General features: G+C 51.9%; 64 protein-coding genes, 4 tRNA genes and 1 other annotated feature (1 of these 69 cut by a window edge). Of the genes, 30 read left to right on the forward strand and 38 right to left on the reverse strand.

The genetic code is table 11. From position 1 onward, the window contains the following. Nucleotides 1-268 precede the first annotated feature (268 nt). The 3 genes from clpB to rluD all read right to left on the reverse strand — a co-directional run bounded on the left by clpB (nt 269) and on the right by rluD (nt 4,687). Nucleotides 269-2,842, reverse strand: a complete 2,574-nt coding sequence (gene clpB / locus J1784_RS04040) for an ATP-dependent chaperone ClpB (RefSeq protein WP_217148133.1) — start codon at nt 2,840-2,842, stop codon at nt 269-271. Nucleotides 2,843-2,972: 130 nt separating this feature from the next. Next, nucleotides 2,973-3,710, reverse strand: a complete 738-nt coding sequence (yfiH, locus tag J1784_RS04045; protein ID WP_217148134.1) for a purine nucleoside phosphorylase YfiH — start codon at nt 3,708-3,710, stop codon at nt 2,973-2,975. Further along, entirely contained in the window at nt 3,710-4,687 is a 978-nt protein-coding gene (rluD, locus tag J1784_RS04050) for a 23S rRNA pseudouridine(1911/1915/1917) synthase RluD (protein WP_120508996.1), read from the reverse strand. Before rluD ends, yfiH begins: the two co-directional genes overlap by 1 nt. Nucleotides 4,688-4,817: 130 nt before the next feature. Between rluD and bamD the strand changes: the two genes are divergently transcribed. The 4 genes from bamD to pheA all read left to right on the forward strand — a co-directional run bounded on the left by bamD (nt 4,818) and on the right by pheA (nt 7,688). Further along, entirely contained in the window at nt 4,818-5,552 is a 735-nt protein-coding gene (gene bamD / locus J1784_RS04055; protein ID WP_112290596.1) for an outer membrane protein assembly factor BamD, read from the forward strand. 327 nt (nt 5,553-5,879) lie between these two features. Continuing rightward, nucleotides 5,880-6,221: a ribosome-associated translation inhibitor RaiA gene (gene raiA / locus J1784_RS04060; protein WP_095923447.1), complete on the forward strand. Its 342-nt coding sequence runs from the start codon at nt 5,880-5,882 to the stop codon at nt 6,219-6,221. Nucleotides 6,222-6,355: 134 nt separating this feature from the next. Next, nucleotides 6,356-6,480: a sequence feature (Phe leader region), on the forward strand. Then, the gene (locus J1784_RS26865) at nt 6,357-6,404 is read left to right on the forward strand and encodes a hypothetical protein (protein WP_369794779.1); all 48 of its coding nucleotides are present in this window, start codon (nt 6,357-6,359) and stop codon (nt 6,402-6,404) included. Its footprint overlaps the feature before it by 48 nt. Nucleotides 6,481-6,533: 53 nt before the next feature. Then, entirely contained in the window at nt 6,534-7,688 is a 1,155-nt protein-coding gene (gene pheA / locus J1784_RS04065) for a bifunctional chorismate mutase/prephenate dehydratase (RefSeq protein WP_217148135.1), read from the forward strand. An 82-nt stretch (nt 7,689-7,770) separates the two neighbouring features. Here pheA and tyrA read toward each other — a convergent pair whose 3' ends face one another. From tyrA to J1784_RS04080, 3 genes are all read right to left on the reverse strand, one after another. Then, a complete protein-coding gene (gene tyrA / locus J1784_RS04070; protein ID WP_217148136.1) occupies nt 7,771-8,892 on the reverse strand; it encodes a bifunctional chorismate mutase/prephenate dehydrogenase in 1,122 nt (373 codons plus the stop codon). A gap of 6 nt (nt 8,893-8,898) precedes the next feature. Continuing rightward, nucleotides 8,899-9,975, reverse strand: a complete 1,077-nt coding sequence (locus J1784_RS04075) for a 3-deoxy-7-phosphoheptulonate synthase (protein ID WP_217148137.1) — start codon at nt 9,973-9,975, stop codon at nt 8,899-8,901. 289 nt (nt 9,976-10,264) lie between these two features. Further along, nucleotides 10,265-10,855: a phage repressor protein CI gene (locus J1784_RS04080; RefSeq protein WP_217148138.1), complete on the reverse strand. Its 591-nt coding sequence runs from the start codon at nt 10,853-10,855 to the stop codon at nt 10,265-10,267. A gap of 132 nt (nt 10,856-10,987) precedes the next feature. Between J1784_RS04080 and J1784_RS04085 the strand changes: the two genes are divergently transcribed. The 23 genes from J1784_RS04085 to J1784_RS04190 all read left to right on the forward strand — a co-directional run bounded on the left by J1784_RS04085 (nt 10,988) and on the right by J1784_RS04190 (nt 25,259). Beyond that, complete coding sequence (locus tag J1784_RS04085) at nt 10,988-11,263, forward strand: DUF5347 family protein (RefSeq protein WP_217148139.1); 276 nt, start codon at nt 10,988-10,990, stop codon at nt 11,261-11,263. Beyond that, nucleotides 11,263-11,484, forward strand: a complete 222-nt coding sequence (locus J1784_RS04090) for a TraR/DksA C4-type zinc finger protein (protein ID WP_217148140.1) — start codon at nt 11,263-11,265, stop codon at nt 11,482-11,484. The genes J1784_RS04085 and J1784_RS04090 overlap by 1 nt, the downstream gene beginning before the upstream one ends. A gap of 93 nt (nt 11,485-11,577) precedes the next feature. Next, complete coding sequence (locus tag J1784_RS04095; RefSeq protein ID WP_217148141.1) at nt 11,578-13,482, forward strand: replication endonuclease; 1,905 nt, start codon at nt 11,578-11,580, stop codon at nt 13,480-13,482. Nucleotides 13,483-13,618: 136 nt separating this feature from the next. Then, entirely contained in the window at nt 13,619-13,813 is a 195-nt protein-coding gene (locus tag J1784_RS04100) for a hypothetical protein (RefSeq protein ID WP_217148142.1), read from the forward strand. 211 nt (nt 13,814-14,024) lie between these two features. Then, nucleotides 14,025-14,228 (forward strand): tail protein X, encoded by a 204-nt coding sequence (locus tag J1784_RS04105; RefSeq protein ID WP_217148143.1) that lies wholly within the window; start codon nt 14,025-14,027, stop codon nt 14,226-14,228. Then, complete coding sequence (locus J1784_RS04110) at nt 14,219-14,440, forward strand: HP1 family phage holin (RefSeq protein WP_217148144.1); 222 nt, start codon at nt 14,219-14,221, stop codon at nt 14,438-14,440. The genes J1784_RS04105 and J1784_RS04110 overlap by 10 nt, the downstream gene beginning before the upstream one ends. Then, nucleotides 14,421-14,930 carry a lysozyme gene (locus tag J1784_RS04115; protein ID WP_217148145.1) on the forward strand — a complete coding sequence of 170 codons (510 nt, stop codon included), beginning with the start codon at nt 14,421-14,423 and terminating at the stop codon, nt 14,928-14,930. Before J1784_RS04110 ends, J1784_RS04115 begins: the two co-directional genes overlap by 20 nt. Beyond that, nucleotides 14,931-15,359: an Rz-like lysis system protein LysB gene (gene lysB, locus J1784_RS26430; RefSeq protein WP_238485381.1), complete on the forward strand. Its 429-nt coding sequence runs from the start codon at nt 14,931-14,933 to the stop codon at nt 15,357-15,359. It begins immediately after the preceding gene. Then, complete coding sequence (gene lysC, locus J1784_RS04120) at nt 15,244-15,489, forward strand: Rz1-like lysis system protein LysC (RefSeq protein WP_238485382.1); 246 nt, start codon at nt 15,244-15,246, stop codon at nt 15,487-15,489. The genes lysB and lysC overlap by 116 nt, the downstream gene beginning before the upstream one ends. Continuing rightward, nucleotides 15,452-15,916 (forward strand): phage tail protein, encoded by a 465-nt coding sequence (locus J1784_RS04125; protein WP_217148147.1) that lies wholly within the window; start codon nt 15,452-15,454, stop codon nt 15,914-15,916. Before lysC ends, J1784_RS04125 begins: the two co-directional genes overlap by 38 nt. Nucleotides 15,917-15,997: 81 nt before the next feature. Further along, complete coding sequence (locus J1784_RS04130; RefSeq protein ID WP_217148148.1) at nt 15,998-16,639, forward strand: phage baseplate assembly protein V; 642 nt, start codon at nt 15,998-16,000, stop codon at nt 16,637-16,639. Beyond that, the gene (locus tag J1784_RS04135; RefSeq protein ID WP_217148149.1) at nt 16,636-16,986 is read left to right on the forward strand and encodes a GPW/gp25 family protein; all 351 of its coding nucleotides are present in this window, start codon (nt 16,636-16,638) and stop codon (nt 16,984-16,986) included. Before J1784_RS04130 ends, J1784_RS04135 begins: the two co-directional genes overlap by 4 nt. Before the next feature lie 5 nt (nt 16,987-16,991). Then, nucleotides 16,992-17,900, forward strand: coding sequence for a baseplate assembly protein (locus J1784_RS04140; RefSeq protein ID WP_217148150.1), 909 nt, complete (start codon nt 16,992-16,994; stop codon nt 17,898-17,900). Beyond that, complete coding sequence (locus J1784_RS04145) at nt 17,893-18,507, forward strand: phage tail protein I (protein WP_217148151.1); 615 nt, start codon at nt 17,893-17,895, stop codon at nt 18,505-18,507. The genes J1784_RS04140 and J1784_RS04145 overlap by 8 nt, the downstream gene beginning before the upstream one ends. Beyond that, nucleotides 18,497-19,462: a phage tail protein gene (locus J1784_RS04150; RefSeq protein ID WP_217148152.1), complete on the forward strand. Its 966-nt coding sequence runs from the start codon at nt 18,497-18,499 to the stop codon at nt 19,460-19,462. Before J1784_RS04145 ends, J1784_RS04150 begins: the two co-directional genes overlap by 11 nt. A gap of 186 nt (nt 19,463-19,648) precedes the next feature. Beyond that, nucleotides 19,649-20,818 carry a phage tail sheath protein gene (locus tag J1784_RS04155; RefSeq protein WP_217148153.1) on the forward strand — a complete coding sequence of 390 codons (1,170 nt, stop codon included), beginning with the start codon at nt 19,649-19,651 and terminating at the stop codon, nt 20,816-20,818. A 14-nt stretch (nt 20,819-20,832) separates the two neighbouring features. Beyond that, nucleotides 20,833-21,342: a phage major tail tube protein gene (locus J1784_RS04160; RefSeq protein ID WP_013574045.1), complete on the forward strand. Its 510-nt coding sequence runs from the start codon at nt 20,833-20,835 to the stop codon at nt 21,340-21,342. A 59-nt stretch (nt 21,343-21,401) separates the two neighbouring features. Further along, nucleotides 21,402-21,689 carry a phage tail assembly protein gene (locus J1784_RS04165; protein WP_217148154.1) on the forward strand — a complete coding sequence of 96 codons (288 nt, stop codon included), beginning with the start codon at nt 21,402-21,404 and terminating at the stop codon, nt 21,687-21,689. 20 nt (nt 21,690-21,709) lie between these two features. Continuing rightward, the gene (locus J1784_RS04170) at nt 21,710-21,844 is read left to right on the forward strand and encodes a GpE family phage tail protein (protein WP_013574043.1); all 135 of its coding nucleotides are present in this window, start codon (nt 21,710-21,712) and stop codon (nt 21,842-21,844) included. Further along, nucleotides 21,837-23,465, forward strand: a complete 1,629-nt coding sequence (locus tag J1784_RS04175; RefSeq protein ID WP_217148155.1) for a phage tail tape measure protein — start codon at nt 21,837-21,839, stop codon at nt 23,463-23,465. The genes J1784_RS04170 and J1784_RS04175 overlap by 8 nt, the downstream gene beginning before the upstream one ends. Further along, the gene (locus J1784_RS04180) at nt 23,462-23,932 is read left to right on the forward strand and encodes a phage tail protein (protein ID WP_217148156.1); all 471 of its coding nucleotides are present in this window, start codon (nt 23,462-23,464) and stop codon (nt 23,930-23,932) included. Before J1784_RS04175 ends, J1784_RS04180 begins: the two co-directional genes overlap by 4 nt. A 2-nt stretch (nt 23,933-23,934) precedes the next feature. Beyond that, nucleotides 23,935-25,008: a contractile injection system protein, VgrG/Pvc8 family gene (locus J1784_RS04185; RefSeq protein ID WP_217148157.1), complete on the forward strand. Its 1,074-nt coding sequence runs from the start codon at nt 23,935-23,937 to the stop codon at nt 25,006-25,008. A gap of 71 nt (nt 25,009-25,079) precedes the next feature. Further along, on the forward strand, nt 25,080-25,259 hold the full coding sequence (locus J1784_RS04190) for an ogr/Delta-like zinc finger family protein (protein WP_217148158.1): 180 nt from the start codon (nt 25,080-25,082) through the stop codon (nt 25,257-25,259). A gap of 103 nt (nt 25,260-25,362) precedes the next feature. On the opposite strand, the gene rplS is transcribed toward J1784_RS04190, so the two are convergent. From rplS to ffh, 5 genes are all read right to left on the reverse strand, one after another. Further along, on the reverse strand, nt 25,363-25,710 hold the full coding sequence (gene rplS / locus J1784_RS04195) for a 50S ribosomal protein L19 (protein ID WP_095923499.1): 348 nt from the start codon (nt 25,708-25,710) through the stop codon (nt 25,363-25,365). 48 nt (nt 25,711-25,758) lie between these two features. Further along, nucleotides 25,759-26,532: a tRNA (guanosine(37)-N1)-methyltransferase TrmD gene (gene trmD, locus J1784_RS04200; protein WP_217148159.1), complete on the reverse strand. Its 774-nt coding sequence runs from the start codon at nt 26,530-26,532 to the stop codon at nt 25,759-25,761. A 67-nt stretch (nt 26,533-26,599) separates the two neighbouring features. After that, entirely contained in the window at nt 26,600-27,148 is a 549-nt protein-coding gene (rimM, locus tag J1784_RS04205) for a ribosome maturation factor RimM (protein ID WP_013574036.1), read from the reverse strand. An 18-nt stretch (nt 27,149-27,166) separates the two neighbouring features. Further along, nucleotides 27,167-27,415, reverse strand: coding sequence for a 30S ribosomal protein S16 (rpsP, locus tag J1784_RS04210; RefSeq protein WP_056772785.1), 249 nt, complete (start codon nt 27,413-27,415; stop codon nt 27,167-27,169). A 178-nt stretch (nt 27,416-27,593) separates the two neighbouring features. Continuing rightward, a complete protein-coding gene (gene ffh, locus J1784_RS04215) occupies nt 27,594-28,955 on the reverse strand; it encodes a signal recognition particle protein (RefSeq protein ID WP_112286849.1) in 1,362 nt (453 codons plus the stop codon). A gap of 164 nt (nt 28,956-29,119) precedes the next feature. Between ffh and J1784_RS04220 the strand changes: the two genes are divergently transcribed. Together J1784_RS04220 and J1784_RS04225 are read left to right on the forward strand one after the other, a co-directional pair. After that, a complete protein-coding gene (locus J1784_RS04220) occupies nt 29,120-29,911 on the forward strand; it encodes a cytochrome C assembly family protein (RefSeq protein ID WP_013574033.1) in 792 nt (263 codons plus the stop codon). A gap of 16 nt (nt 29,912-29,927) precedes the next feature. After that, complete coding sequence (locus J1784_RS04225; RefSeq protein ID WP_217148160.1) at nt 29,928-31,217, forward strand: HlyC/CorC family transporter; 1,290 nt, start codon at nt 29,928-29,930, stop codon at nt 31,215-31,217. 69 nt (nt 31,218-31,286) lie between these two features. On the opposite strand, the gene luxS is transcribed toward J1784_RS04225, so the two are convergent. From luxS to mltB, 14 genes are all read right to left on the reverse strand, one after another. After that, nucleotides 31,287-31,802, reverse strand: a complete 516-nt coding sequence (luxS, locus tag J1784_RS04230; protein WP_217148161.1) for an S-ribosylhomocysteine lyase — start codon at nt 31,800-31,802, stop codon at nt 31,287-31,289. A 174-nt stretch (nt 31,803-31,976) separates the two neighbouring features. After that, complete coding sequence (gene gshA, locus J1784_RS04235) at nt 31,977-33,548, reverse strand: glutamate--cysteine ligase (protein WP_217148162.1); 1,572 nt, start codon at nt 33,546-33,548, stop codon at nt 31,977-31,979. Between the two features lie 85 nt (nt 33,549-33,633). Continuing rightward, entirely contained in the window at nt 33,634-34,062 is a 429-nt protein-coding gene (locus tag J1784_RS04240; RefSeq protein ID WP_217148163.1) for a YqaA family protein, read from the reverse strand. Continuing rightward, on the reverse strand, nt 34,059-34,625 hold the full coding sequence (gene yqaB, locus J1784_RS04245) for a fructose-1-phosphate/6-phosphogluconate phosphatase (protein WP_217148164.1): 567 nt from the start codon (nt 34,623-34,625) through the stop codon (nt 34,059-34,061). Before yqaB ends, J1784_RS04240 begins: the two co-directional genes overlap by 4 nt. Before the next feature lie 321 nt (nt 34,626-34,946). Continuing rightward, a tRNA-Arg gene (locus J1784_RS04250) sits at nt 34,947-35,023 on the reverse strand. A 47-nt stretch (nt 35,024-35,070) separates the two neighbouring features. Next, nucleotides 35,071-35,147, reverse strand: a tRNA-Arg gene (locus J1784_RS04255). 110 nt (nt 35,148-35,257) lie between these two features. Beyond that, nucleotides 35,258-35,334: transfer RNA gene (locus J1784_RS04260), tRNA-Arg, on the reverse strand. An 8-nt stretch (nt 35,335-35,342) separates the two neighbouring features. Further along, nucleotides 35,343-35,435: transfer RNA gene (locus tag J1784_RS04265), tRNA-Ser, on the reverse strand. Nucleotides 35,436-35,760: 325 nt separating this feature from the next. Then, nucleotides 35,761-35,946, reverse strand: coding sequence for a carbon storage regulator CsrA (csrA, locus tag J1784_RS04270; protein WP_013574027.1), 186 nt, complete (start codon nt 35,944-35,946; stop codon nt 35,761-35,763). 256 nt (nt 35,947-36,202) lie between these two features. Further along, nucleotides 36,203-38,830 carry an alanine--tRNA ligase gene (gene alaS, locus J1784_RS04275; protein WP_217148165.1) on the reverse strand — a complete coding sequence of 876 codons (2,628 nt, stop codon included), beginning with the start codon at nt 38,828-38,830 and terminating at the stop codon, nt 36,203-36,205. A 138-nt stretch (nt 38,831-38,968) separates the two neighbouring features. Continuing rightward, the gene (recX, locus tag J1784_RS04280; protein ID WP_217148189.1) at nt 38,969-39,535 is read right to left on the reverse strand and encodes a recombination regulator RecX; all 567 of its coding nucleotides are present in this window, start codon (nt 39,533-39,535) and stop codon (nt 38,969-38,971) included. A 257-nt stretch (nt 39,536-39,792) separates the two neighbouring features. After that, entirely contained in the window at nt 39,793-40,857 is a 1,065-nt protein-coding gene (recA, locus tag J1784_RS04285; RefSeq protein WP_120509024.1) for a recombinase RecA, read from the reverse strand. 107 nt (nt 40,858-40,964) lie between these two features. Next, nucleotides 40,965-41,459, reverse strand: coding sequence for a nicotinamide-nucleotide amidase (gene pncC, locus J1784_RS04290; RefSeq protein ID WP_217148166.1), 495 nt, complete (start codon nt 41,457-41,459; stop codon nt 40,965-40,967). A gap of 161 nt (nt 41,460-41,620) precedes the next feature. Further along, entirely contained in the window at nt 41,621-42,724 is a 1,104-nt protein-coding gene (gene mltB, locus J1784_RS04295) for a lytic murein transglycosylase B (protein ID WP_217148167.1), read from the reverse strand. 261 nt (nt 42,725-42,985) lie between these two features. Here mltB and mutS point away from each other — a divergent pair, with 261 nt between their 5' ends. Then, the gene (gene mutS, locus J1784_RS04300) at nt 42,986-45,532 is read left to right on the forward strand and encodes a DNA mismatch repair protein MutS (protein WP_217148190.1); all 2,547 of its coding nucleotides are present in this window, start codon (nt 42,986-42,988) and stop codon (nt 45,530-45,532) included. A 112-nt stretch (nt 45,533-45,644) separates the two neighbouring features. Here mutS and rpoS read toward each other — a convergent pair whose 3' ends face one another. The 13 genes from rpoS to cysG form a co-directional block, all read right to left on the reverse strand. Next, nucleotides 45,645-46,631 carry an RNA polymerase sigma factor RpoS gene (gene rpoS, locus J1784_RS04305; RefSeq protein WP_095923512.1) on the reverse strand — a complete coding sequence of 329 codons (987 nt, stop codon included), beginning with the start codon at nt 46,629-46,631 and terminating at the stop codon, nt 45,645-45,647. Nucleotides 46,632-46,682: 51 nt separating this feature from the next. Then, entirely contained in the window at nt 46,683-47,708 is a 1,026-nt protein-coding gene (gene nlpD / locus J1784_RS04310) for a murein hydrolase activator NlpD (RefSeq protein WP_217148168.1), read from the reverse strand. Between the two features lie 242 nt (nt 47,709-47,950). Continuing rightward, complete coding sequence (locus J1784_RS04315; RefSeq protein ID WP_217148169.1) at nt 47,951-48,577, reverse strand: protein-L-isoaspartate(D-aspartate) O-methyltransferase; 627 nt, start codon at nt 48,575-48,577, stop codon at nt 47,951-47,953. Further along, on the reverse strand, nt 48,567-49,331 hold the full coding sequence (gene surE, locus J1784_RS04320) for a 5'/3'-nucleotidase SurE (protein ID WP_217148170.1): 765 nt from the start codon (nt 49,329-49,331) through the stop codon (nt 48,567-48,569). Before surE ends, J1784_RS04315 begins: the two co-directional genes overlap by 11 nt. Then, on the reverse strand, nt 49,312-50,358 hold the full coding sequence (gene truD, locus J1784_RS04325) for a tRNA pseudouridine(13) synthase TruD (RefSeq protein ID WP_217148191.1): 1,047 nt from the start codon (nt 50,356-50,358) through the stop codon (nt 49,312-49,314). Before truD ends, surE begins: the two co-directional genes overlap by 20 nt. 22 nt (nt 50,359-50,380) lie before the next feature. Beyond that, nucleotides 50,381-50,854, reverse strand: a complete 474-nt coding sequence (gene ispF / locus J1784_RS04330; RefSeq protein WP_015695903.1) for a 2-C-methyl-D-erythritol 2,4-cyclodiphosphate synthase — start codon at nt 50,852-50,854, stop codon at nt 50,381-50,383. Next, the gene (ispD, locus tag J1784_RS04335) at nt 50,854-51,573 is read right to left on the reverse strand and encodes a 2-C-methyl-D-erythritol 4-phosphate cytidylyltransferase (RefSeq protein WP_217148171.1); all 720 of its coding nucleotides are present in this window, start codon (nt 51,571-51,573) and stop codon (nt 50,854-50,856) included. Before ispD ends, ispF begins: the two co-directional genes overlap by 1 nt. 2 nt (nt 51,574-51,575) lie before the next feature. Beyond that, nucleotides 51,576-51,896, reverse strand: a complete 321-nt coding sequence (gene ftsB / locus J1784_RS04340) for a cell division protein FtsB (protein ID WP_112287715.1) — start codon at nt 51,894-51,896, stop codon at nt 51,576-51,578. Between the two features lie 167 nt (nt 51,897-52,063). Next, a complete protein-coding gene (locus J1784_RS04345; RefSeq protein WP_217148192.1) occupies nt 52,064-52,363 on the reverse strand; it encodes a DUF3561 family protein in 300 nt (99 codons plus the stop codon). 140 nt (nt 52,364-52,503) lie between these two features. Continuing rightward, nucleotides 52,504-53,145 (reverse strand): adenylyl-sulfate kinase, encoded by a 642-nt coding sequence (gene cysC, locus J1784_RS04350; RefSeq protein ID WP_217148193.1) that lies wholly within the window; start codon nt 53,143-53,145, stop codon nt 52,504-52,506. Nucleotide 53,146: 1 nt separating this feature from the next. Then, nucleotides 53,147-54,574, reverse strand: coding sequence for a sulfate adenylyltransferase subunit CysN (gene cysN, locus J1784_RS04355; protein ID WP_217148172.1), 1,428 nt, complete (start codon nt 54,572-54,574; stop codon nt 53,147-53,149). 13 nt (nt 54,575-54,587) lie between these two features. Beyond that, nucleotides 54,588-55,496, reverse strand: a complete 909-nt coding sequence (gene cysD, locus J1784_RS04360) for a sulfate adenylyltransferase subunit CysD (protein ID WP_112287719.1) — start codon at nt 55,494-55,496, stop codon at nt 54,588-54,590. Nucleotides 55,497-55,506: 10 nt separating this feature from the next. Next, nucleotides 55,507-56,614, reverse strand: partial view of a siroheme synthase CysG gene (gene cysG, locus J1784_RS04365; protein WP_217148173.1) — the 3' portion only. The gene runs 317 nt beyond the window's last position; only the last 1,108 of its 1,425 coding nucleotides appear in the window; its start codon lies off the right edge, out of view; the stop codon is at nt 55,507-55,509.

Here is a 56,614-nt window from a genome sequence, read left to right on the forward strand (position 1 = left end):
CGCTTTCCTCATTCAGTGTCAACCGTTTATTTCATTCGGTTGCCGCTGTTTTTAATCTTTCCGACCCGGTGACTTCGTGATGTTGTTCACGTTGTTCCCTGTCGATGGAGCGGCATTATAGGGAGTTCTCAGCAGGCCGCAAGGGCTAATTTCATTTTTCTTTTCAACCGTCCATAAATTCACCAAATGAATTAATAACGAACAAATTATGCATAAAAAACGGGCTCCGGAGTGCTCCGGAGCCCGTTTTAGTTTCTCGAAAAGCTAATTATTGTCTTGCGACGATGTGATCATTTTCCACATCAACGGTAATTGGCTTACCTGGAATCAGCTTGCCCGACAAGATTTGCTGAGCCAGCGGGTTCTCAATCTCCTGCTGGATGGCACGTTTCAACGGACGCGCACCATAAACCGGATCGAACCCGGTATTCCCCAGCAACTCGAGAGCCGCATCGGTCAGCGTTGCCGAGTAGCCATGTTCTTCCAGACGTTTATATAAACGTTCCAGCTGAATCTTAGCGATATTTTTAATATGCGCATGCCCCAGCGGATGGAACACAACAACCTCATCTATACGGTTGATGAATTCCGGACGGAAGCTGTGCGTGACCACTTCCATGACCGATTCTTTCATCTGCGCATAGCTGGCCTCACCAAAATGCTGCTGAATAATGTCAGAACCCAGGTTAGAGGTCATGATGACAACCGTATTACGGAAGTCGACCGTTCTGCCCTGCCCGTCAGTTAGGCGACCGTCATCGAGCACCTGTAATAAGATGTTGAATACATCCGGGTGCGCCTTCTCTACTTCATCTAATAAGATGACGGAGTAAGGACGACGACGAACCGCTTCGGTCAGGTAGCCACCTTCTTCATAACCCACATAACCCGGAGGCGCACCAACCAGACGTGAAACGGAGTGTTTCTCCATAAACTCTGACATATCGATGCGGACCATCGCGTCATCACTGTTAAACAGGAATGTCGCCAGCGCTTTACACAGCTCTGTTTTACCCACACCAGTCGGACCGAGGAACAGGAATGACCCGATCGGACGGTTTGGATCCGACAATCCTGCACGACTTCGACGAATCGCATTCGATACCGCTTCTACCGCTTCGTTCTGACCAATCACGCGGTTGTGCAGTTCTTCTTCCATACGCAGGAGTTTTTCACGTTCGCTTTCCAGCATGCGTGCCACCGGAATGCCGGTCCAGCGCGCCAGCACGTCAGCAATTTCCACATCTGTCACGCGGTTGCGCAGCAGCTTCATGGTTTTACCTTCTGCCTGAGTCGCGGCTGCCAGTTGTTTTTCCAGTTCAGGGATTTTCCCGTACTGCAATTCTGACATGCGCCCCAGGTCGCCAACGCGGCGTGCCTGCTCGAGCGTAATCTTCGCCTGTTCCAGTTCCGCTTTAATATTCTGTGTGCCGGTCAGAGAAGCTTTCTCTGCTTTCCACTCTTCTTCCAGCTCAGAATATTCACGCTCTTTCTGGTTAAGCTCAGTTTCCAGCATCTCAAGACGTTTCACACTGGCGTCATCAGATTCTTTCTTCAGAGCCTGTTGTTCCAGTTTAAGCTGGATAATACGGCGTTCGAGACGGTCCAGAGACTCCGGTTTAGAGTCCATCTGCATACGAATACTTGATGCTGCTTCATCTATAAGGTCGATTGCTTTATCCGGTAACTGACGATCCGAGATATAACGGTGCGATAAGGTTGCCGCCGCCACAATAGCCGGGTCAGTAATCTGGACATGGTGATGCAGCTCGTAGCGTTCTTTCAAACCACGCAAAATCGCGATGGTATCTTCAACAGAAGGCTCGGCAACAAATACTTTCTGGAAACGACGCTCTAACGCCGCATCCTTCTCTATAAACTGACGATATTCATTTAATGTCGTCGCGCCCACGCAGTGAAGTTCGCCACGCGCCAGAGCCGGTTTCAGCATATTCCCGGCATCCATTGCGCCATCAGCTTTACCCGCGCCGACCATGGTGTGCAGTTCGTCGATAAACAGAATGACATTGCCTTCCTGTTTCGCCAGATCGCTCAGCAGGCCTTTCAGACGTTCTTCAAATTCACCGCGATATTTAGCACCGGCCACCAGCGCGCCCATATCTAATGAAAGCACACGTTTATTTTTCAGGCCTTCCGGCACTTCACCATTAATGATGCGCTGTGCCAGACCTTCCGCAATCGCGGTTTTACCGACACCTGGCTCACCAATCAAAACCGGGTTATTCTTGGTACGACGTTGCAGAACCTGAATAGTCCGGCGAATTTCTTCATCACGACCGATGACCGGATCCAGTTTGCCCTGCTCGGCGCGTTCGGTCAGATCGATAGTGAATTTTTTCAATGCCTGACGTTGGTCTTCGGCATTCTGGTCATCCACTTTCTCACCTCCACGCATTTGATCGATAGCCGCAGTAATTTTCTCGGCCGTTGCGCCGCAGGCTTTTAACACATCCGTTAAAGAGCCGCGGTCTTTCATCACTGCCAGAACAAACAGTTCTGAAGAAATAAAGGTATCAGCACGTTGTTGTGCCAATTTGTCACAAAGATTTAAAACACGTACCAGTTCATTAGATGGTTGAACATCACCACCTGTACCTTCAACTTGCGACAAACGCCCCAAAGCCTGATCAACGTCCGTGCGCAGTTTCTGGGTATCGACCCCAGCCGCGGTAAATAAAGGACGAACGGTCCCGCCTTCCTGCGTGAGCAAAGCGCTCATCAGGTGAACAGGTTCGATAAATTGATTGTCGCGCCCGAGCGCGAGTGACTGAGCATCCGCGAGGGCAAGCTGGAATTTGCTGGTAAGACGATCCAGACGCATAACACCTCCAATACTGAACAAAATTGCTACTGGAGATTAGATGAGGTCAACCCTCACGTTTTCAAGGTTATCTTGGCAGTATATTCGGAGGACTGCTGTTATGCGCGATGGATCGTCTTGATTCGATAGGTTATATCAGCCAAATTAAACTTGCCAGCCGTCCTGTCACTCCGTCGCGCCGGTAAGAGTAAAATTTGTGGCTGTCGGTCACAGTGCAATACCCGCCGCCATAGATAGCGGTGAGACCGGCGGCCTGTAAACGTAATCTGGCTAACTGATATATGTCGGCCATAAATTTGGGACCCGCAGGGGTAAAAGCAACGGATGCATCACTGTTCACTGCCATAAAGGCTTCGCGTACTTCCCCGCCAACTTCAAAATGCGCAGGGCCAATTGCAGGTCCCATCCACGCCATGATATCTGCGGGGAAAGCATCAAAGCAGGCAACCGTATTTTCTAACACGCCCGCACATAAACCCCGCCAGCCCGCATGCGCCGCTGCCACTTCATCACCATTTTTGCTGCAAAACAGAACCGGTAAACAATCCGCTGTCATTGCTGCACAGACAACTCCAGGCTCGCGGGTATAAGCCGCATCGGCAATCTGAGTGGGAACAGGGGGAGTTTGTGTCGATAAATGAACAACGTCGGTGCCATGAACCTGTTCCAGCCAGTGTGGCGCAGCGGGCAGGCCGCCCAGTTCGATTAACCGCTGACGGTTTAAAGCAACATGTTCAGGAGAATCCCCGACATGGCTGCCGAGGTTTAGCTCACCGTAAGGAGGCAGACTGACGCCTCCTTCGCGGGTTGTCGCACATGACCGCACCGATGCCGGTTGCGGCCACTGAGGCAGGATAAGCGCGCTCATTACCAGTTCATCTGGTCCTTGAACTCTTCGGTATCCGCTTTAAGTGCCGTGATCAGGTCAACCATATCCTGAGGAAGTGGTGCATGCCATTCCATCTGAATACCGGTTACCGGATGATAAAGACGCAGCATGGTCGCGTGAAGAGCCTGTCGGTCAAAGCCGCGAAGCATATTGATAAATGCTTCGGAAGCGCCTTTCGGCAGACGCGGGCGGCCACCATAAAGCTGATCGCCCAACAGAGGGTGGTTAATGTGCGCCATATGCACACGGATCTGGTGCGTACGACCGGATTCAAGACGCAGACGCAGGCGCGTATGGGCACGGAAATGCTCCATAATGCGATAGTGCGTAGTCGCTGGTTTGCCCGTCGGGTGAACCGCCATGTGCGTACGCTTGGTGGAATGGCGCGCAATCGGCTCATTCACCGTGCCGCCTGCCGTCATTGTACCAATCGCGACGGCTTCATATTCGCGGGTAATTTCGCGAGCCTGAAGTGCGGTCACCAGATGCGTTTGTGCAGGAACTGACTTCGCGACGACCATCAGACCCGTGGTATCTTTATCGAGACGGTGAACTATGCCGCAACGCGGAACATCAATGATTGCCGGGTAATAATGCAGCAACGCATTCAGTACCGTGCCATCAGGATTACCGGCGCCCGGATGAACAACCAGATCGCGGGGTTTATTGATGACTAAAATATCGTTATCTTCATACACGATATCTAAAGGGATATCTTGTGGCAGCCAACGCGCTTCTTCTTCAATTTGCGCATCGATTGCGATAGCCTCGCCACCCAACACTTTTTCTTTTGGTTTGGTCACTTTTTTGCCATTGACCGTGACCCTGTCTTCAAGGATCCAATCTTTTATGCGAGATCTTGAATAATCAGGGAACAATTCGGCCAAAGCCTGATCTAACCGTTGACCGAGTTGAGATTCGGCCACCGTTGCGGTGAGTTGTACTTGTTGTGCCATATGCAGCTTCTTGGTTAACGTTGGGTTTTCACGGCGATGCCGTTTAAAATAATGTGCTATTGTAGCTGGTCTTTGTCGGGAGCTTAACGGACAGTCTCCCAGAATAACACCTGAGGATAATCAAAACGTCATGACGCGTGTGAAATATCTGGTGGCAGCAGCCACGTTGAGCCTGGCGCTGGTCGGTTGCTCCAGTTCCAAAGAAACGGTTCCCGATAACCCGCCTAACGTCCTTTATGCCACTGCCCAGCAAAAGCTGCAGGACGGTAACTTTAAAGGCGCGATTGCGCAATTAGAAGCGCTGGATAACCGCTATCCGTTTGGGCCTTACTCGCAGCAAGTTCAGTTAGATCTGATTTATGCCTATTACAAGTCTGCTGACTTGCCTATGGCTCAGGCTTCTATTGATCGCTTTATGCGTCTGAACCCAACCCATCCAAACATCGACTACGTCATGTATATGCGTGGTTTAACGGATATGGCGTTGGATGACAGTGCGCTGCAAGGATTCTTCGGTGTTGATCGTTCAGACCGTGATCCGCAGCATGCACGTGCAGCATTCCGCGATTTCAGCCAGCTGATCCACACGTATCCAAACAGCCAGTACGCCACTGACGCGACTAAACGTTTGGTATTCCTGAAAGATCGTTTGGCGAAATACGAGCTGTCAGTGGTGCAATACTACACTAAACGCGGTGCTTACGTCGCTGTTGTTAACCGTGTTGAGCAAATGCTGAAAGATTACCCGGACACGAAAGCGACGCATGATGCGCTGCCGTTGATGGAAAGTGCCTATCGCGAACTGCAGCTGAACAACCAGGCTGATAAAGTGGCGAAAATTATTGCGGCCAATAACGCAGCATAATTTTAAAATGTCCGCATACACAAACGGTAGCTCAGGCTGCCGTTTTTTTTGGCTTTTATTCAGAGTTTGATTGAGGAAAAGCCAGAGAAGAGTGAATGCGATGAGTGAAAGGATGGGCAAAAAACGTAAAAGATAATGCACTGATCCCATCAATCATGCCTGCTCCTTAGCGAAGTCTCAAGGCCTTTCCGGCCATTAATTACCCTGCGTCACATAAACTTCAAAGTTGACAAAAAGTGACAAAAAACCGCGGTTTTGGGCAGGCAATTCATAAAAAAGGCTGGTATGTTGGATTCATCGGAGACGGAAATAAGAGAGGTAAGTCATATGACAGTCAACATTACCAGTAAACAAATGGACATCACCGCCGCGATTCGTGAACACATCGAAGGCCGTCTGAAAAAACTGGATAAATGGCAAACTCAGCTCATTAACCCGCACATAATCCTGTCGAAAGAACCTCAGGGATTTGTCGCCGATGCGACCATCAGTACACCAAACGGAAAACTGGTTGCCAGTGCTACGCACGATGATATGTACGCTGCGATTAACGAAATGACCACTAAACTTGAGCGTCAGCTCAATAAAGCGCAGCACAAGGGTGAAGCCCGCCGTGCAGAATCCGGCGTCAAAGAACTCAATCTGGAACCGGTGCAGGAAGAGGAATAACCGGCTTATCGGAAAGGCAGTTCACAACGCGCTCAAAGGAGCGCGTTTTTTGTGTCCAGAGGAAATTTTATTGACACGGGGAAAACCCAGCGGTTACTTTAAGACTCTGCTCAAACTTATGGAAACAACGCACACATGAATACCCGTCTGTTTTTCTTCGCATTCTTTTTTACCTTCCCCTGATTGGGAGGCGTTTCGTCGCGAAAGAATGAATGCGAAGACGAACAACAAAGCCTCCTGAAAAGGGGGCTTTTTTTATGCCTGCGTTTTACACATTTTGCTGAAAGAAAGAACATCTAAAAGGGTAACAACATGACCGAGAACTCATTACTGGCTCTGCGCGAACGCATCAGCGCATTAGACCTGAAACTACTGGCCCTGCTGGCAGAGCGACGCACAATGGCGATTGAAGTCGCGCAATCCAAAATGCACTCTCACCGCCCTATTCGCGATAAAGAACGTGAAATTGAACTGATTAACGCATTGATTCAGGAAGGGAAAAAACAGGGACTGGACGGTCATTATATCACCCGGGTATATCAGCTGATTATTGAAGATTCCGTTCTGACTCAGCAGGCTCTCCTTCAGCAGCATCTCAATCAAACCCCTTCTGACTCCGCCCGTATCGCCTTCCTCGGCCCGAAAGGTTCCTATTCACATCTTGCAGCGCGCCAGTTTGCCGCGCGACATTTCGAGCAGTTCATCGAATGCGGTTGCCAGAAATTCCAGGACATTTTCTCTCAGGTAGAAACCGGTCAGGCCGATTACGCGGTATTGCCGATCGAAAATACCAGTTCCGGTTCAATCAATGACGTTTACGACCTTCTGCAACACACCAGCCTGTCGATTGTTGGTGAGCTGACCAATCCTATCAATCATTGCGTGCTGGTCGCGACAGACACTGATTTGTCTCAGATTCAGACGGTTTACAGCCATCCGCAGCCTTTCCAGCAATGCAGCCAGTTCATCAACCGTTTCCCTCACTGGAAAATTGAATACTGTGAAAGCACCGCAGCGGCGATGGAAAAAGTGGCCGCTGCCAATTCTCCACATGTAGCGGCGCTCGGCAGCGAAGCCGGTGGCGCGCTGTATAAACTGCAGGTGCTTGAACATAATCTGGCGAACCAGCAGGAAAACATCACCCGCTTCATTATTCTGGCGCGCAAAGCGATTGAAGTGACGGATCAGGTTCCGGCGAAAACCACGCTGATTATGGCGACCGGCCAGCAGGCAGGCGCACTGGTTAATGCGCTTCTGGTGCTGCGTGATCAGGGTATTATCATGACAAAACTGGAATCTCGTCCGATTAACGGCAATCCGTGGGAAGAGATGTTTTATATCGATGTGCAGGCTAACCTGCGCTCAGAAGAGATGAAAAAGGCGCTAAAGGATCTGGCTCCTATCACACGTTCTCTGAAAGTGCTCGGCTGTTATCCAAGCGAAAACGTCGTCTCTGTTGATTTGTAACTTCACAAACAACCTGTAATTTCCCGCCAACAAAAAGGGCGCTGCACACAGTGGCAGCGCCCTTTTCTCGTTTCAGGACAACTTACTTGCGGTTGTCATTGGCCTGTCTCAGCAACGCACCGCTTTCTTTCAGGAAACGTGGCGCATAATCGCCAAACCAGTGCTCAACCTTTCTAAATTTATCAATAAAGGCCTGCTTATCGCCGCTTTCCAGCAGGGCAAGCGCGTCACCAAAACGGTGATAGTAACGTTTAATCAGCGCCAGATTACTTTCTGACGACATAATAATGTCAGCGTAAAGCTGTGGATCCTGCGCAAACAATCGCCCGACCATCGCCAGTTCGAGACGGTAAATCGGGGAAGACAACGCCAGCAACTGTTCGATTTGCACATTCTCTTCGGACAAATGCAAACCATATGCAAAGGTCGCGAAGTGTCGCAGCGCCTGAATGAACGCCATGTTTTGGTCATGCTCAACGGCGCTGATTTTATGCAACCGTGCGCCCCAGACCTGCAACTGCTCGAGTAACCACTGATACGCCTGCGGTTCGCGACCATCGCAATAAACCACAACCTGTTTTGCCAGGCTGCTGACATCCGGGCCAAACATCGGATGCAGGCCAAGAACCGGCCCTTCATGTACCGCCAGCATCGCCTGTAGAGGACGGTTTTTCACCGACGCCAGATCCACCAGAATACAGTCATCAGGCAACTTCGGCAGACGGGCGATCACTTCTTCGGTCAGATGGATTGGCACGCTGACAATCACCATACCGGCATCGGCCAGCAATGTTTCTGCCTGCGGCCAGTCTTCCTGCTCCAGCACTTTTACCTGATAACCGGAAAGCTCCAGCAAACGGGTGAACAGACGCCCCATCTGCCCGTTGCCGCCGATAATCACTACCGGACGCAGCGCCGGATGCAGGGTTTTGAAGCCTTTATCGTTTTCGCTTGAGTAGGACTCACGCATCACGCGGCGCAATACATCTTCAATCAGGTCCGGCGGAACACCGAGGTTCTGCGCTTCCTGACGGCGTGAAGCCAGCATCGCGGCTTCACGTTCAGGCACATAAATCGGCAAACCATAACGGCTTTTTACTTCCCCGACTTCTGCCACCAGCGCAAGACGCCGTGATAAGAGATCTAACAACGCTTTATCAACGTCGTCGATCTGATCGCGTAACGCGTTAAGTTCTGCCACCATAAAAACTTACTCTCCTGCGATTCGTGCCGCCAGCGCATCGCCCAGTTCCTGATGCATCTTACGCAACAAGTCTTCTGTCGTTTCCCAGTTAATACAAGCATCTGTAACAGACACGCCGTATTTCATTTCTGAACGTGGTTGTTCAGAAGACTGGCTGCCTTCGTTCAGATGACTTTCCAGCATCAGCCCTGTGATAGAGCGGTTACCGGCTTTAATCTGATCGATGACGGACTGAGCCACAACAGGCTGGCGACGATAGTCTTTGTTTGAGTTACCGTGACTGCAATCTATCATCAAGGAAGGACGGAGTCCCGCGCCGGTCATCTGTTTTTCACAAGCCTGAACATCCTGATCGCTGTAATTCGGGGTTTTACCGCCACGTAAAATCACATGCCCGTCCGGGTTGCCTTGAGTCTGCAACAGACAAACCTGACCGGCCTGATTGATGCCCACAAAACGGTGTGCCATTTCAGCGGCACGCATGGCGTTGATCGCCGTGCCCAGGCTGCCATCAGTGCCATTCTTGAAACCAACCGGCATCGACAGACCCGACGCCATTTCGCGGTGAGTCTGGGATTCAGTGGTACGCGCGCCGATTGCTGACCAGCTGAACAGATCGCCTAAGTATTGCGGACTGTTCGGATCCAGCGCTTCTGTTGCCAGCGGTAAACCCATGCCGACCAGTTGCAGCAGTAAATCACGGGCAATGTGCAGCCCTGCTTCCACATCAAACGTACCGTCCATGTGCGGATCGTTAATCAACCCTTTCCAGCCAACAGTGGTACGCGGTTTTTCAAAGTAAACGCGCATCACGATGTACAAACGATCGCTCAGCTCTGCTGCCAGTGTTTTCAGGTGACGTGCATAATCGAGCGCCGCATCAACGTCATGAATTGAACAAGGGCCACACACCACCAGAAGACGAGGATCACGACCGTGAACGATATCGGCGATGGTTTTACGTGCTTCGGAAATACTATTTTCGTCACTGACGCTCAGAGGAAAACGGTTTTTCAGCTCTTCAGGAGTGATAAGGATTTGTTCAGCTGTGATGTGAACATTATTCAGGGCGTCTTTTTGCATGATCGTGTTCCGCTATAAGGATAATGGGCTGCCCGGGAGGCATCTGCGGACAACATTAACACAGCTCGTAAACTTATCAAGCCTTACTTGTAAACTAAACATTACCAATCCACCAATCAAGAGCACCAAACGGAAAGTAAACTTTACATAAAGAGAATCTGAGTCGATGCGGGTGTACCGTAATTGTTACATACGGGTTAACTGGGAACTCACGGGGATTCAGAACAGGGGAAAGAGAGATATGGCAGTTAATATCCTCAGCAACAGGGCGCTGCCGAGGAGACATAATTTAAAGGTTACGATCCAGAGTAATAAATACCTGCCCCAGAGCAGTCACTTCATCCACGCCACATTCGAAATGACTTTCCTGACGCGTCACGCTCAGACGATTACCGGGAATACGAGCCACATCATATACATCCAGATCACCATCGATATCCAGCAACCAGCGGCCATTGCCCGGATGTGTGCTGCCCAGATCGATAATCCACGAATGATGGCCTTTCACGACATAAGCAGGCTGACCCAATGAATCGTCCAGCAACGAAGGATCGGCAGACCAGACACCTTCTTCTTCCAGCGCCCCGCCGCGCAATCTCAACTTTTTAAGTTGACGGATGTCACCAGACGCAGCCGCGCCTGAAAGCGCCGAATCCTGCATGTTACCCTTGCCTGTCGCCAGCCAGCGTAATGAAACGCCAGTATCCAGCGCACAGGCTACGACCACATCTCCGGGGAAATAATCTCTTCTTACCCAGGTGCTTATCGTTCCAGATGACAAACCGTACAGATCCCCCAGTTCCTTCTGCATGCTAAAGCCGTAAGCCTGAAGCATACGCGTCAGAACGGCTTTTCCACCTTCAAGTTCATCTAATTGCATCTGGCGAAAACCCCTGAATCTGTAAATATCATCTTGACAACTCGCAAATGCGAGTTTAGATTGATTATGTAATGTACCGACAGACGCACATGATACCAAATTTACGCCGCCGTGGAGAAATAAGGAGACGCGATGTTTTTAGGAACAGAGCAGCAGCGCCAGACCGGTCTGCGCCATATCGCTCATATGAAAGAAACCTATTTCGCTCAGAGTAAGGATCCGGTTGCGATTATTTATGATCAGGCCAGTGAAAAATGGAAACTCACCTTATGTTTTCACGCCGGTCTTAAACGCCATCACACCTTACTGACTTATTCACAGTTAAATGATGAGGAACAGATGAAAATAACGCAGGCTTTATTATCACTTCGCCATTTCACGGCGATATTTAAAGGAGAACTTTACTGATGGCAGACTGGATAGATGAATCGCAGGAGTATCAGTTAAAAATTCTCGAAGCACAGATTACGCAGGCAATCCGTTCGCAGACAGCACCGTCAGCCCTCTTCTGCGTTGATTGTGATACTCCCATTGCGGAACTACGCAGGAAAATCATTCACGGTGTACAACGATGTATTGAGTGCCAGGAAATAGAGGAAATTAAAAGAAAGAATTACCGGCCCGTATAACCCACCCCATTAACATCGCTAAAATTTACCGCCACGCTGGAAATAACATTATTTCCGGAAGGATTTTTATATTCTTATTTTCGGAGAACGTTTATGTCAGAGAATATATTCACCCGAAATTCTCCTTCGACGTTGCCGGGTTTAAACCAGACATCCGGACAAACTTTCGCTGGCAAATGGTGGTGGAATGCTCCGCGTCCGGCGCTGAGCAGCCCGCTGGAAAAACCGCTTACCCATGATTTCTGTCAGCGCCAGCAAACCGCCCTTTCCCGGCTGACGAAGCTGCCCCGTTGCCTGCGCACGCCGTTACACCAGCGGTATAAGTATTTGCTGGAAACAAAGGGAGTTCGCGCGGCGGTTAATTTCCTGATGACGGTTTTTACGCAACGATTGTGGCCGCGTATTCAGCAAGTGAATGTACGGAATACTTTGAATCATCAGATCTCGCAAAAGCTACTCATGGAAGAAGAAACGTTTAACCGGCTGCCTGATCTTAATGATGACAGTCTGAGAAGGCTGGCTAACAAGCTGGCTGTGCATATGCAAGATGTGTATGAATTTCACTGCGAATGCTGGTTGCAAAACCGGCCTGACCAACCCGACGTATTGTTGCAGGACAGCACGCAGCGCGAAATTTACGGACATATAGCAGCAATGGCCCTGGCGTGCCGCGTACAGCCGCTTTATTGGCAAGCGTGGAAAAAAGGCCGCCTGACCGCGCATTCAGCTGTCGCCAGTATTTCCCGTCTGGTCAGCGGCGACTGGTGGGAAAAACAATTGCGTTCAAAGCAGCGTTTGTGGCGCGAAGCCCTGATGATAGCCTGCGGCTATGTCAGCCGCGCCACGTCGCCGTACGCCAGTAAAAACGCCATCCGTGATGTAGTGTCACGCCGCCTATCCGCCGTTAATTACCTGAAACAATGTCAGCTCGAAAATGTCGAATCGGGTGAAACGCTGAGCCTGCTGGATACCGTATTAGCCAGCATTTCTAACCCTAAACTTCGCCGCATGGAGCTGATGACGCTGATCGCCGGTGTCGAAGATGTCGCTGACCAGCAACGCGATTGCGGGTTGTTTATCACCCTGACCACGCCGTCTAAATATCACCCGATGAAAACCACCGGCGCCGGATCCTCACCCGTTTTTAATCAGAAATGGGTGAGGCACGCTTTTACTCCCAAGGATGCCCAGCGTTATCTCGTCGCCGTCTGGGCAAGAATCCGCACCACTTTTAAAGACCGGAACCTGAAAGTGTATGGCGTGCGCGTCGTCGAACCGCATCATGACGGTACACCGCACTGGCATATGATGTTGTTTACGCCACCGGAACAGCAGCAGAAAGTGACCGAGGTTATGCGCCGTTACGCGCTGGAAGAAGACCCCGATGAACCGGGCGCTGAGGCATCACGTTTCAATTGCAAGCCGCTCAACCGTGGCGGCGCAGCCGGATATATCGCGAAATACGTCGCCAAGAATATTGATGGTTACGCTCTGGATGGCGAAACGGATTTTGACTCCGGACGCTTACTGACAGATGTCGCCACGGCCGTGACTTCCTGGGCATCGACGTGGCGGATCCCGCAATTTCACGCAATTGGCATCCCCTCGGTAGGTGCCTGGCGGGAATGCAGACGGATCAGGCATCAGAACCTGAGCCACCGTTTTGATTCAAAGGTGGAGGACGTCCGCAGCGCCGCCGACCAGGGGGATTTTGCCGGGTATATTCAGGCACAGGGCGGTATACATATTCCGCGAAAAGAGCAAAGGGTTCGCGTTGCGCGCCAGCTCAGTGGAGAAACTAATACCTACGGCGAGCCCCGTAACAAAGTGGTCGGCATTTACGCCCCCCACCTTGGTGCTTCGCTTATTTTTCTGACACACACCGAACAGTGGCGGATTGTCCGTCACCGGCCTTCTTCAGCAGAAATACCGGTGATTCACCTGCCTTGGAGTTCTGTCAATAACTGTGGATCGCCTCCCGTCGCAGATAACCCTTAATCACCACAAAAAAAGTGCCAATAAAAATTCAGCCTTAAATTCAAGGAATTATATTTTTTAAAATGCCCTGAGTGTTGACGTATTAGATCAATTAAAGAATACTGTATATAAACACAGTATCTGGCGAGGGGAGAAAATGGAAAACCTGACTAAACAACAGCTAACGCTGTCCAGGATACAATTGATCGCAGACATATCACAGACGGCACAATGCAATCCAAAAGAATTTCTGGTCGTCATGTCGCTGATCTCAGAGCTGGCCAGCCGGGCGCTGACTGACGAAAATCAGGCCACGGTCTGCTACCACGGGGGGACCGACGACGCTCACTGATTGCCAGATCCTGCGGCGGAAGTAGTCAACTTTGCTGGCGCTTGCCCGACCGGTTTTCCTCCGGACTAAGCGCCCCGCCATCTCCCTGTCTTATTTGTCCGCTTCTCTGTTGTGCCAGTCGTTTCACATCCCTTCCAGATTGCTGCCCCGCGCCCGATTGCGCAGACTTAACTCACCGACTGACTCCCTCACTCACTCGCGGAGAAAACCCATGAAAGTCTATGCGCAACAGGGCGATACCCTCGACTCCCTCTGCTGGCGTTATTACAACCGTACCGCCGCGGTGGTCGAAAAAGTCTACGCCGCCAATAAAGGCATCGCTGATTTAGGCCCGTTATTGCCTCATGGCACAGCCATCGAACTGCCTGACATTCCAGAACAACCGGTTCAGGAAACGATCAAATTATGGGACTGAATACTGAGCGCATCAGTTCAGGCTGTGCCTATTTTATTGCCACCTCGCTGACCTGGCTCGCCAGCCTGACATCGCAGGATGTCGCTTTTCTGGTCGGCTCATGCGTCGGTGTCGGAACGTTTCTGATCAACTGGTATTACCGGCGCAAAAGCTACCAGTTGCTGGCACGCAGCGGCCTGAGCAAAGACACCTATGAAAACCTCAACTCTTAAACGCTGTCGCGCCGCCGTCGTTTTGGGGCTGATGGCGGCATTGCCGGGTTACCTGTCGTTGCAGGTTTCGGAAGAAGGATTACGGCTGATCACTGATTTTGAAGGCTGTCAGTTGCAACCCTACCAGTGCAGCGCCGGTGTGTGGACCAGCGGTATCGGCCACACGGCTGGCGTTAAACCGGCGCAAACCATTTCCGAACATCAGGCCGCTGAAAACCTGCTGGCAGATATTCAGCAGACAGAGCGCACCGTAAAAAAATGTATGCGGATGACGATGCCGCAACCGGTTTTTGATGCCGTCGTGTCGTTCAGTTTTAACGTCGGTACCGGTGCCGCCTGTCAATCCACGCTGGCGTTTTTTATCAATCACCAACAATGGCAACAAGCCTGCGACCAGTTGCCGCGCTGGGTTTTCGTTAATGGTGTACGTAACCGCGGACTGGAACGCAGGAGAAACGCTGAACGTATCGTCTGTCTGAAAGGGGTCTGAATGCGCCTGTTACCAGTACTTCTCGCCGGGATGGTTTTACTGATCGCCATCCTGTTGCTTTCTAACCGCTCATTGCAGCATGACTTCAACATTGTCGGGCTGCAACGCGACGCCCTGACGGTTCAGCTGCAACAACGGGAACAGCTGATTACTGCCCTGAATCTGCAAATGCGCCAGCGCGAGCAGGCTGAACTGGCGTTACGCGAAGACCTGAGTACCGCCAACCAGGTGATGCAAAACCGTGAAAAGCAAAGGCAGAGGAGCCTCCATGAAAATCTGCAAACCCGTCAGTGGGCTGATTCCGGGCTGCCTGATGATATTAGCCGGCTGCACCAGCGCCCCGCCTTCAGCTCCGCCAGCGATTATTTACATTGGCTGTCCACCGGTCAGCTCATGCCCGATACCCGCCAGCAAACCGGCCACGAATGAAGATCTGAGTGCCGACATCCTCCAGCTGGAATCAGCGCTGATGGAGTGCGGCTTACAAATTGAAGCCATTAAAAAGTGTCAGGAGGCACAACATGCAAAAACCCATTCAGCTGCAACAAAGGCTCATTGAACAGGTGCCGCTGCTCTCAGCCTCGCCGGACAAACTGGTGAACGCCACCGGCGCAGGCCAGATAGTCGCGACATCTGCCGCTTCACTTTCGTTTGAATATCGTTATCCGCTGACGCTGACCGTCAGTGATGACGCAGTTCTCAGCGAAGCCCTGGTCGATCAAGTGGTGGTCGTTATTCTCGACTGGTTGCAAGTTAATCAGCCTGAAATTTCCGGCAACGCTGCAAACCGGCTCACTGACTTCACCTTTACGCAGCAGGAGAAAACTCTGGTGCTGACGCTACAGCTGACCGAGCGCGTCCGGGTTTCCTATGAAGAAGATGTGCGCACCATCATTCATCTGCCTGAACCACCAATGCCGGAGAACGCGTCGTTGCCACGCCAGGTTTATCTCAACGGAGAACTGATCAGCAGCTGGACGGTATAACCCGGTGAACCTTGTTGTGTCAGCCGCGGCCGAACGGTCACCGGTTGTCGCTCAACCCTCTGAAACGGCATCCTTTATCCCATGAATACGACTCTTCAACTCAACGACATAATGCGGCTGATTGGCAATCTGGTGCGCATCGGCAAGGTCTCAGAACTGGATCTGGCCAACGCCCGTTGCCGTGTCGCGACGGGCAATAATGTGACGGCCTGGCTGCCGTGGATGACACATCGCGCCGGGCGAGCACGCAGCTGGTGGGCGCCTTCCGTCGGCGAGCAGGTTTTGCTGCTCTCGATGGGTGGCGAGCTGAACACCGCTTTCGTATTACCGGCTGTATTCTCCGATGCCTCACCCGCGCCATCAGATTCGCCAGACGCCGTTCACATGGCTTTCCCGGACGGCGCCGTTTTTGAATATGAACCGGCACAAAGCGCCCTGAAAGTGACAGGCATAAAAACCGCCGTGATTAACGCCTCGCAGAAGGTAGAGGTCACGGCACCCGAAATCCGCTGTACCGCCAGCACACGCATTACGCTGGATACGCCGGAAGTGGTTTGCACCAGCAAACTGACCACCGGCTCCCTTGAAGTTAAACAAGGCGGCACACTGACCGGCAACTTAACCCACAGCGGCGGTAGCCTGACATCCAACGGCATCGTTGTGCACACCCACCGACACAGCGGTGTTCAGACCGGCGGTGGTCAGACAGGAGGCCCGCAATGAGTAATCCGAAATACCTGGGGATGGACAGAAGTAACGGAATGGCCATCGAAGATCTCGACCATATCCGCCAGTCCGTCAGCGACATTTTAAATACGCCGGTGGGTTCCAGAGTAATGCGCCGCAATTACGGCTCGCTGCTTTCTGAGCTGATTGACCAGCCGCAAAACGGCGCCCTGCGGTTACAGATGATGGCCGTGTGTTACACCGCCCTGTTGCAGTGGGAACCGCGCGTTTCGCTGACCTCTATCACTTTCGACACTGGTTACGACGGCAAGATGGTGATTGAACTGACCGGAAGCCGTAACGATACGGCGACGGATTTTTCCCTGAATATTCCTGTGAGCTGACACTTATGGCAACGATCGACTTGAGCCAGTTACCGGCCCCCGATGTGGTCGAACAACTGGATTATGAAACCCTGCTTGAAGAACGTAAAACGACGCTGATTTCGCTCTATCCTGCCGATCAGCAGGAAGCGGTCAGCCGGACTCTGACGCTGGAATCCGAACCGCTGGTCAAGCTGTTGCAGGAGAACGCTTACCGCGAACTTATCCTGCGCCAGCGCGTCAACGAATCCGCCCGCGCCGTGATGGTGGCGTATGCGACTGGCAGCGATTTAGATCAGCTGGCGGCGAATTTTAATGTTCAGCGCCTGGTTTTACGGCCTGCGGATAGCAGCACAATTCCGCCAACCGCTGCCATCCTGGAGGCCGATAGTGATTTGCGCATACGTATCCCTCAGGCATTCGAAGGGCTAAGCGTAGCAGGTCCGACAGGTGCTTACGAATACCATGCACGCTCGGCGGACGGACGCATCGCGGATGCATCTGCTATCAGCCCGTCCCCCGCAGAAGTGACTGTCACTATTTTATCGCGTGACAACGACGGCGTAGCCTCCGGTGATTTACTCACTGCCGTCGAAAAAGCTCTTAATGATGAAGATGTCCGCCCTGTTGCCGATCGCGTCACCGTACAGGCGGCTGTGATTGTGCCTTATCAGATTGATGCCGTGTTGTATGTTTTGCCCACACCTGAAATTGAGCCTGTCCGCGCAGCTTCTGAAGCGCAGTTGAAAACCTACATCAACACGCAAAGCCGGTTAGGCCGTGACATCCGGCTCTCTGCAATCTATGCCGCTCTGCATGTTGAAGGCGTTCAGCGGGTTGAGCTGTCATCTCCGCTGGCAGACATCGTGCTCGATAAAACCCAGGCCTCACTGTGTACTGCCTATTCGCTCACTGTAGGAGGCTCGGATGAATGACCGGCTCTTGCCCTCCGGCTCGACTCAGCTTGAAATTGCTGCCGCACAGGCTTTGTCACAAATAGGCAATATCGCTGTTCCTCTGCGTGAACTCTGGGATCCTGAATCCTGTCCGCTGGAGTTACTCCCTTATCTTGCCTGGGCATTTTCGGTCGATCGCTGGGATGAAAACTGGACCGAACCGGCAAAGCGTTCTGCGGTTCGCGCCGCCTGGTTCGTTCATAAACACAAAGGCACCATTGGTGCATTACGCAGGGTCGTTGAACCGCTGGGATATTTAATTCGCGTCACTGAATGGTGGCAGACCAACGATGTTGCGGGCACTTTCCGCCTCGATGTCGGCGTGTTGGAAACAGGCATTACGGAAGAAATGTATCAGGAACTCGAGCGTCTGATTGCTGATGCAAAACCCTGTAGTCGTCACCTGATTGGTCTTTCTATCAATCTGGATGTATCGGGTGATTTTTATATCGCCGCAGCGACATACGACGGCGAAGAGCTGACGGTATACCCCTATTTCCCAGAAACCATTACTGCCTCCGGCTCTGCATTTACCGGTTCAGCAATCCATTTAATCGACAACCTGAGAGTAAATTATGACAGCTAAATATTATGCGTTGCTGACCAATCTGGGTGCAGCAAAACTGGCCAATGCAACAGCGTTGGGCACGCAACTCAGCCTGACGCAAATGGCAGTGGGAGACGGCGGAGGTGTATTGCCAACTCCCGATCCGGCACAAACAAAATTGATCGGCGAGAAACGTCGCGCTGCGCTCAACTCACTCAGCGTTGATCCGGCGAATACTAACCAGATCATTGCTGAACAGATCATTCCCGAAGATCAGGGGGGATTTTGGATCCGCGAGATTGGCTTATTCGATCAGGACAATACGCTGATTGCCATCGCCAATTGCCCCGAAACCTACAAACCTCAGCTTCAGGAAGGCAGTGGTCGAACGCAAACCGTGCGCATGATTTTAGTGGTAAACAGTACTGAGGCCGTGACGCTGAAAATTGACCCCTCGGTAGTGCTGGCAACACGTAAATATGTCGATGATAAAGTCATTGAGGTTAAGGCATATGCGGATGATGTGATGGCCAAACATGTAGCGGCGGCGGATCCACACAGCCAGTATTTACAGGCCAGTAAATCATTAGGAGAGATTAAAGCACTTGGAGATAATGCTGTTAAAACAGCTTTGGCGAATTTGGGATTAGGGGAAGCAGCTAAAAGAGCTGTTGGTTCTGGCAGTACTCAAGTTCCTGACATGAGTTTTTTTGCATCATCACTTAACACAGCGGGATATCAGAAATTACCTGGCGGTTTTGTCATCCAATGGGGAACCATTAATGTGCCTCTGGTCGCACAGGATTCCATTACATATTTCCCAATCCCGTTCCCTTCACAATGCCTCAGAGTATTTGTTAGTCAGGACTATACACCTGGTAGCGGAGCCATAGGGTTCATAACATGTAACGGATTTAATACCGATCCGCTGAAATTTATTTCACGCTCTTCAGTGCCCGGCCTCGGTGCATCATTCTTTGCAATTGGTCGATAGTCGCATTAATTATCCGCTATAACTTTTAAATCCACATAGTTTCCTGACCTCAGCCCCTTCGGGGGCTTTTTTATTATCTGATTCCCCCCGCTGTTGTGCCACCGCCCCCACGCCCCTGATGAAATGCGCTTTCTGTTGCGAACCGGCATCCTTGCTTCACCACCCACAACAGAGAGAGTCAACCTGATGGCTGATTATCATCACGGCGTACGTGTTGTCGAAATCAACGACGGTACCCGCGTTATTTCTACCGTTTCCACCGCAATTATCGGCATGGTTTGTACCGCAGAAGATGCGGATGCGACCGTTTTCCCTTTAAATACTCCGGTTCTGGTCACCGACGTTCTGGCAGCCAGCGGTAAAGCCGGCACAAGCGGGACGTTGCGCGCTGCGCTTCTGGCGATTGCTGACCAATGTAAACCGGTCACGGTCGTGGTACGCGTTGCCACCGGCGAAGATGAGGCTGAAACCACCAGCAATATCATTGGTGGTTCTGATGCTAATGGCCGTTACACCGGCATGAAAGCGCTACTTTCTGCGCAGGCTGAGCTTGGCGTAAAACCCCGCATTCTCGGCGTTCCGGGCCTAGATAATCAGGCGGTCGCAACCGCGTTGGCAGGCGTTTGCCAGCAGCTGCGTGCCTTTGGTTATATCGGCGTCTACGGGGCAAAAACCATTTCCGATGCGATTAAGTACCGCGATAACTTCAGCCAGCGTGAACTGATGCTGATCTGGCCGGATTTTGTTAACTGGAATACCACTACCAGCCAGTCTGATATCGCTTATGCGACAGCCCGCGCTCTGGGCCTGCGCGCCAAAATCGACCAGGACACCGGCTGGCATAAAACGCTGTCAAACGTCGGCGTGAACGGAGTGACCGGCCTTTCTGCCAGCGTCTTCTGGGATTTGCAGGCGACCGGCACTGACGCCGATCTGCTGAACGAAGCCTGTGTTACCACGCTGGTACGCAAAGACGGTTTCCGCTTCTGGGGCAACCGCACATGCAGCGATGACACGCTGTTCCTGTTTGAAAACTACACCCGTACGGCGCAGGTTCTGGCGGATACCATGGCCGAAGCGCATATGTGGGCGGTCGATAAGCCGATGACCCCGACGCTGGTTCGCGACATGATTGACGGCATTAAAGCCAAAATGCGCGAAATGAAATCAGCGGGTTACATCATCGACGGCGACTGCTGGTACGACGAAACCGCGAATACGGCGGAAACACTCAAAGCCGGTAAGTTGTATATCGATTACGACTACACCCCGGTTCCTCCACTGGAAGATCTGACCCTGCGCCAGCGTATCACCGACTCTTACCTGGTGAACTTTGCCGCGTCCATTAACAGCTAAGGAGACAATGACTCATGGCACTTCCTAAGAAATTGAAATACCTGAACCTGTTTAATGACGGGAACAGCTACCTCGGCCTGGTCTCTTCGCTGACACTGCCGAAACTCACCCGCAAGCTGCAAAATTATCGTGGCGGCGGCATGAGCGGTTCGGTCGCAGTGGACTTTGGCCTTGATGACGATGCGCTGACGCTGGAGTGGTCTATCGGCGGTCTGGATGAACTGGTTCTGCAGCAATGGGGCAGCACGTCTGATATTCCGTTGCGTTTTGCCGGTTCGCTGCAACGCGACGATACGGGTGATGTTTCCGCAGTCGAAGTGATGATGCGCGGCCGTCATAAAGAGTTTGATTTCGGCGAGTACAAACAGGGTGAAGATACTGAAACCAAAGTCACCACCCAGTGTACGTATTTCAAACTGACCATCGACGGCAAAGAACTGATTGAGATCGACACCGTCAATATGGTTGAGGTCGTCAACGGCGTTGATCGTCTGGCAGAACACCGTACCGCGCTCGGCCTGTAATCCCCTCCCAAAGCCGGCAGCCATTGCCGGCTTCATTTCCGATTTAAGCAGGAAAACACATGAACCCGACTGACATTAACGATAACACTGTGATCTTAGATGTTCCGCTCAAACGCGGCGATATGGAAATCACGGAAATTCAGGTCACCAGACCGACTGCCGGCAGCCTGCGCGGTATCGGACTTGCGGCGCTGGCCAACGCGGATGTTGATGCACTGATCACCATTTTGCCGCGCATCACGTATCCGAACCTGACCAAAGAAGAGTGCTCACGCCTGGAGCTTCCCGATCTGATCGCGCTGGCAGGCAAGGTGATTGGTTTTTTATCGCCGAAACCGGTGGTGTAAGTATTGCACCCCGCCTCACCGTGGATGACCTGATGGCAGATATCGCGGTGATATTTCACTGGCCGCCGTCCGAGATGGACGGCATGTCACTCACCGATCTGCTGAACTGGCGACATAAGGCACTGCAACGCAGCGGAGTAAAAACAGATGAGTAATCTCGAACAGTTACCCGATACTCTCGAAAAAATAAATCAGGATCTGGCCGCCTTCAGGGCCGAAACCGACAGGATCAGGAAAAACCTGCTGATGCTGCCCGGTAAAACTGTCTTCAGCGTCGTCTCAGAAGACATCACTGACGCTTCCCTTCAGCTTGATAAGTCACTGTACGCCCCTGATAGCGAGACCGAAACACAGACATTTTCCGGCCTGAAAAAAGCGGTGTCGAGCCAGTCGGAAGAAAAGCTGCGTCAGCAACGCCCGATGCAAATGGAACAACGAGGGCTGGAAATCGGGCAGCAATATAAAAACCACCCACAAAAAATCAGTCAGATAAAAAATATCAGCTCGTCTGCCCTCTCCTTTGCACAACCGAAGCTGGCGCTGGCGCAAAACTTCCTTAAACCGGGTGCAAAACTGGAAGCCGGGCTGGCAGAAGTGCAGTCGGTTCTCGGTCTGAAAAATGACGATCCGCACGTTGCCGCTTTACGCCAGCAAAGTCTGTCGATGGCCGCTTCCGGCCATTCACCAGCAGAAGTTGTCGCTAAACAGCAGGCACTGGCGAAAAACGGAATGAATGCTGATGAGATTCTGGAACAAACACCGGCAGCACTGGATGGCGCAACGCCTGCGGCACAGATGGCGGTGACCGTGAAAGGCGACAACCTTGACGGTGACATTACTAAGCTTTTTGCCACCTGGGACACTCTGCGTATCAATCTTTTCGACGGGCAAAGTGTTGCCCTGCGAGAACTGACGCAAACGGCCACCAGCTGGCTGGGCACGATCAATACCTGGATCACTGATAATCCGGTGCTGGTCAATTCCCTGCTGGGGCTGGCATTAGGTATAACCAGCATTATCGGCGGGATCGGGACGCTGGGCATCACTATTGCGCCGGTTCTTAGCGGTATCAATATGCTGATGGCAGGAGCCGGTCTGCTGGGAACCATTTTTACCGGCGCCGGCGGCGTTATTGCCACAGCATTTGCCGCCATCGGACTTCCGCTTTTGCCTGTCATCGCGCTGATTGCCGGGATTGGCATCGCCGTAGTGAAGCTTTGGGAGCCAATCAGCGCTTTCGTTGGGGGAATCATTGAAGGATTTACTTCAGTTATGGGACCGATAACGGGTGCGTTTACCCCCTTCAGAACAGCACTGGGCTGGATTACCGATTTGTTTGAACCGATAAAATTCAGTCAGGATACCCTGAGCGGCTTCACCGATATCGGCAAAGAGGTCGGTGAAGCGATCGCAACGATTTTCGTCACGCTTAATAAAGCGGTCTCCCAAATCGGCGAAGTCTTCAGCTGGGCGAAAAAAGGTTGGGATGCCATTTTTGGCAATGACGATGGCGAAAGTCAGGATATTCCCTCGCCGCCAGTGGAAAGCATTTCGCCCACAGGCGGCACGCTGAGCCTGTATCAGCCAGCAAAAACTACCGTGGCGAATAACCTGACGGATAACCGCGCAACGACCGTGAACTTAAGTTTCACCGCCACACCAGAGACTGATCATAACCAGATCAGAACCTGGATCGAGGATTCGTTAAACCAGCAAAAATGGAACAATACCAACAATCATCTCAGCCAGTACGATAACGGAGGGGTTTACTCATGATGATGTCCCTGGGTTTATTCGTGTTCAAATTAAGCACGCTGCCCTATCAGAACACGTCCCGTCAGGTGAATTATGGCTGGGGCGCGAACGCGCGTTTCGGACAGCGTCCCGTTTCGCAATTTCTCGGGCTGGGTGAGGAAACAATAAAAATTACCGGGCAATTATTGCCTGAAATGACCGGCGGTGTGCGCTACTTACAGGCTTTACAAAGCATGGCCGATTCAGGTCGAGCATGGCCGCTCATCGAAGGCAGCGGCACAATTTACGGCATGTTTATCATCAAAAATATCGCCAGTGACAATGCTGAGTTTAATTCGAGCGGTCAGGCACGAAGCATCAACTTCACGCTCAATCTGACCCGCGTCGATGAATCGCAGGCAGCCATGTTCGGCGACCTGCTCACTCAGGCCGAAGGGTTATACAACAAAGCCAGTTCTGCCGTCAGCAGTTTTGTGACGGGAGGTTAATCATGCTGACCAATTTACAGCTGCCTGTCGGCGCAAAAATTGCGCCGGTATTTACACTGGCGATCAAAAATAAGGTACTGGAAGAGAATATCTCCGACCGCATCATCAAATTATCAGTGACGGATAACAGCGGCTTTGAGGCCGACAAACTCGATTTAACCTTCGATGACAGCGACAGACAATTGCAGATGCCCGTTCGCGGCACCGTTTTGCATCTGCATCTGGGATGGTCAAAACAGGCACTGTATGACTGCGGCTATTTCACTGTTGATACAGTGGTCTATTCGGGTTCACCAGACACCATCGCGGTCACTGCCCGCAGCGCCGATTTCCGGGATTCATTTACAACCAGACTCAGCAATTCGTATGACGATTACACGCTGGGAGCCATTGTCCGCATCATCTCGAACCGGAATAAATTGGATCTACCAGTTATCCCGCAGGAGCTTGAAAGCATTAAGATCCCGCATATCGACCAGACTAATGAGACTGATAGCTACTTTCTCTCCCGTCTGGCACAAAGTTATGGCGCCCGGGTAACTGTCAAAAACGGCGCAATCTTGTTTTTTAAAGCCGGTTCCGGGCGAACTGCTTCCGGACAAGCCATCCCCTGGAGAACAATTGTCCGAAGTGATGGAGATAATCACAGTTATAAACTGACTGATAAGCTGGCTTACGACGGCGTGAAGGCACAATGGCATGATCTCAAAAAAGCGACCACCAGTAATGTCGCGTTGAAAAGTGAAGGAGAAAAGAGTTACACCGCAGGCTCAGGTAATAACATTTTACAACTGACTAAAATCTTCGCTGATGAGGAGACAGCAAAGCGCGCGGCAGACTCGGTGTTTAAGCAAGTCCAGAATGATTCTTCGTCTTTCAGCATCCGGCTGGCTCTGGGACGCGCAGATCTCAGTGCGCAAACACCGGTAAATGTGCTGGGATTTAAAGATGTTATAGACAGCCAGCACTGGGTGATTGATTCCGCTGTGCATGAGATTAATGAGAAAGGGTTTACGACGACATTGAATCTGAAAATATATATTGCAGATGTCACTTACGAGTCTTCAATATCATAATAGCAACTTGCATTTACGAGTTACGAGTTTCATAATGACTTTATCGATTACCTGTTATGCCGGAGGTTTTTATGATGCATTGCCCGCTTTGTGGAAAGGTCGCCCATACACGTTCAAGCCGTTATCTGAGTGAATCAACCAAAGAACGTTATCATCAGTGTCAGAATATCGAATGCAGCTGCACGTTTGCCACGCACGAATCAGTCGCCCGGGTTATCTCAAAACCGGGTACCCAGCCTGCCGCAGCATAGCTATTTTGTCGCCATTGCTCCAAAAAAAACACAAAAAAAAGGGGTTAGCCGATGGCTAACCCCTTGTTCTATATTAACTAGTAGATGTCGCGTTAGCGATACCTTAGCCCAGACGTTCTTTGATACGTGCAGACTTACCAGTACGCTCACGCAGGTAGTACAGTTTAGCTTTACGAACGGCACCACGACGTTTAACAGTAATGCTGTCGATTACTGGGGAGTGAGTCTGGAATACACGCTCAACACCTTCGCCGTTAGAAATTTTGCGAACAGTGAATGCAGAGTGCAGACCGCGGTTACGAATAGCGATAACCACGCCCTCGAATGCCTGCAGACGCTTTTTAGAACCTTCAACGACCCATACCTTAATTTCCAGGGAATCACCTGGACGGAATGCAGGTACGTCTTGCTTCATCTGCTCTTGTTCGATTTGTTTAATGATATTGCTCATAATATGTCTCTTACCCTAGGTAAACTGATATATCGGGACGGCCTCGCGTTACGCTTTGGCGTTCCCTTCATAGTTTTGTTGACTGAGCCGATGTTCCTTTTGGAACTCTCTCAGCAACACCTCTTGCTCGTCAGTCAGAGCTAGGTTTTCCAGAAGTTCAGGTCTTCTAAGCCAGGTTCGACCCAGCGACTGTTTCAGGCGCCAGCGACGTATATCAGCGTGGTTTCCCGACAGTAAAACTGGCGGTACCTCCATGCCTTCCAACACTTCAGGGCGGGTATAGTGGGGGCAATCCAACAATCCGTCAGCGAAAGAATCTTCTTCTGCTGAAGCCTGACGACCCAGAACACCCGGTATAAAGCGGGATACTGAATCAATCAGAGTCATTGCTGGTAACTCTCCACCGCTGAGAACATAATCGCCAATTGACCATTCTTCATCAATTTCGGTTTTGATTATGCGCTCATCAATCCCTTCATAACGGCCACAAACCAGAATAACTTTCTGATGAGCCGCCAGTTCGCAAACACCGGTTTGATCCAATTTGCGACCCTGAGGTGAAAGATAAATCACTTTCACACCTTCGCCTGCCGCTGCTTTTGCTGCATGAATCGCTTCCCGTAAAGGTTGCACCATCATCAGCATTCCGGGACCACCGCCGTAAGGGCGCTCATCCACGGTACGATGTCGATCGTATGCGAAGTCACGAGGACTCCAGCAATTTACGCTCAACAGGCCATTCTTAACTGCCCGGCCAGTTACCCCGTAATCCGTAATTGCGCGGAACATTTCAGGAAACAGGCTAATTATACCAATCCACATAGCCTACCCCTTCCAAATGTTTGACCGCTCAACCAGACCTTGTTTACGTGAATAAACACTACGGAGGTCAAAAACCAGGATCCCAATCTACTTCAACAGTGCGAGTAGCGAGATCGACTTTCTTGATAACCTGCCCATCGAGGAACGGAATCAACCGCTCCTTGAGTCCGAAGGCATCTTTCAGGTTGGCTTTAACTACCATCACATCGTTAGAACCGGTTTCCATCATGTCGATGATTTTGCCCAGTTCGTAACCGGAAGTTGTCACTACCTGGCAACCAAAAAGGTCTTTCCAGTAATAGTCACCGTCTTCCAGTGGAGGCAGTTGCTTTGAATCGACGACAATCTCGCAATTGGTCAGAAGATTCGCTGCATCCCGATCATCAACGCCTTTGACTTTGATAATCAGGTCCTGAGTGTGGCGTTTCCAGCCTTCCAGCTCGACAACTTGCCACTTACCGGCACGCTGGATAAACCAGGGCTGGTAATCGAAGATGCTTTCAGCGTCTTCGGTGGATGAAAACACTCTGAGCCAACCACGAATGCCGTATGTTGAACCCATTTTGCCGAGTACTAACGGCTCAGCGGGTACCACTGGATTGGATTGCTTGCTCATTGCCACCACCGCGACAGATTAAGCTGCTTTCTTAGCGTCTTTGATCAGCGCAGAAACGCGATCAGAAACGGTTGCACCCAGATCTACCCAATGGGCAACACGATCCAGGTCCAGACGCAGAGCTTCAGCCTGGCCAGAAGCCAATGGGTTGAAGAAACCTACGCGTTCGATGAAACGACCGTCACGAGCGTTGCGGCTGTCGGTCACTACTACTTGATAAAACGGACGCTTTTTTGCGCCGCCACGTGCTAAACGAATTGTTACCATAACATCCTCTTTAGTTAATAAAACAACCAGACCCCATCGGGGAACGGGGTCTGGTTGCAATATAAAAAGCCCGAAAATTTTACTCATTTTGGCGCAAAAAGCAATCTAAAGCGTAGATAGCTTAGCCCGCAATTTGCATGAGCCGCCTATGTGGCTGATATATAGACAGTGATGTCGATTAACGGCCTGGGAAACCTGGTGGCATCATACCCTTCATGCCACGCATCATTTTCGCCATGCCGCCATTCTTCATTTTCTTCATCATGCGCTGCATATCGTCGAACTGCTTCAGTAAGCGGTTGACGTCCTGCACCTGCATGCCGGAACCCACCGCAATGCGGCGTTTACGGGAACCTTTAATAATTTCTGGCTTGGCACGCTCTTTGTGCGTCATCGAGTTGATGATCGCCTCCATACGCACCAGCACTTTGTCATCCATCTGGGATTTGACGTTATCCGGCAACTGACCGACACCCGGCAATTTGCTCATCATACTCGCCATACCGCCCATATTACGCATTTGCTTGAGCTGCTCGAGGAAATCGGTCAGGTCAAAGCCGTCGCCCTTCTTGAGTTTGCTGGCCAGCTTTTCGGCCTGCGCACGGTCAACTTTGCTCTCAATATCTTCGATAAGAGAGAGAACGTCGCCCATACCCAGAATACGCGAAGCGATACGATCCGGATGGAACGGCTCCAGAGCATCGGTTTTTTCACCCATCCCAAGGAATTTAATCGGTTTACCGGTGATGTGACGAATCGACAGCGCAGCACCGCCACGGGCGTCACCGTCGACTTTTGTCAGGATAACACCGGTCAACGGCAGCGCTTCGTTAAACGCTTTCGCGGTATTTGCGGCATCCTGGCCGGTCATGGCATCGACCACAAACAGGGTTTCAACCGGATTAATCGCGGCATGAACCTGTTTGATTTCGTCCATCATCGCTTCGTCGACGTGTAAACGGCCGGCGGTATCGACAATCAGAACGTCGTAGAATTTCAGTTTGGCCTGTTGCAGGGCGCGGGTAACGATATCAACCGGCTTCTCCTGCGCGTCAGACGCGAAGAAATCCACTTCAACTTGCTGCGCCAGGGTTTCCAGCTGTTTGATCGCCGCAGGGCGATAAACGTCGGCAGAGACCACCAGCACTTTTTTCTTTTTCTTCTCTTTCAGGAATTTCGCCAGTTTACCGACGCTGGTGGTTTTACCGGCACCTTGTAAACCCGCCATCAGAACAACAGCCGGAGGCTGCGCCGCTAAGTTAAGCTCGGTGTTAGCCTCGCCCATCGCGGTTTCCAGTTCTTTCTGGACAATTTTGACGAATTCCTGACCCGGTGTAAGGCTCTTATTGACCTCAACGCCAACAGCGCTCTCTTTCACCCGGTTGATGAAGTCGCGAACGACCGGCAGCGCAACGTCCGCTTCCAGTAACGCCATACGCACTTCACGTAATGTTTCTTTAATGTTTTCTTCGGTCAGCCGCCCGCGGCCGCTGATATTGCGCAGTGTGCGCGACAATCGATCGCTTAAATTCTCAAACATCGTCTCTTGCTCAACGTTATGACAGGCCGCTTTCGCGACGTAATTGCGGGATTATAACACGAAGCGCGGACGATCTCTGCTTTGGCATCTCAGATAGGTTGGAGCGTGACGCGGGTAACGTTATACTGCGGTTCTCATTCACTTTTCGATGCTACTGAAACGCTATGTCAGTTTTTGCTCTCGTCGCCATGTTGGCCTATCTGCTCAGCCTTGCACTGATCATTCCGAGCATCATCCGGAAGAACAGCGCATACCGGCGTTTAGCACTGATTTCTGTGGTGGTGGCGCTTGTCTGCCACGCTGTGGCATTACAGCAACGCATATTCGATGTCAGCACCGGCCAGAACCTCAGTCTGGTGAACATCGGCTCAGTAGTCAGTTTAATCATCGGTACGGTGATGACCATTGTGGCATCACGCAACCGCGGCTGGTTTGTATTGCCGATTGTTTACAGCTTCTCGCTGATCAATCTGGCATTCGTCACTTTCCTTCCGGGCGAATTCATCACGCATCTGGAAGAAAGCAAAGGCCTGCTGGTACACATCGGCCTGGCGTTATTCTCTTATGCTACGCTGATGATCGCGGCCCTTTACGCGTTGCAGCTGGCGTGGCTGGATTATCAGCTCAAGAATAAGCGCCTGACGTTTACAGCAGACATGCCGCCGCTGATGAGCATCGAACGTAAATTGTTTCACATCACCCAGATTGGCGTCATTTTACTGACACTGACGCTGTGTACCGGGTTGTTGTATCTGAACAACCTGTTCAGCCCGGAGAATATCGACAAGGCCGTCTTATCGATACTGGCATGGTTCGTTTATATCGTCCTGTTATGGGGCCATTATCACGAAGGCTGGCGTGGTCGCCGCGTGGTATGGTTCAGCATGGCGGGCGCCATCCTGCTTACTCTTGCCTATTTTGGCAGCCGCCTGATCCAGCAAATCATGGTTCATTAATTAAAAGGAATACCCGTTGGAGCACGTCTCGACAACAACCCTGATCATCACATTGATCATCATGGTGGTGGTTTCGGCTTATTTTTCAGCCTCCGAAACCGGTATGATGACACTCAATCGTTACCGGTTACGTCACCTGGCCAAGCAGGGTAACCGCGCGGCGCGCCGCGTCGAAAAGCTGTTAAAACGCCCAGATCAACTGATCAGCCTCGTGCTTATCGGCAACAACCTGGTCAACATTCTTGCTTCCGCTCTGGCAACAATTGTGGGCATACGTCTGTACGGTGATGCAGGTGTGGCGATTGCCACCGGTGTGCTGACGTTTGTCGTCCTGCTGTTCGCTGAAGTGCTGCCAAAAACATTTGCCGCACTGAATCCTGAACGCATCGCATTCCCGAGCAGTATTTTGCTGCGCCCGCTGCAAAAAATCATGATGCCACTGGTGTGGATCCTCAACAGCCTCTCCCGCCTGTTGATGAGGATGTTCGGTATCCAGACCACAACCGGCCTCAGCGACGCGGTGAGTAAAGAAGAGCTGCGTACCATCGTTAACGAGTCGCGCTCGAACATCTCCCGTCGTAATCAGGACATGCTGCTTTCCGTGCTGGATCTGGAAAAAGTCACGGTGGATGACATCATGGTGCCGCGCAATGAAATCGTCGGTATCGATATCAACGACGACTGGAAATCCATCATCCGCCAACTGACGCACTCACCTCATGGCCGCATCGTGCTTTATCGTGATTCGCTCGATGATTCGATTGGTATGCTGCGCCTGCGTGAAGCCTACCGCCTGATGACCGAGAAAAAAGAGTTCACCAAAGAAAATCTGCTGCGCGCCGCCGATGAGATTTACTACATTCCTGAAGGCACTCCGCTGAACATTCAGCTGGTAAAATTCCAGCGGAATAAAAAGAAAGTGGGCATTGTGGTGGACGAATACGGTGATATTCAGGGGCTGGTGACGGTCGAAGATATCCTTGAAGAGATCGTCGGCGATTTCACAACGTCTATGTCACCCACGCTTGCCGAAGAAGTCACGCCGCAAAGCGACGGTTCTGTCCTGATTGAAGGCAGCGCAAACGTGCGCGAGCTGAATAAAGCGTTTAACTGGCATCTGCCGGAAGACGGTCCCCGCACCATTAACGGTATGCTGCTGGAAGTGCTGGAAGAAATTCCCAATATCGGCACCAGTTTGCGCATTGAAGACTACGAAGTTGAGGTTCTGGATGTGCAAGACAATATGATCAAGCAGGTGCAGGTTCGTCCGTTACAGCCTTTGAAAAACACCGTGAATCAGCACTAACCCTCTGAATCTCAGGCATAAAAAAAGACGCGAAGTTCGCGTCTTTTTTGTCTTCCGCACACATCAAAACTAGATGTGCAGTTCGGACAGTTTTTCTTTTGGCAGGGCCAGTTCGTCGTTATGGTTCACCACAACGTCGTGGTCGAGAATGTGCTGCGCGATTTCCTGCGCTTCTTTCAGGGAATGCATCTCGAAAGTACCACACTGGTATTCATTCAGCTCAGGGATCTGACGCTGCTCTTTTACCTTCAGAACATCTGCCATCGCCGCTTTCCAGGCATCTGCCACGCGTTGCTCTTCCGGCACACCGATCAGGCTCATATAGAAACCTGTGCGGCAACCCATCGGAGAAATATCGATGATCTCAACACCGCTACCGTTCAGATGGTTACGCATGAACCCTGCAAACAGGTGCTCAAGAGTATGAATACCACGCTCAGGCATCACTTCAATGTTCGGGCGGCAGAAGCGCAGATCGAACACAGTAATGGTGTCCCCGTGTGGGGTATGCATGGTTTTTGCGACGCGAACAGCAGGTGCTGCCATACGGGTATGGTCTACGGTAAAGCTATCCAACAGTGGCATATCGTCACCTCTCCTAAATAAATTAATTTTTTTTACGAACTCAGGAAACCTTTTCCCAGCATGCGGGTCTTAATTAGTGAAAGACGCGCATTTGTTATCATCATCCCTGTAAACAGAGATGTTTATTTGGCCACATTGATTGTGGCCTTTTTCTTTTCTACTCAACGCTACTTTCTATTCAACGCTACTGCCTGCATTCGCAGCCAGGTATTCTTCAAAGCTTAGCTTATCCGCCGCTTCCAGTGCGCGCTGACGCTGCCATGAACCGTCCTGCTCAGCCATTAACGCGCTGGCATCTAATACTTCCAGTGGCTCACTGACCAGCATCTGACGATACTTCTCTGCCAGTTCCAGCCCAAGATTACCGACGCCCTGCTGTTTCAGGTCTTTGAGGATACGCGCCGAGTAAGTCAGCTCAGGATCATCAAACGCCGCAACCAGTTCTTTGCAGACATCCTGATAAAGGTTATCGCCGTTCTGGTTATCCATAACCTGAGCCACACGGTTCAAATCAGCAAACAACGCATTACCCACTTTGGCTAATGGCTGACGTTCATCGTTACACCCCATGCCGATCGTCTGGCCCGGTTTGCGCCCTTCAAGGATCACCCGGTTCCAGTTCTTACGCGTACAGAGCAGCTCATCACTGTTCATTTCCGGCGCGTCGGCTAAAGCACACCATACCAAAAACAGATCCAGGAAACGCGCCTGGGTAGCATCAATACCTACTGGGGAGAACGGATTGACGTCCAGCGAACGGACCTCAATATATTCGATCCCGCTGCGCATCAGCGCATCAGAAGGTGTTTCACCCGCTTTGGTGACGCGCTTAGGGCGAATTGGCGCATAAAGTTCGTTCTCAATCTGTAACACATTGGTGTTCAGTTGCAGATATTTCCCGTCCTTCTGCACACCCATTTCCGCATATTCAGCAGACGGTGTGCGGATCGCTTTCTTCACGCCCTGAACATACGTGGTCAGGTCATTAAAGGTAATGCCCAGATTGCTTTGTGATTTATTGGTGTAACCCAAATCACTCAGACGCAGTGATGTCGCATACGGCAGATAGCACAATCCCGCTTCGGTATATTCAAACGGCAAATCTGTTTCACGCCCTTTCAGGAATGAAGAACAAATTGCAGGAGAGGCACCGAACAGATAAGGGATCACCCAACCAAAACGGTAATAGTTGCGGATGAGTTTGAAATAACCCGCAGATATCGCCTCTTTGCCGCTTTCAACATCGGTCACGCCCAGCTTTTCCTGCCAGAACGTCAGCGGCAGTGAGAAGTTGTAGTGGATGCCGGAAATGACCTGCATCAGTGCGCCATAACGGTTTTTAAGACCTTCACGATAAAGCGTTTTGAAGCGCCCTGCGTTGGAGGAACCGTACTGCGCCAGCTCGATATCCTGTCCAGATTCGATAAAGCACGGCATGCTGAATGGCCACATCCGCTCGTCACCGAGTTCACGGGCCACGTGACGATGAATATCACGCAGGAACGCCATCAGATGCTCAATATTGTCATCGACGGGCGTAATGAATTCTAATAAGGCTTCAGCAAAATCGGTGGTTATCCAGTGATGCGTTAGTGCCGCACCTAAAGATTCCGGGTGGCCGGTTGTCGCTAATGAGCCATCGGGATTGACCCGCAGCGTTTCACGCTCAATACCGCGACGAATACCTTTTAATGCCTGAGGGTGGGCTTCCAGCCAGGAAAGCGCCTGAGATACATCCGGGATCAAATTGACCTCCCGCTCGGTGAAACCATTAATTTGCAAGCATACTGAGTCTGCATAGATGTGACCATAATTGATAGCTGATGCCAATCTAACCGAACCATGAGAGCCCCTCCAGCGTCACAATCGTCAAAAGGATGTAACGCACCGCTTTTCCAATACACATGAAAAAGACCACAGGCCCCCACGGCATTCGCAGCCAACCTGCTAACACGCATAACACATCGCCTATCACCGGTAACCAGCTCAGCAATAAAGCCGCCGGTCCAAAGCGCTTCAACCAACCCTGTGCAACGTGAAGTCCACGCTGAGGTTTAAGCTGTGGCAGAAAGCGTCCGATAATGACGTTGGTTATGCCACCTAAGGTATTGCCAACAGTTGCAGACAAAACCAGTGCCGCTGGCATTGCGCTGCCAGCTGACAATAAAGCGACTAATAAAACTTCTGAATTACCAGGCAAAAGCGTGGCACTTAAAAAACTGCTGCCGAATAAAGAAGCCAGCGCCACGGCGCCGCTCACAACGTGCGCACGTCCACAAAATCCATATTGGCGCGTTTCGCAGCCTCAATACCGAAATCTGCATCTTCAAAGACAACGCATTTTTCAGGAGGTACGCCGATTAACTCAGCGCAACGCAAAAAAGTGTCTGGCGCAGGTTTGTGGTTCTGAACGTCATTAGCGCCCACAATCGCATCGAAGCAATCACGCAGGCCCAAATGCCGTAACAGTGCATCCGCCATCCAGTGCTCACTGCCCGTCCCCACTGCCATTGGCCGGCGGCCACGATAAGCCTTCACCACATCAATCAGCGGCAACGGACGTACGGTATCGAGTAACATTTCCTGCACCGCCGCCGTCTTCTCAGCCGCCAGAAGATGGGGATCCATCTCGACGTTATTACTGTCGATGATAAACCTGGCGATGCGCCAGGTCGGAGAACCGTTCAGAGCAACCATGGATTCGAAATCATACTGCATGCTGTATTTAGTCAATACCTGATGCCATGCCTGACGGTGCGTCGGTTCGGTATCTAATATGGTGCCATCCATATCAAATATTAGCCCTTCGTAACGATCGTACATCGAAAGCTCCATGATCACGAAAAAACAGGAAAACTACTTTATCGCAAAGTCTTTCGAAAGTCGCATTTTGTCCGCACCTACAGCACATCCGAACACGCGGGAAAGATCAGGGAAATGAAAAGGAAGAGATAAAATCAGGAGGTAAAATGCAGAAAGCAAAAAACCCGCCGAAGCGGGTTTATCTAATAGGCTGCACCCAGAAAGATTATTCGGCAGAGCCTCGCCCTGCGGGCCGTTGCTAAAGCAACATTATCTTCCTTCGTGCTACCTTCATGCCGGAGGACTCTATATGAAAGCCGTCGCTGCAACATGTTTGGAATATGGTGCACCCAGGAAGATTCGAACTTCCGACCGCTCGGTTCGTAGCCGAGTACTCTATCCAGCTGAGCTATGGGTGCATTGGGGTCGTGCTGAGTTTTTTTTTGGAAAATACTAAGAGAAAGAATGGTGCACCCAGGAAGATTCGAACTTCCGACCGCTCGGTTCGTAGCCGAGTACTCTATCCAGCTGAGCTATGGGTGCATTTTGATTCTTACTGCAGATTTACCTGACCATTTTTCCGTACTACGTCGGCTTTTGCCTTTGCCCGTCACGCTCATTTGATTGCAAATCAACATACGTTCAGAAAAGTATGGTGCACCCAGGAAGATTCGAACTTCCGACCGCTCGGTTCGTAGCCGAGTACTCTATCCAGCTGAGCTATGGGTGCATTTTAAATGGCGGTGAGGCGGGGATTCGAACCCCGGATGCAGCTTTTGACCGCATACTCCCTTAGCAGGGGAGCGCCTTCAGCCTCTCGGCCACCTCACCATACGCCTCTTGCGAGTGTACTGACTAACTTTGTTTAAGCTCATCGGCACTGCGTGGCGCACATATTACTTTCTGGCCCTTATAAGTCAAACCCTTTTTTCCTAACAATCACCCGTTTGGACATTTCACGCGCAACATGAGCAGTTTGAAGACAAAAACAGAGGCCGACTGCACAAAAAACGTCTTCATTTTTAGCAAATGACAAATCGGGAGCGTTCGACAGAAGGAAATCAAAAACGAAAAACACAGGAAAATAAGGGAGGGAAAATCGATAACGCGCAGAAAAGAGGATCAGCGCCTCGCCATCAGCGAGACGCCTCGTAAATCAGTAACTCGTCTGTTGAGACTTCTCAGCCTGAATACGCTGATAAATCTCTTCACGGTGAACAGAGACCTCTTTCGGCGCATTCACACCAATGCGCACCTGATTACCTTTAACACCTAAAACGGTAACAGTAACCTCATCGCCAATCATGAGGGTTTCACCAACTCGGCGAGTTAGAATAAGCATTCTTTGCTCCTTGAATAATTAAAAGAGTCGGGTCTCTCAGTTTCCCGGCCATTATCGATCATAAGCGGGTAAAACGTAAGCCATGACCCCTACATTAAATGTAAGCAGCTTGCAACTTCAGCCATGAGTACTTTAAGTTTAGCCGATATCGTCATTGTCGCGACTTTAATCGCGAAGCTCACACCGCCATTAAGACTGAAAACGCCATACAGCACAATAGATTATGGCGTTTTCAGGGTTAGCTATTTATTTCTTATTACAGCTTAGCTTCAACCCAGGCTTCAACAGTCGCCAGAGCAGCAGGCAATGCCTGCACGTCGCTGCCGCCTGCCTGCGCCATATCAGGACGACCACCACCCTTGCCACCGACCTGCTGTGCTACAGAAGCAATCAGCTCACCGGCTTTAACGCGATCAGTCAGATCTTTCGTGACACCTGCAATCAGGCTGACTTTGTCATCAGCGATGGTTGCCAGAACAATAATCACAGAACCCAGCTGATTTTTCAGATCATCAACCATCGTACGCAGAATTTTAGGCTCTACGTTATCCAGCTGACGAACCAACAACTTAACGCCTTTCACTTCTTTCGTCTGGCTGGAAAGTGAAGCACTTTCCTGCGCAGCTTGCTGGCCTTTCACCTGTTGAAGCTCTTTTTCCAGCACACGTGAACGCTCAATCAGTGAACGGATTTTATCGGTAATGCTGTTCACATCGCCTTTCACCAAATGCGCAACGTCCTGTAGCAAATCGCTTTGCTGATGCAGAGCATTAATTGCATTCTCACCGGTGATCCCTTCAATACGACGAACACCTGCTGCGGTACCGGATTCACTCTGAATACGGAACAGACCGATATCCCCGGTACGACTGGCGTGAGTACCGCCACACAGTTCGGTGGAGAAATCACCCATGGTCAGAACACGAACGCTGTCTTCGTATTTCTCACCAAACAGCGCCATTGCGCCTTTTTCTTTAGCTTCTTCCAGATCCATGATCGTGGTCTGAATTGGCAGGTTACGACGAATTTGAGCATTCACCAGATCTTCGACCTGACGGATCTCTTCTGGTTTCATCGCTTCAAAATGAGAGAAGTCGAAACGCAGATAGTTGTCATTAACCAGAGAACCTTTCTGAGCCACGTGTTTACCCAATACCTGACGCAGCGCAGCGTGCAGCAAGTGAGTGGCAGAGTGATTCAGACGGATACGTTCGCGGCGCGCCACATCTACTTCAGCTTCAACACTGTCGCCAATGCTCAGCTCACCGGCATTCAGGGAGCCCTGATGACCAATCGCTTTACCGTATTTCTGGGTATCAGATACTGAGAAAACGCCTGATGCCGTTTTCAGGATACCTTTATCGCCCACCTGGCCACCGGATTCGCCATAAAACGGCGTATCATCCAGCACCACGATAGCGTTAACGCCCGGCTTGATATCATTGACTGGCTGACCATCAACAAACAGCGCCACCACTTTTGAATGGCGTTGCAGATGTTCGTAGCCGGAGAACTGAGTCACGCCATCAACACGAACCATGCTGTTGTAATCGGCGCTGAAACCGCTGGACTCACGCGCACGACGACGCTGTACTTCCATCGCTTTCTCAAACCCAGCTTCGTCGACTTTCAGATTGCGTTCACGGCAAACGTCAGCAGTCAGATCCAGCGGGAAACCAAAAGTATCGTACAGACGGAAAGCGATTTCGCCGTCCAGAGTATCGCCTTTCAATGCGGACAATTCTTCGTCCAGCAACGCCAGACCGCGCTCCAGGGTACGGGCAAACTGTTCTTCTTCGGTTTTCAGCAGTTGCTCGACCATCGCCTGTTGTTCTTTCAGTTCTGTTGCCGCCGGACCCATCACTTCAATGAGCGGAGCAACCAGTTTATAGAAGAACGTGTCTTTCGCGCCCAGCATGTTGCCGTGGCGGATCGCACGACGAATGATGCGGCGTAGCACATAACCACGGTTTTCATTCGATGGGATCACGCCGTCTGCAATCAGGAATGCGCAGGAACGGATATGGTCGGCAATAACGCGCAGGGATTTGTTGGTCAGATCAGTCGCGCCGGTAACTTCAGCCACCGCAGCGATCAGTTTCTGGAACAAGTCGATGTCGTAGTTAGAGTTCACATGCTGCATAACTGCAGTGATACGCTCCAGCCCCATTCCGGTATCTACCGACGGTTTTGGCAATGGCAGCATGGTGCCGTCAGCCTGACGGTTGAACTGCATGAACACCAGGTTCCAGATTTCGATGTAACGGTCGCCATCTTCTTCAGCAGAACCCGGAGGGCCGCCCCAGATATGATCGCCATGATCGTAAAAAATCTCGGTACAAGGACCGCAAGGACCGGTATCGCCCATCTGCCAGAAGTTGTCAGAAGCGAATGCGCCGCCTTTATTATCGCCAATGCGGATAATGCGTTCTTTTGGAACGCCGACTTCTTTTTCCCAAATCTCAAACGCTTCGTCATCAGTCTCATAGACGGTGACCCACAGCTTTTCTTTCGGCAGATTGAACCAGTTTTCGCCGGTCAGTAATTCCCAGGCGTAGTTGATGGCATCGTGCTTGAAGTAATCGCCGAAGCTGAAGTTGCCCAGCATTTCGAAGAAGGTGTGATGACGTGCGGTATAACCGACGTTTTCGAGGTCATTGTGCTTACCACCTGCGCGGACACAACGCTGGGACGTGGTTGCGCGGTTGTAATCGCGCTTATCCAGACCGAGGAAAACGTCTTTAAATTGGTTCATCCCGGCATTGGTAAACAACAGTGTCGGATCGTTTGTCGGGACAAGCGAACTGCTTGAAACAATGTTGTGTCCCTTACTATGGAAGAAATCGAGAAACGCTTGACGGATCTCAGCGGTGCTCTTGCTCATAAATATCCCGGAATCATGCTGGAAGAACGGCTCTTGAGCCGGATAACGCTGCATATGGCAGCAATCTGTACAGCTCACGAACGAAAAAGTGCGGATAAGATAAAATTTCTGCGCGGGGAAGTAAAATACCGTATGCGGTCAATCGTCAAAATCGCGATAAATAGACTGTATTTCTTCCTGAAAGAAGCCCCGATAGAGCAAATAACGCAGAACTTTTGATTTTTCTTTCCAGTCAGTCGGTAAATTTTCACCAAATTTTCTGACTGCTAAATCTCTCGCCAGAGCACACCAGTCCACTTCAGTGTTTTCCAGCGCCACGGTAATGATTTCTTTATCGACACCTTTTTGCAGTAATTCCGAACGGATGCGCTGCGCACCGTAACCTTTGTTACTACGACCTGAAATATAGCGACGGGCAAATTTGGCATCATCAAGCCAATGATGCTGATAACAGTAGTCGATGACTGCCTGTACATGTTCTTCCGGAATTTCTTCCGGTACCGGCCGCGGCTCTGGTTTGGCTCTTACGATTTCTTCTTCGGAGAAGTCATTTTGCGCCGATTTTTTTTGCGAAGACCAGCTACTTTTTTTATTCTGAGGTTTAACAAAAGGCATCGGAGGAATCAGCAATTTGCGGCGCAATTCTGTTTCGCCATGGTCGCGCTGAGCAAGCAGACGCATTGCGCGGTTTATCAGCGTATTGATTTTTGCTGCGTCGCCGTCTTTTTTCGGCGGCTCGAACAGTGTGGATTCACTGTTTTGTGCGACCTCTTCCAGCAGCTTTTTCAGATCGATGGCTTTTTCATTCATGATTTTTTTATCAGGTATGTTTTCATCGGACATCAGTTTCCCCCTTATATGCAAAATGCCAGTCTGGAAACCAGACTGGCATTTTAGCGACTTTAGAAAGTAACGGACAAAGTCCCCTGCCCTTCAAATGTCTTTGTCAGACAACCGCGAAATTAAAACTCTTCGCTGGTTTCCATGTTGTCGTCAGCGTCTTCCGCTGTGGTCGCAACACTCAGTTCGCCGGTACCGCTCAGCAGCATATCACGCAGTTTTTTGTCCAGCTCAGCAGCCACTTTCGGGTTTTCTTTCAGGAAGTTGCAGGAGTTCGCTTTACCCTGACCAATCTTCTCACCGTTGTAGCTGTACCATGCGCCAGCTTTCTCGACCAGTTTATGCTTAACGCCCAGGTCGATCAGTTCACCATTAATGTTGATACCTTCGCCGTACATGATCTGGAATTCAGCTTGTTTAAATGGTGCAGCGATTTTGTTCTTCACCACTTTCACGCGCGTTTCGCTACCGACAACCACATCACCTTCTTTGATAGCGCCGATACGACGGATATCCAGACGCACAGAGGCGTAGAATTTCAGTGCGTTACCGCCGGTGGTGGTTTCCGGGTTACCGAACATCACACCAATTTTCATACGGATCTGGTTGATGAAGATAAGCAGTGTGTTGGCGTTTTTCAGGTTACCGGCCAGCTTACGCATCGCCTGGCTCATCATACGTGCCGCGAGGCCCATGTGAGAGTCACCAATTTCGCCTTCAATTTCTGCTTTCGGTGTCAGTGCCGCTACGGAGTCAACGATGATTACGTCAACAGCGCCTGAACGGGTCAGCGCGTCACAGATTTCCAGAGCCTGTTCACCGGTATCTGGCTGAGAACACAACAGGTTATCGATATCTACGCCCAATTTTTTAGCGTAGATCGGGTCCAGTGCGTGTTCTGCATCGATGAACGCACAGGTTTTGCCTTCGCGTTGTGCGGCAGCAATAACCTGAAGGGTCAGCGTGGTTTTACCGGAAGATTCTGGTCCGTAGATTTCAACAATACGGCCCATTGGCAAACCGCCGGCACCTAACGCGATATCCAGAGACAAAGAGCCGGTAGAGATCGTTTCTACGTCCATGGAGCGATCTTCACCCAGACGCATGATGGAGCCTTTACCGAATTGCTTTTCAATCTGGCCCAGTGCTGCAGCTAACGCTTTTTGCTTGTTCTCATCAATAGCCATTTTTACTCCTCGTCTGATGCAGGGGAACATCCCGCCCGCATCACTGAATATAATTTATGTACAGGTAATTGGCAGTAATTATACTGTATGCTCATACAGTATCAAGCCTAATTTTTAATAAACTCACGCAATGCAGTTTGTAGCGAAAAAACAGCAGCTTGCAAGCGAACTGCTTCGCGATCGCCGGAAAAATGCTGTTTAGCGGTCAGAACACGTCCGTCTTTTCCGGCAAATCCAAACCATACCGTGCCGACAGGTTTTTCAGCAGATCCGCCATCAGGTCCTGCAATGCCGCTGACCGAAACAGCCACATCCGCGCCCGCAGCGTGTAACACGCCTTGCGCCATTTCATGCACCACCTGTTCGCTCACCGCGCCATATTCCTCAAGTGTGCTTTCGGATACGCCCAGCAACTCATGCTTAGACGCATTGCTGTAAGTGACAAATCCACGATCAAACCAGGCGGAGCTTCCCGCAATGTCAGTAATCGCTTTGGCAATCAGGCCCCCGGTGCAGGACTCTGCACAGGTGATCCACAACCCCTGCGCTTTCAGCGCCGCTCCGATTTCCACACTCAGTTCATGCAAACGTTTTTCGTCCATATCCCCTCCCGACGGGTCATCTGAAACAGACCCGATGTTAGCATTTCTCTTCCTGTCTGTGAGTCCCGTCGAAGCGTTTTGCGCGATGTATTCAGAATTGGGACGAAAATAAAAAAGAAGGGCCGCAATCTGCGACCCTTATTAATGTGGGTGACCCGGCGTTAGCGCGCGGCTTTCACCGCCTCACCTAACTGCCATACCGCCATCGCATAATGCACGCTGTGGTTGTAGCGGGTGATGGTGTAGAAGTTCGGCAGCCCGTACCAGTACTGATAATTGGTGCCCATATCGAGGCGCAGCAGGCTCGCCTCCTGATAGTTGCCGAGCGATCCTAACGGGCTCAGTCCGGCGGCTTTCAGGGTATACAACGGATATTTGGTTTTGAAACCGTTCTCAAGCAATGGTGCCTGACCGGCCGCCGGCACCGCAATCGGCGCACCTTTCGTCCAGCCGTGAGCTTTGAAATAGTTGGCGACGCTGCCAATGGCATCAATCGGATCCCACAGGTTGGCATGGCCGTCGCCGTTAAAGTCGACGGCGTAATCTTTATAAGATGAGGGCATAAACTGACCATAGCCCATTGCGCCCGCGAAGGAACCACGCAGACTCAGCGGGTCGTCCCCTTCACGACGGGACATCAGGAGGAAAGTTTCCAGCTCGCCGGAGAAATACTCTGCGCGACGCGGATAAGCAAAGGACAAGGTCGCCAGCGCATCGATAATACGGGTTTTACCCATCACGCGTCCCCAGCGGGTTTCCACGCCGATAATACCGACGATGATTTCCGGCGGCACGCCGTACACCTGCTCCGCACGCTGTAACGCATCCTGATACTGGTTCCAGAACACCACGCCATTCTGTACGTTATCCGGTGTAATGAATTTGCTACGATAACGGTTCCACGCGCCATTCGGCACTGTCGATGGCGGGCCAGATGGCGCCTGCTGATCCATCAGTCGCAATACAAATCCCAGACGTTTGGTTTGCGACAAAACATCATGCAGTTGCTGGCGGTCAAAACCATGTTCGCGCACCATTTTATCGACGAACAGATTCATGGCCGGGTCATAGGCAAAATCACCGGTCTGAACCGCACCGGTATGCTCAGGCTGGAGCAGAAAACCGCCGCCGGGCACCGAATTAGCGCTGGCATTTCTTCCATCGGAGAAAGGATTGCGCGGCCCTTCAGGCTGAGACGCGGGCTTATTACTGCTACATGCAGAGAGTGTAAGAACCAGGGGAAGAATGATTGCCAGGTGGCGCATCGGATATCCGTAACCATGCAATAAAAGAGGTGCCGACATGGTAGAGCATTATCAGAACCGAAAAAACTGAAAATCGCCGTCTTTACAACTCGGCGGAAAGTTACTTTTTTGGAGAAGTTGCGCGACGTTACGCAAGTTCAGAATCCAGCGTAGTTTTTTGGCTCTACTCACGTTAGGATCCGTTGTAAAGTCGTTGCCCCGGGCGGTACACGCCAACAGGATGCTTTAAAATTGAATCAACTCAATGAAAAACAAAACAATATGACCGGACCAGATGCCCACACGCCAATGATGCAGCAATACCTGCGTCTTAAAGCAGAGAACCCGGAAGTTCTGCTGTTTTATCGTATGGGTGACTTCTACGAACTGTTTTATGACGATGCAAAACGTGCATCGCAGCTGATGGATATTTCCCTGACCAAGCGCGGTGCGTCTGCCGGTGAGCCAATCCCGATGGCGGGCGTGCCTTATCATGCGGTGGAAGGCTATCTGGCGAAACTGGTGCAACTGGGTGAATCCGTTGCGATCGCGGAACAGATTGGTGACCCGGCGTTGAGCAAAGGGCCGGTTGAACGTAAAGTCGTGCGTATTGTGACGCCGGGAACCATCAGCGATGAAGCGCTGCTGAGCGAACGCCATGACAACCTGCTGGCGGCTATCTGGCAGGACGGACGGGGCTTTGGTTACGCGACGCTGGACATCAGCTCCGGTCGTTTCCGTGTGGCACAGCCCGACGATCTGGAAACGATGGCAGCGGAATTACAACGCACTAATCCGGCTGAATTACTGTATCCGGAAAGCTTCGAAGCCATGACGCTGATTTCTTCCCGCCGCGGATTGCGCCGCCGTCCGATGTGGGAATTTGAGCTGGAAACCGCAAAACAACAACTCAATTTGCAATTCGGCACCCGCGATTTAAGCGGCTTCGGCGTTGAGCAGGCCGCTCAGGCGCTGCGTGCTGCCGGTTGTCTGCTGCAATACGTAAAAGATACGCAGCGCACTGCCCTGCCGCATATCCGTGGTGTAACTATGGAGCGACAGCAGGACGGCATTATTATGGATGCGGCGACGCGCCGTAATCTGGAACTGACGCAAAATCTGGCAGGTGGCGTAGAAAACACGCTGGCAGCAGTGCTGGATCAGGCCGTAACGCCGATGGGCAGCCGTATGCTCAAACGCTGGATCCACATGCCAAGCCGCGACATAAAACTGCTCACCCACCGTCAGCAGGCGATTGGCGCATTGCAGGATATCACCGCAGATTTACAGCCAGTGCTGCGTCAGGTCGGCGACCTCGAACGTATTCTGGCGCGCCTGGCATTACGCAGCGCACGTCCGCGTGACCTTGCGCGTATGCGTCATGCCATGCAACAACTGCCGGAAATTCGCGAAATTTTGCAGGATTCCGAAGCCGGGCATGTAAAAACGCTGGTGGAACAAACCGGTGACTTTGCCGAACTGGTGGAACTGCTTGAACGCGCAGTCGTCGAAGCCCCTCCGGTGCTGGTGCGTGACGGAGGCGTGATCGCACCGGGCTACAACGCAGAACTGGATGAGTGGCGCGCGCTGGCAGACGGTGCGACAGATTATCTCGATCGTCTTGAGATCCGCGAACGCGAAAAGCTGGGGCTGGATACGCTTAAAGTCGGATTCAACGGCGTTCATGGATATTACATTCAAGTCAGCCGTGGCCAGAGCCATCTGGTACCGATCCATTACGTCCGTCGCCAGACGCTCAAGAATGCCGAACGCTACATCATTCCTGAGCTGAAAGAATACGAAGACAAAGTGCTGACCTCAAAAGGCAAAGCGCTCTCTCTGGAAAAGGCACTCTACGAAGAACTGTTCGACCTGCTGATGCCACATCTGTCTGCACTTCAGCAAAGCGCCAGTGCGCTGGCAGAATTGGACGTGCTGAGCAATCTGGCAGAACGCGCATACACACTCAATTACGCCTGTCCGACCATGAGCGAAAAACCGGGCATTAATATCACTGGCGGTCGCCATCCGGTAGTTGAGCAGGTGCTGAGCGAACCCTTTATCTCCAACCCGCTGAATATGTCCCCCGGGCGACGCATGCTTATCATTACCGGTCCGAACATGGGCGGTAAAAGTACTTACATGCGTCAGGCGGCGCTGATTGTACTGATGGCTCATATCGGCAGTTATGTTCCGGCTGAAACCGCCGTCATCGGGCAGGTGGATCGCATTTTCACCCGTGTCGGTGCGGCAGACGATCTGGCTTCCGGACGTTCTACCTTTATGGTGGAAATGACCGAGACCGCCAATATCCTGCACAACGCGACTGAAAACAGTCTGGTACTGATGGATGAAATCGGGCGCGGAACATCAACATATGATGGACTTTCACTGGCATGGGCGTGCGCGGAAAATCTCGCCAGCCGTATTAAGGCCATGACTTTATTCGCTACCCATTATTTCGAGCTGACCACGTTGCCGGAAAAAATGGAAGGCACTGTCAACGTGCATCTGGATGCTATCGAACATGGCGACACCATCGCCTTTATGCACAGTGTGCAGGACGGCGCGGCCAGTAAAAGTTACGGTCTGGCCGTGGCTGCACTGGCTGGTGTTCCGCGCGATGTAATTAAGCGTGCACGTCAGAAACTCAAAGAGCTGGAAACGTTGTCGAACAACGCCGCCGCCAGCAAAGTGGATGGCCCGCAGCTGACATTACTGACCGAAGAAGTGTCTCCGGCGGTCGAAGCGCTGGAGGCTCTCGATGCGGATTCGTTATCACCACGTCAGGCGCTGGAATGGATCTATCGTCTGAAAGACATGGTGTAAACGCCTGCGGGTCTGAACCGGAAGCATAAAAAAAACGGTGGGGATTAACCCACCGTTTTTATTTTCCGTTCTTGCAGATACTGCATAATGCAGCGACTGTCTGACGAGTAGGTTACTCGCGGAACAGTGCTTCGATGCTCAGCCCTTGTCCCTGCAGGATTTCACGCAGGCGACGCAAACCTTCTACCTGAATCTGACGAACACGTTCACGTGTCAGACCAATTTCGCGGCCCACATCTTCCAGCGTCGCTGCTTCATAACCTAAAAGGCCGAAACGACGCGCCAGAACTTCACGCTGTTTTGCATTCAACTCGAATAACCACTTCACGATACTCTGTTTCATATCGTCGTCTTGTGTGGTGTCTTCCGGGCCGTTGTCTTTTTCATCCGCCAGAATATCTAACAACGCTTTCTCTGAGTCACCACCCAACGGGGTATCTACAGAAGTGATGCGTTCATTCAGGCGCAACATACGGCTGACATCATGTACCGGTTTGTCGAGTTGTTCAGCAATCTCTTCAGCGCTCGGTTCATGGTCCAGTTTATGTGCAAGTTCACGTGCGGTACGCAGGTAAACGTTCAGTTCTTTAACGATGTGAATTGGCAGACGAATAGTCCGGGTTTGATTCATGATCGCCCGTTCGATTGTCTGACGGATCCACCATGTTGCATAGGTAGAGAAACGGAAGCCGCGCTCAGGGTCAAATTTTTCAACCGCACGGATCAGACCCAGATTGCCTTCCTCGATCAAATCCAGCAGTGCCAGACCGCGATTACTGTAGCGGCGGGCAATCTTAACCACCAAACGCAGGTTACTTTCAATCATACGGCGGCGGGAAGGAACATCTCCCCGCAGCGCGCGTCGTGCAAAATAAACTTCCTCTTCTGCGGTAAGCAGAGGGGAATAACCGATTTCACCGAGGTACAGTTGAGTGGCATCCAGCACTCTTTGGCTTACAGCCTGCGACAACAATTCTTCTTCAGCATCGTTGTCGGCAGTCTCTTCGACTATTGCTTTCTCGTCAAAGGCTTCAGCGCTGTTCTCATCGAAATCTACATCATCATGTAACTCGTTAACTTTCAGCGTATTCTGACTCATAAGCTGCTCCTACCCGTGGTCCCGAGGGCAGAATCAATGCTCTGCCCCGATTTATCGCTGCGGAAGATAACGCAGCGGGTTTACGGATTTCCCCTTGTAACGAATTTCAAAATGCAATCTTACTGAACTGGTTCCGGTGCTACCCATAGTCGCTATTTTTTGTCCCGCCTGCACTTCTTGTTGTTCCCGGACCAGCATTGTATCGTTATGTGCATAGGCGCTCAGGTAATCATCATTGTGTTTGATGATGATCAGATTACCGTAACCGCGAAGAGCATTACCCGCGTAAACCACACGCCCCGAGGCGGTTGCTACGACAGACTGTCCACGCGAACCAGCGATATCGATCCCCTTATTTCCCCCTTCAGAAGCTGAGAAATTATCGATAATTTTCCCGTCAGTCGGCCATTTCCAGGAGGAAACCGGACCGCCATTATTTGCAGAGGTGGCGACGGGAGTGCTGGCTACAGCAACAGGTGTTGTGGTGGTAGTAGTAACTGCACCTGATGAAGGCAACATCTTGCCTACATTCTGTTTACCAGAAGAATCAGAATACGTGGTAGTTGGTTGAGATGCAACCACAGAACCTGTGAGCATTCCCCCGGTAGGAACTTTAGGAACACCGCCATTTGTCGCATCTGTGACGACCGGCGTGCTGCTCGTACTGGCCGCAGAAGAGACGTTGTTTATCTGGACTGTCTGCCCGACTTCAAGGCTGTACGGCGCAGGGATATTGTTGCGTGCGGCCAGGTCACGGAAGTCATTGCCGGTGATCCAGGCAATGTAAAACAGGGTGTCGCCACGCTTCACCTGATAGGTACTGCCGCTATAACTTCCTTTAGGGATGGAGTTGTAGCTGCGGTTGTAAACAATGTGTCCGCCAGAGCCGACAGCAGGTGCCATTTGCGGAGCGGAATTCAGAGTATTCTGACTGGTATTGCCGCTGTTACCACCGCCATTGACGCTGCTGATAGGTGCGGATGTTGTTGAATTGTTCGTACATCCCGCCATCCAGGCACTGATAAAAGTACACACTGCAATGCGGCTTAGTGTTTTTATTGGGCTTCCCGTGCTCATATTTCCCCCGTTACGGCAATCTCAGAATATCTCTTTAACCACGCACACCGCGCCAGCTGGCGCTTTTCGTGTCATCGGACACGGTGCGGGCAGGCAACATGCTCATTCAGGTCTTTGCCTGAATGCCGCTGTGCCATAAAAAACTGTAGTGGATGCTATCAACATCGCCAGTACAGCACCATATAACAGTTGTATTTAAATTTTAAGGAGTTAGTCCTGAAGGCACCAGCGCATCATCGGTTTCAGGCAAGTTCGCCTTTCACCAGCGGGACAAAACGAACGGCTTCGATATTTTCTGCGACAAACTCCTCACCGCGCCGGGTGATCCGTTGCAGTGTCTGATTTTCTTCGCCAACAGGCAGGATTAACACGCCGCCATCATCGAGTTGTTGCAGTAAATCTTGAGGTATTTCAGGAGGTGCGGCGGTGACAATAATGGCATCAAACGGGCCGCGCGAAGGCCAGCCCTGCCAGCCGTCACCATGACGCGTCGAGACGTTATGCAAATCGAGCTGCTTAAGGCGTCTTTTGGCCTGCCACTGCAAGCCCTTGATACGCTCAACCGAGAAAACATGCTCCACCAGATGCGCCAGAATGGCGGTTTGATAACCTGAACCGGTGCCAATTTCCAGCACGCGTGAAGAAGGCTCAAGGCGCAGCAGTTCAGTCATTCTCGCTACGGTATAAGGCTGAGAAATCGTCTGGCCTGAGCCAATCGGCAACGCGGTGTTTTCGTAAGCTTTATGCTGAAATGCCTCATCGACAAAGCGCTCACGCGGCACAGACTCGATGGCATGTAACAGTTTTTCATCATGAATGCCCTGCTGACGCAACTGTTCCAGCAGGTTGTACATCGGCTTATTCACCATTCGCGCTCACCCCGGCCTTTTCCAACCATGAGACCACGACATCCTGAGCCGCATAGGCAGTTAAATCCACCTGAAGTGGCGTCACTGAAACATAACCTTGTGCGACAGCCGCAAAATCAGTGTCAGGTCCGACATCAAACTTATCGCCCGGCGGGCCAATCCAGTACAAGTCCTGACCGCGCGGATCCTGCTGACAAAATACCTGCTCGGCCGGATGACGGCTACCGCAACGCGTTACTTTGATGCCCAAGATCCGCGAAAGCGGCAAATCCGGAACGTTAATATTCAGAATTTTGCCAGTACGCAATGGCTCACGCGATAGCGCCCTGAGAATACGACAAGTGATGATCGCCGCCGTGTCGTAATGCTGATGCCCGTCCAGTGAGACCGCCAGCGCAGGAAAGCCCAGATGACGGCCTTCCATCGCGGCGGCAACCGTGCCGGAATAAATCACGTCGTCCCCCAGATTGGGCCCGGCATTAATGCCGGAGACCACGATATCCGGCTTCGGGCGCATCAGCGTATTCACGCCGAGATATACGCAGTCGGTCGGCGTGCCATTAATCACGGCAGTATCGCCGTTAGGGTATGACTGAATACGCAACGGGCCGTCCAGCGTCAGCGCGTTTGACGCACCGCTGCGGTTACGGTCCGGGGCCACCAGCTTCACGTCGGCAAACTCGCGCAGCGCGGACGCCAGCGCCTGAATGCCCGGAGCCAGTACGCCGTCGTCGTTACTCAGTAATATCCGCATCAGTTTCATCCAGATTCATCAGTTCACGCACCACGCTGGTGGCATAACTGCCGGCCGGTAACCAGAATTTGAGTTCCAGAGTGACGTCATCCCAGCGCTGCCATTGCATCTGCAAAGGTTGCAGCATAATGGCACGGCGCGCAGGTTCCACCCGTTCACGTTTGAGCAATGACAGCAAGTCCGTCTGGTCGTGCAGACAGGTTTGTTCGAACGCCTCGGCGTCTTCAAGCGTGCCCAGCGGACCGTCACCCGGTAAAGGCGCCGTCACCAGCAGTTCACCGCTTTCAACGCGGGGTTTCAGTGATTCAAACTCTTCGGCTTTCGCCACAAACCAGCTGCCGCGTCCGCTCAGTTGCAGGGCGTCGCCCAGCATCGGTTGACGGACGGTGCCATTTGCCAGACGCTGGCTGGCGACGATATTGAACATCGCACTGCGGCTGGCGGAAAGATAGAAGCTGCGCTTGGCGCGTTCTTTCGGACGGGCTTCGTTGGTCGCCCAGCGTTTCGCCTGCACCAGATTATTACCGCCACGACCAAAACGCTGAGTGCCGAAATAGTTCGGTACGCCCTGTTGGGTGATTTTTTCCAGACGCGCTTCGACATCCGCGATATCGCTTATCTGTCGCAGCACCAGCGTAAACGCATTGCCTTTCAGTGTACCGATACGCATTTTTTTGCGATGGCGGGATGCGCGGACCACTTCGCAGCCTTCGAGGTCAAACTGGCTTAAATCAGGGTCAGCTTTGCCCGGCAGATGCAGGCAAAACCATTGTTCGGTGACCGCATGACGATCTTTAAGCCCGGCATAACTGACGTCGCGCGGATGCACTTTGGCGAAACGCGCCAGCTGCTCGGCGACAAATTGCGTGTTGCAGCCATTTTTGCGGATCCGCACCAACAGATGTTCACCTTCGCCGTCCGGCTCAAAGCCCAGATCCTCTTCGACAATAAAGTCTTCCGGATTGGCTTTCAGCTGGCCGGTGGCGACAGGTTCGCCCAGTAACCAGGTGAGACGTGACATATCTATCATGCGGTAATCTTCCACAACATCATTCCTTAATCAGCAGGGCAACGGCTTCGCAGGCAATACCTTCGCCGCGCCCGGTAAAGCCGAGCTGTTCAGTGGTCGTGGCTTTTACGTTGACGTCATCCATATGACACTGCAAATCTTCGGCCAGAAAAACACGCATCTGCGGGATGTGCGGCGCCATTTTCGGTGCCTGTGCAATGATCGTGATATCCAGATTGCCAAGCTTGTAGCCTTTCGCACGGATTCGGCGATAAGCTTCACGCAGCAGTTCACGACTGTCAGCGCCTTTGAATGCCGGATCGGTGTCCGGGAACAATTTACCGATATCACCCAGCGCGGCTGCACCGAGCAGCGCGTCAGTGGCCGCGTGCAGCGCCACATCGCCGTCAGAATGCGCCAGTAAACCCTGCGGATAAGGGATACGCACACCACCGATCACCAGCGGGCCTTCGCCGCCAAACTTATGTACATCAAAACCGTGACCGATACGCATTATGCGTTCTCCTCCTGGGATAAGCGGGTTAAATAGAATTCTGCCAGCGCCAGATCTTCTGGCCGGGTGACTTTAATATTATCGGCCCGTGCCGGGATCAGCATAGGATGAAACCCGCAATATTCCATTGCAGATGCTTCATCTGTGACCACAGCACCTTCATTGAGGGCACGGCGCAGGCAGGTTTTCAGTAATTCGAGCGGGAAAAATTGCGGCGTCAGCGCATGCCAGAGATCCTGGCGATCGACCGTATGCGCAATCGCCGCGATGCCCGGTTCGCCACGTTTCATGGTGTCGCGCACAGGGGCTGCGAGGATCCCACCGACTTTGCTGGTGGCACAAATCGCCAGCAGATTAATGAGATCATCCGGGTGAAGGCACGGGCGCGCGGCGTCATGCACCAGCACCCAGCCGTTATTTCCGGCGACGTCCAGACCGGCCATCACCGATTCTGCCCGTTCAGCCCCCCCTTCCACCACGCGGATACGCGGATCGCTGGCGATGGGAAGTTGTGCGAACTGGGTGTCGTGCGGACTTAACGCTACGATGACCTGGCTGACTCTGCCACTTTGCAGCAAAGCCCGGATTGAATGTTCTATCAGCGTTTTGCCGCCAACAGAGAGATATTGCTTGGGGCATTCTGCCTGCATACGGCTGCCAATTCCGGCAGCCGGTAACACGGCAATGACCTCTGGAAGGGAAACTGCGGTATGGCTCATGGCTATTGATTCAGGTTGTTTTGCGAAACGGTGCTGCCCGGCGCACGTTTGTTGTCAGGCACCAGACGATAGAAAGTCTCGCCGGGTTTAATCATGCCCAGTTCGTTGCGTGCGCGTTCTTCGATCGCTTCCTGACCGCCGTTTAAATCGTCGATTTCTGCGAAAAGTTGATCATTACGTGATTTCAGTTTGCCGTTATTACCTTGCTGCACCTGAACATCATCGTTTACACGAACATAATCGTGAATACCATTCTTACCCAGCCACAGCGAATACTGTAGCCAGCCAAGTAAAATCAGTAATAGCAGTGTTAGTTTGCCCATCCCCGCCCCCTAAAAAAGCTGGACAATCATCCCACAACTTTCCCTCTGACTCCACTGCGGCAGGGTAAATGCCGGTGAGAATCAGACTTACGCACGCAATTATGGGTGAGAATGACACAATGGGTTACATCGTGAAGGGAATTTGCAGGGAAAACCGCCAAGAAAAATCACCAGCCAGACAGAAAAGAGAAGACTGTCCAGAACATACCAATGATGCAGATAGCGCTGGCCAGTGAGGTTTTAAACCAGACCCCGCCAAAGAACATGCTGAACGCGATGCCTATCAGCACGGAAACCGGCATCAAAGCCAGGAAGAACGGCCAGGTATAGAGCAGGAAAAACAGAGTATTTGAACCGTAAACCAGAAAAGGGATCGCAAACGCCAGCCAGTAGAAGACAAACCCGATGAATCCGCCCTGCATGGAGTAGGAAGGATCTTCGGTGTCCGTACTGTCTGTGGCCGGCATCGGCACGCGTGTCCGGGGGCTGATTTCCCCGGTACGATCCACGCGGATCCGGCTGACGAGTCTGCTGATTAAAGCCTGCATAGGTGATCCCTGTATTTCAGTGTAAACCGGCACGCTCTGTGGCGTTTGGCCGGCAACATTCAGGGATTGATAATAGCGCGCTGGCGCATCACATCTAATAATTGCGGGACCAAATATGTTACCAATTGTTCACCATCAAGATGCACATCCGGGGTCTCTGGCGGCTGATATTCTGAGTCAATGCCAGTGAAGTTTTTCAGTTCACCCGCACGGGCTTTTTTGTACAAACCTTTCGGATCACGTGCTTCACAGATAGCCAGCGGCGTATCCACAAACACTTCAATAAACTGACCTTCTTCCAGCAAATCACGCACCATATCGCGCTCGGCGCGGTGCGGTGAGATGAACGCGGTCAGTACAACTTGTCCGGCATCCACCATCAGTTTTGCCACTTCGCCCACGCGACGGATGTTTTCACGCCGGTCATCGTCAGTGAAGCCCAGATCACGGCACAGCCCGTGGCGGACATTATCGCCATCAAGCAGATAGGTGCTGATGCCCTGCGCATGCAATGCCTGTTCCAGTGCGCCTGCGACGGTGGATTTCCCCGAGCCCGAAAGCCCGGTGAACCACAATACTGCACCGCGATGTCCGTGCTGTTTTTCGCGATCCGCACGTGTAACAGCGTGCGGATGCCAGACAACATTCTCATCTTTTAACAAAGAACTGTCCTGTAATACTGTCCCGTCCGGTGCCGCCATCTTATTTGCCACCCAGCAGGTCACGTGCGCCCCAGTGCGGGAAGTGACGGCGAACCAGGGTGTTCAGTTCAAGCTCAAATGCACTGTATTTGTCCGATTCCTGATAAACCTGTTCAACCGCTTCACGCACCAGGCCTGCACCGACGGTAACGTTACTCAGGCGATCGATAAAGATCATCCCCCCTGTAACCGCATTGCTCTGATAGTTATCCAACACCAGCGGTTCATCAAAGGCCAGCTCCACCAGACCGATACCGTTGAGCGGCAGGTTATCCACCACACGCTGCGTCAGGGAGTTAATTTCCACCTGATATTCGATGTTCTCAACGCGTGCACGGGTTTTCTTGCCGCCGACTTTAATGTCGTAACTCTGTCCGACGCTCAGCGGTTGTTCCGCCATCCACACCACGTCAACTTTGGCGTTCTGCACCGGCTTAACTGTTTCTTCAGCGTCGACCAGCGTGTCGCCACGGCTGATATCACGCTCATCGGCCAGCACCAGCGTTATCGCTTCACCCGCCCGGGCTTCCTGCAGGTCACCGTCGAAAGTGACAATCCGTGCCACGGTGGACTCCACACCGGATGGCAGCACTTTGATTTTCTGACCAACGCGCACGAAACCCGAAGCCAGCGTACCGGCATAACCGCGGAAATCGAGGTTTGGACGGTTCACATACTGTACAGGGAAGCGCATCGGCTGCTGTTCACGGATGTTGATGATGTTGACCGTTTCCAGCACGTCGAGCAGTGTCGGGCCGGTATACCAGCTCATTTTCTCGCTAGGCGTCGCCACGTTGTCGCCTTCCAGCGCAGAAAGCGGAACAAATTTGATATCCAGATCGGTCGGCAACTGCTGAGCGAAATCCAGATAATCCTGTTTAAACTGCTCGTAAACCGTCTCGCTATAATCCACCAGATCCATTTTATTGACGGCCACCACCAGATGGCGGATCCCGAGCAATGTCGCAATGAAGCTGTGGCGACGGGTTTGATCCAGCACACCTTTGCGGGCGTCGATCAGTAAAATAGCCAGATCACAGGTCGATGCACCGGTCGCCATGTTACGGGTGTACTGCTCATGCCCCGGCGTGTCGGCGATGATGAACTTACGTTTCTCGGTGGAGAAATAACGGTAAGCCACGTCAATGGTGATGCCCTGTTCGCGTTCAGCCTGTAAACCGTCCACCAGCAATGCCAGATCCAGTTTCTCGCCCTGCGTGCCGTGGCGTTTGCTGTCGTTGTGCAGCGATGACAGCTGATCTTCGTAGATCTGACGGGTGTCATGGAGCAGGCGTCCGATCAACGTACTTTTGCCGTCGTCGACGCTGCCGCAGGTCAGAAAGCGCAGCAGACTTTTGTGTTGCTGAGCGTGCAGGTAAGCTTCGACGCCGCCCTGCTCCGCGATTTGTTGTGCAATTGCGTTATTCATTAGCTGCGGCTCCTCAGAAGTACCCTTGACGCTTTTTCAGTTCCATCGAACCGGCCTGATCACGGTCGATCGCTCGTCCCTGACGTTCACTGGTAGTCGATACAAGCATTTCTTCGATGATCTCCGGCAGCGATTGCGCCTCGGATTCAACGGCACCCGTCAGCGGCCAGCAACCCAGGGTACGGAAACGCACCATTTTCTTCTCGATCACTTCGCCCGGTTGCAGGTCAATACGATCGTCATCCACCATCAGCAGCATACCGTCGCGCTCCAGCACCGGACGCGGCGCGGCCAGATATAACGGAACAATTTCGATGTTTTCCAGATAGATGTACTGCCAGATATCCAGCTCAGTCCAGTTAGAGAGCGGGAAGACGCGAATGCTTTCGCCTTTGTTGATCTGACCGTTGTAGTTGTGCCACAGCTCAGGGCGCTGGTTTTTTGGATCCCAGCGGTGGAAGCGGTCACGGAACGAATAGATACGCTCTTTGGCACGGGATTTTTCTTCGTCACGACGGGCACCGCCGAACGCGGCATCAAAACCGTGTTTGCTCAGCGCCTGCTTCAGCCCTTCAGTTTTCATGATGTCGGTGTGTTTGGCACTGCCGTGCACGAACGGGTTAATACCCATCGCCACCCCTTCCGGATTTTTGTGCACAATCAGTTCGAAACCATAGTTTTTCGCCGTGCGGTCACGGAATTCGTACATTTCGCGGAATTTCCAGCCGGTATCCACATGCAGTAGCGGGAACGGCAGCGTGCCCGGGAAGAAAGCTTTGCGAGCCAGGTGAAGCATCACCGAGGAATCTTTCCCGATGGAGTACATCATCACCGGGTTGGCGAATTCAGCAGCCACTTCACGGATGATATGGATACTCTCCGCCTCCAGTTGCCGCAAATGAGTCAGTCGTTTTTCGTCCATAACAGATCCTTTAAGCCAAATTCACAACCGACGGGCGTTGGGTACCGTCAGTCTCAGGATGATGCCCAAACCAGGCCAGTTCCTGATGAAGCGAAACCACTTCACCAATCACCAGTAGCGCCGGCGTCGGCGCCTGTTGAGCCAGATGTTCAAGATTAACGAGTGTTCCCGTCAGCACTTGCTGATCAGAACGCGTTCCCCGTCCGATGACCGCAACGGGCGTATCAGGTGCGCGACCATGAGCAATCAACTGCTGGCTGATTTCAGCCGCTTTGAGCGTGCCCATGTAAATCGCCAATGTTTGCTGGCCTTTCGCCAGAGTTTCCCACTGCACGCCGTTGTTTTCCGGGCGGCAATGTCCTGTCACAAATATGACGCTCTGCGCGTGGTCACGGTGCGTCAGAGGGATCCCGGCATACGCCGTTGCGCCAGCGGCTGCCGTCACGCCCGGAACCACCTGGAAAGGGATCCCGGCGGCTTTAACCGCCTGTAATTCTTCACCGCCGCGCCCGAAAATAAACGGATCACCGCCTTTGAGACGGACGACTCTTTTCCCCTGCTGCGCCAGTTCGACCAGCAGACGGTTGGTTTCTTCCTGCGCGACAGAATGGCTGCCTGCACGTTTACCGACACAAATCTTGTCAGCATCGCGACGCACCAGATCTAACACTTCGTCGCTGACCAGATGGTCGTAAAGCACCACATCGGCCTGCTGCATCACCTGCAACCCGCGTAAGGTGAGCAATCCTGCATCACCCGGCCCTGCGCCGACCAGCGTGACATTGCCGTTATGCGAGACGTCTTCCGCACTTTCTAACTGCTGTTGCAGCGCCTGTTCGGCTTCTGCGAGCTTTCCCGCAGAGGCGAGGCTGGCAAAACGTCCGGCGAACGCGTGTTCCCAGAAACGACGACGTGCGCGCATGGAACTAAATTGCGCTTTCACATTTTCCCGCCAGCGCCCGGCGATATCGGCCATTTGCCCGAGGCTGCTCGGCAACAAAGTTTCCAGTTTTTCTCGCAGCATTCTGGCGAGTACCGGCGCTTTACCGCTGGAAGAAATCGCCACCACAATCGGCGAACGGTCGACAATCGAGGGAAAAATGAATGAGCACTTTGGC

The organism is Rahnella ecdela (genome assembly GCF_019049625.1).
Classification (GTDB): Bacteria; Pseudomonadota; Gammaproteobacteria; order Enterobacterales; family Enterobacteriaceae; genus Rahnella; species Rahnella ecdela.

Coding starts and splice junctions, on each gene's coding strand:
- J1784_RS04140 (WP_217148150.1), top strand. CDS start 16,992: ATGGCAACGATCGACTTGAGCCAGTTACCGGCCCCCGATGTGGTCGAA.
- rluD (WP_120508996.1), bottom strand. CDS start 4,687: ATGGCACAACAAGTACAACTCACCGCAACGGTGGCCGAATCTCAACTC.
- J1784_RS04135 (WP_217148149.1), top strand. CDS start 16,636: ATGAGTAATCCGAAATACCTGGGGATGGACAGAAGTAACGGAATGGCC.
- J1784_RS04160 (WP_013574045.1), top strand. CDS start 20,833: ATGGCACTTCCTAAGAAATTGAAATACCTGAACCTGTTTAATGACGGG.
- cysC (WP_217148193.1), bottom strand. CDS start 53,145: ATGGCGGCACCGGACGGGACAGTATTACAGGACAGTTCTTTGTTAAAA.
- J1784_RS04075 (WP_217148137.1), bottom strand. CDS start 9,975: ATGCAAAAAGACGCCCTGAATAATGTTCACATCACAGCTGAACAAATC.
- rimM (WP_013574036.1), bottom strand. CDS start 27,148: ATGAGCAAGCAATCCAATCCAGTGGTACCCGCTGAGCCGTTAGTACTC.
- J1784_RS04190 (WP_217148158.1), top strand. CDS start 25,080: ATGATGCATTGCCCGCTTTGTGGAAAGGTCGCCCATACACGTTCAAGC.
- J1784_RS04165 (WP_217148154.1), top strand. CDS start 21,402: ATGAACCCGACTGACATTAACGATAACACTGTGATCTTAGATGTTCCG.
- luxS (WP_217148161.1), bottom strand. CDS start 31,802: ATGCCACTGTTGGATAGCTTTACCGTAGACCATACCCGTATGGCAGCA.
- csrA (WP_013574027.1), bottom strand. CDS start 35,946: ATGCTTATTCTAACTCGCCGAGTTGGTGAAACCCTCATGATTGGCGAT.
- surE (WP_217148170.1), bottom strand. CDS start 49,331: ATGCGGATATTACTGAGTAACGACGACGGCGTACTGGCTCCGGGCATT.
- pheA (WP_217148135.1), top strand. CDS start 6,534: ATGACCGAGAACTCATTACTGGCTCTGCGCGAACGCATCAGCGCATTA.
- J1784_RS04130 (WP_217148148.1), top strand. CDS start 15,998: ATGAATACGACTCTTCAACTCAACGACATAATGCGGCTGATTGGCAAT.
- ispD (WP_217148171.1), bottom strand. CDS start 51,573: ATGAGCCATACCGCAGTTTCCCTTCCAGAGGTCATTGCCGTGTTACCG.
- J1784_RS04100 (WP_217148142.1), top strand. CDS start 13,619: ATGGAAAACCTGACTAAACAACAGCTAACGCTGTCCAGGATACAATTG.
- J1784_RS04145 (WP_217148151.1), top strand. CDS start 17,893: ATGAATGACCGGCTCTTGCCCTCCGGCTCGACTCAGCTTGAAATTGCT.
- lysB (WP_238485381.1), top strand. CDS start 14,931: ATGCGCCTGTTACCAGTACTTCTCGCCGGGATGGTTTTACTGATCGCC.
- J1784_RS04185 (WP_217148157.1), top strand. CDS start 23,935: ATGCTGACCAATTTACAGCTGCCTGTCGGCGCAAAAATTGCGCCGGTA.
- mltB (WP_217148167.1), bottom strand. CDS start 42,724: ATGCGCCACCTGGCAATCATTCTTCCCCTGGTTCTTACACTCTCTGCA.
- alaS (WP_217148165.1), bottom strand. CDS start 38,830: ATGAGCAAGAGCACCGCTGAGATCCGTCAAGCGTTTCTCGATTTCTTC.
- rpsP (WP_056772785.1), bottom strand. CDS start 27,415: ATGGTAACAATTCGTTTAGCACGTGGCGGCGCAAAAAAGCGTCCGTTT.
- J1784_RS04090 (WP_217148140.1), top strand. CDS start 11,263: ATGGCAGACTGGATAGATGAATCGCAGGAGTATCAGTTAAAAATTCTC.
- mutS (WP_217148190.1), top strand. CDS start 42,986: ATGACCGGACCAGATGCCCACACGCCAATGATGCAGCAATACCTGCGT.
- tyrA (WP_217148136.1), bottom strand. CDS start 8,892: ATGGTGGCAGAACTTAACGCGTTACGCGATCAGATCGACGACGTTGAT.
- trmD (WP_217148159.1), bottom strand. CDS start 26,532: ATGTGGATTGGTATAATTAGCCTGTTTCCTGAAATGTTCCGCGCAATT.
- rpoS (WP_095923512.1), bottom strand. CDS start 46,631: ATGAGTCAGAATACGCTGAAAGTTAACGAGTTACATGATGATGTAGAT.
- recA (WP_120509024.1), bottom strand. CDS start 40,857: ATGGCTATTGATGAGAACAAGCAAAAAGCGTTAGCTGCAGCACTGGGC.
- yfiH (WP_217148134.1), bottom strand. CDS start 3,710: ATGAGCGCGCTTATCCTGCCTCAGTGGCCGCAACCGGCATCGGTGCGG.
- cysD (WP_112287719.1), bottom strand. CDS start 55,496: ATGGACGAAAAACGACTGACTCATTTGCGGCAACTGGAGGCGGAGAGT.
- ftsB (WP_112287715.1), bottom strand. CDS start 51,896: ATGGGCAAACTAACACTGCTATTACTGATTTTACTTGGCTGGCTACAG.
- J1784_RS04125 (WP_217148147.1), top strand. CDS start 15,452: ATGCAAAAACCCATTCAGCTGCAACAAAGGCTCATTGAACAGGTGCCG.
- ffh (WP_112286849.1), bottom strand. CDS start 28,955: ATGTTTGAGAATTTAAGCGATCGATTGTCGCGCACACTGCGCAATATC.
- J1784_RS04110 (WP_217148144.1), top strand. CDS start 14,219: ATGGGACTGAATACTGAGCGCATCAGTTCAGGCTGTGCCTATTTTATT.
- nlpD (WP_217148168.1), bottom strand. CDS start 47,708: ATGAGCACGGGAAGCCCAATAAAAACACTAAGCCGCATTGCAGTGTGT.
- J1784_RS04345 (WP_217148192.1), bottom strand. CDS start 52,363: ATGCCGGCCACAGACAGTACGGACACCGAAGATCCTTCCTACTCCATG.
- rplS (WP_095923499.1), bottom strand. CDS start 25,710: ATGAGCAATATCATTAAACAAATCGAACAAGAGCAGATGAAGCAAGAC.
- bamD (WP_112290596.1), top strand. CDS start 4,818: ATGACGCGTGTGAAATATCTGGTGGCAGCAGCCACGTTGAGCCTGGCG.
- lysC (WP_238485382.1), top strand. CDS start 15,244: ATGATATTAGCCGGCTGCACCAGCGCCCCGCCTTCAGCTCCGCCAGCG.
- yqaB (WP_217148164.1), bottom strand. CDS start 34,625: ATGTACGATCGTTACGAAGGGCTAATATTTGATATGGATGGCACCATA.
- J1784_RS04085 (WP_217148139.1), top strand. CDS start 10,988: ATGTTTTTAGGAACAGAGCAGCAGCGCCAGACCGGTCTGCGCCATATC.
- J1784_RS04180 (WP_217148156.1), top strand. CDS start 23,462: ATGATGATGTCCCTGGGTTTATTCGTGTTCAAATTAAGCACGCTGCCC.
- J1784_RS04080 (WP_217148138.1), bottom strand. CDS start 10,855: ATGCAATTAGATGAACTTGAAGGTGGAAAAGCCGTTCTGACGCGTATG.
- cysN (WP_217148172.1), bottom strand. CDS start 54,574: ATGAATAACGCAATTGCACAACAAATCGCGGAGCAGGGCGGCGTCGAA.
- raiA (WP_095923447.1), top strand. CDS start 5,880: ATGACAGTCAACATTACCAGTAAACAAATGGACATCACCGCCGCGATT.
- pncC (WP_217148166.1), bottom strand. CDS start 41,459: ATGGACGAAAAACGTTTGCATGAACTGAGTGTGGAAATCGGAGCGGCG.
- J1784_RS04105 (WP_217148143.1), top strand. CDS start 14,025: ATGAAAGTCTATGCGCAACAGGGCGATACCCTCGACTCCCTCTGCTGG.
- J1784_RS04175 (WP_217148155.1), top strand. CDS start 21,837: ATGAGTAATCTCGAACAGTTACCCGATACTCTCGAAAAAATAAATCAG.
- clpB (WP_217148133.1), bottom strand. CDS start 2,842: ATGCGTCTGGATCGTCTTACCAGCAAATTCCAGCTTGCCCTCGCGGAT.
- ispF (WP_015695903.1), bottom strand. CDS start 50,854: ATGCGTATCGGTCACGGTTTTGATGTACATAAGTTTGGCGGCGAAGGC.
- J1784_RS04155 (WP_217148153.1), top strand. CDS start 19,649: ATGGCTGATTATCATCACGGCGTACGTGTTGTCGAAATCAACGACGGT.
- J1784_RS04220 (WP_013574033.1), top strand. CDS start 29,120: ATGTCAGTTTTTGCTCTCGTCGCCATGTTGGCCTATCTGCTCAGCCTT.
- J1784_RS04115 (WP_217148145.1), top strand. CDS start 14,421: ATGAAAACCTCAACTCTTAAACGCTGTCGCGCCGCCGTCGTTTTGGGG.
- J1784_RS04315 (WP_217148169.1), bottom strand. CDS start 48,577: ATGGTGAATAAGCCGATGTACAACCTGCTGGAACAGTTGCGTCAGCAG.
- J1784_RS04150 (WP_217148152.1), top strand. CDS start 18,497: ATGACAGCTAAATATTATGCGTTGCTGACCAATCTGGGTGCAGCAAAA.
- J1784_RS04095 (WP_217148141.1), top strand. CDS start 11,578: ATGTCAGAGAATATATTCACCCGAAATTCTCCTTCGACGTTGCCGGGT.